The organism is Nocardioides sp. P4_G10, assembly GCF_056401175.1.
In genome coordinates this window covers 1-56,108 of record NZ_JBFUJV010000006.1, presented here as the reverse complement: position 1 = coordinate 56,108, position 56,108 = coordinate 1, and the positions used below count along the sequence as shown (strand labels likewise).

Here is a 56,108-nt window from a genome sequence, read left to right as displayed (position 1 = left end):
TGCCGGCCTCGATCACGAACCGGTGCTGGGTGGCGTTGAACGTCCCGCCCACCGCCTCGTTGAGCCGGCGCACCACCTCGAGCTCGGCCGCGCCCAGCGAGACGTTGCGGACGACCTGGCGCTCGCCGGGCCAGCCGGCGGGGAGGTCCGCCGCGGCGGCGAAGCGGGTCAGGAGGGCGGTGCCCGGTGTGCCCCGTGGCGGCACGGTGACCAACCGGATCCGCTCGGCCGGCACCGCCGCCGACCAGGTGTCGACCACGCGGAGGAGGTCGTGGCGCCAGTGGAAGGACACGCCTTCGCTCGGGGGCGCGCCCTCCTGTCCCCGCACTGACGCCACGAAGTCTGCCCAGGTGGTGGCGCCGCCGTTGACGATCGTCTGCTGCCAGGCCGACACCAGCGTTCGCGCCATGTCGCGCGCACCGATCACGACGTGCACCCGGTGGCCCGCGAGCGCACGCACCAGCCGACGCACCTGGCGCGGTCGCGCCAGGGACAGCTCCTCCTCGGAGACGACCACGGTCGGACCGTCGTGGGAGTCGACGAGGTCGACCAGCCGGCCCAGCGCCCCGGCGGCCTCGCCGCGCTGCTCGCCGCCCACACGTTGGCCGAGCAGGTCGTAGGCCGCGAGACGCTGGGCACGGTGGCCCCCCGGGAAGAGCACCCCCGCGGCGGCGAGCTGCTCCGCCGTGGCCGCGAGGGCGCCCTGGATCGTGGTCGTCCCTGTCTTGTAGAGACCCACGTGGAGGAAGACGTCCGGCATGACGACGACGCTAGGAACCAGCGGCGGCGTGCACATGGGGCCGACGTCCCGGCCGGCCGGGAATCTCCGGCACGTCGGCCGGGACGGTGACCTATCCCATAGCCGGCGCCAGTGACCCTCGCCACTGTGCGGGCCTATCCTGCGCAGCATGACCGACCTCCCTGGTGGCCTCGACGGTGGACTCGACGAGCCCGAGGAGCTGCAGCCCGCGGAGGGCTCCCTCCGGCTCGTCGGCGACGGCGACACGTACGACGCAGCGGCGTGGGAGGCGGCCACGGCCGCCGTGCTGCGCAAGGCCCGCCGCCTCGGTGACGACGCGCCCGACTCCGACGTCTGGGCGGCCCTGAGCCGGACGACGCTCGACGGCATCGACGTCGCCCCGATCGGGCAGCCCTCCGACCTCGACGGGCTCACCACCTCGGGGCGACCGTCGCGCACCGGTGCGTGGGACGTGCGGACGCAGGTCGAGGTCGTCGACGCGAAGGCCGCCAACGAGGCGGTGCTGCATGACCTCGAGAACGGCGCCACGTCGCTCGCGCTGCACCTCTCCGAGGCGACGGAGCACGACTGGGCCACGCTGCTCGACGGCGTGCTGCTCGACCTGGCGCCCGTCGTCCTCGACCGTCCCTCGACCGAGCAGGTGGAGGCCTTCGCCGACTTCCTGGAGGGCGTGGAGGGTGCGCTGCACCCCGCCACGAACCTCTCCTTCGACCTCCAGACGATCGAGATGCTGCCCTCCCGGGTGCGCGAGGACGGCGTCACGGCTCGCGACCTGTTCGCGCCGGTCGCGCGTCGCGGCTTCCAGCTCGGCGTCCGCGCGCTGGTGGTCGACGGCACGGCGCTGCACGACGAGGGAGCCAGCGACGCGCAGGAGCTGGGCTGGGCCATGGCGACCGGCGTCGCCTACCTCCGCCTCCTCGCCGACGCCGGCTTCTCCGCCGAGCACGGCGCGCGACTGGTCGAGTTCCGCCTCGCGGCCACCGACGAGCAGTTCCCGACCATCGCCAAGCTTCGGGCGGCGCGCCGGCTGTGGGCCCGCGTGCTCGAGGCGTCCGGTGCCACCGGCGAGATGGCGCTGCACGCGGTCACGAGCCGGCCGATGACCAGCAAGCAGGACCCCTGGGTCAACATGCTGCGCGGCACGATCGCCGCCTTCGCCGCCGGGGTCGGGGGCGCCGACGCGGTCACGGTCGTCCCGTTCGACGAGCGGCTCGGGGCGCCCGACGCGTTCGGCCGCCGGATCGCCCGCAACACCTCCTCGCTCCTGATCGAGGAGTCGCACGTCGCCGCGGTCACCGACCCGGCCGGCGGCTCCTACGCCGTGGAGAAGCTCACCGACGACCTCGCCGTCGCCGGCTGGGCCGAGCTCGGCCGCATCGAGGCGGCCGGTGGAGCGCTCGCCGACGAGGCCCGCGCCGGGGTCAAGGAGCGTTCCCGGGCGGTCCGCGCCGCCCGCGACGCCCAGGTGGCTGACCGCTCCCGCCCACTCACCGGCGTCTCGGAGTTCCCGAACCTCGGCGAGGTGCTGCCCGAGCGCGAGGACATGCCGCACCGCTACGCCCGCCACTACGACTGGGCCTTCCAGGACATGCGGACCGAGCCCGCCGAGCGCCCGGTCTTCCTCGCCACGATGGGCCCGATCGCCGCGCACACCGCGCGCGCCACCTTCGCCACCAACCTGTTCGCCGCCGGCGGTGTCGCCGTCGAGGCCGCCGGAGCGACCGCCGACGTCGCCTCGGTGCTCGAGGCCTACGCGGGCCAGCCCGTCGTGTGCCTCGCGGGCCCCGACGCGGCCTACGCCGAGTGGGGCGCCGACCTCGTAGCGGCGCTGCGCGCGGCAGGGGCGTCGTACGTCGTCCTGGCCGGGAAGCCGGGGGAGCGGACCGTCACGGACGTGGACGACTCGTGTGCCGTGGGAGTCGATGCGCTCGGCTTCCTCGGCCGGATCCGAGAGGAGCTCGCCCGATGAGCATCCCGAAGAACTTCGCCGACGTCCCTCTCAGCGAGGGTCTCGTGACAGGACGGCGTCCCTCCTCGACCAGCGAGGGGACGCCGTGGAGCAGCCCGGAGGGGATCGACGTCCTCCCGGTCTACGGCCCCGAGCACCTCGAGGGCCTCGACGGCCTCGACACGTGGCCGGGCCTCGCGCCGTTCCTGCGCGGCCCCTACCCGACGATGTACACCACCCAGCCGTGGACGGTCCGGCAGTACGCCGGCTTCTCGACGGCCGAGGAGTCCAACGCGTTCTACCGCCGCAACCTCGCGGCGGGCCAGAAGGGCCTGAGCGTCGCCTTCGACCTCGCCACCCACCGCGGCTACGACTCCGACCACCCGCGGGTGCGCGGCGACGTCGGCATGGCGGGCGTGGCGATCGACTCGATCTACGACACCCGCACGCTCTTCGACGGCATCCCCCTCGACGAGATGTCGGTGTCGATGACGATGAACGGCGCCGTGCTGCCCGTGCTCGCGCTCTACATCGCGGCGGCCGAGGAGCAGGGGGTGAAGCCGGAGCAGCTGGCGGGGACCATCCAGAACGACATCCTCAAGGAGTTCATGGTCCGCAACACCTACATCTACCCGCCGTCGCCGAGCATGAGGATCATCAGCGACATCTTCGCGTTCACCTCGCAGAAGATGCCGCGCTTCAACTCCATCTCGATCTCCGGCTACCACATCCAGGAGGCCGGGGCGACGGCCGACCTCGAGCTGGCGTACACGCTCGCGGACGGTGTGGAGTACATCCGCGCCGGCCTCGACACGGGCATGACGATCGACCAGTTCGCGCCGCGGCTGTCGTTCTTCTGGGCGATCGGCATGAACTTCTTCATGGAGGTCGCGAAGATGCGCGCGGCCCGCGCGCTGTGGGCTCGGCTGGTCGACGACTTCGAGCCGCAGAACCCCAAGTCGCGGTCGCTGCGCACGCACAGCCAGACCTCGGGCTGGTCGCTGACCGCGCAGGACGTCTTCAACAACGTGGGCCGCACCTGCATCGAGGCGATGGCCGCGACTCAGGGCCACACGCAGTCGCTGCACACCAACGCGCTCGACGAGGCGATCGCGCTCCCGACCGACTTCTCGGCGCGCATCGCCCGCAACACCCAGCTGCTGCTGCAGCAGGAGAGCGGCACCACGCAGGTCATCGACCCGTGGGCCGGCTCCTACTACGTCGAGAAGCTCACCCACGACCTCGCCGAGCGCGCCTGGGCCCACATCCAGGAGGCCGAGCGGGCCGGGGGCATGGCCGCGGCGATCGAGCAGGGCATCCCCAAGATGCGCATCGAGGAGGCGGCCGCCCGCACCCAGGCACGCATCGACTCGGGGGCGCAGAAGGTCATCGGCGTCAACACCTACCGCCTCGCCGCCGAGGACAAGCTCGACGTGCTGCGCGTCGACAACGACGACGTCTACCGCCAGCAGGTGGCCAAGCTCGAGCGGCTGCGTGCCGAGCGCGACGACGACGCCGTACGCCGCTCCCTGGACGCGCTGACGGCCTCCGCCGAGCGCGGCCCGGTCGGCGGCGGCTCCCTGGAGGGCAACCTCCTGGCGCTGGCCGTCGACGCGGCCCGCGCCAAGGCGACCGTCGGGGAGATCTCCGACGCGCTGGAGAAGGTCTACGGCCGCCACCAGGCGGTGATCCGTACGATCAGCGGCGTGTACCGCGACGAGGCAGGCGCCGCCGAGGGCAGTGCCGTCGCCGCCGTGCTGGAGGCGACCGAGGAGTTCGAGGCGGAGGAGGGGCGCCGCCCGCGCATCCTCGTGGCCAAGATGGGCCAGGACGGCCACGACCGCGGTCAGAAGGTCGTGGTCACCGCCTTCGCCGACCTCGGCTTCGACGTCGACGTGGGGCCGCTGTTCTCCACGCCCGAGGAGGTCGCCCAGCAGGCGATCGACGCCGACGTGCACATCGTCGGTGTCTCCTCGCTGGCCGCCGGCCACCTGACCCTGCTGCCGGCGCTCAAGCAGGCGCTGGCCGACCAGGGCCGGCCCGACATCATGATCGTGATCGGCGGCGTCATCCCGCCCGACGACGTGGCGACGCTGCGCGAGATGGGAGCCGCGGCGGTCTTCCTGCCGGGCACCGTCATCGCGGAGTCGGCCCTCGACCTGATCGCGCGCCTGCGGCAACAGCACGCCGGCTGATGCCGCGGCCGATCGACGTCCCCGAGCTGGTCGCGGGGGTGCGCGCGGGCCAGCGGGCCGCGGTCGCGCGCGCCATCACCCTCGTGGAGTCGTCGCGTCCCGAGCACCGCACGGCCGCGCGCGAGCTGCTCACCGAGCTCGCGGCGGCCGAGCGACCGATGGCGACCCGCGTCGGCATCTCGGGCGTCCCCGGCGTCGGGAAGTCGACGTTCATCGAGGCGCTCGGCACCCGGCTGACCGGTGCGGGCCACCGCGTCGGCGTGCTCGCCGTCGACCCCTCGTCGGTGCGCACCGGCGGCTCGGTGCTCGGCGACAAGACCCGCATGGCGACGCTGTCGGTCGACCCCGACGCCTTCATCCGACCCTCGCCCTCGGCCGGCACGCTGGGCGGCGTGGCCCGGGCGACCAGCCAGGCGATGCTGGTGCTCGAGGCGGCGGCGTACGACGTCGTGCTCGTCGAGACGGTCGGCGTGGGGCAGTCCGAGATCACCGTCGCCGGGATGGTCGACACGTTCCTGTTCCTCACCCTCGCCCGCACCGGCGACCAGCTGCAGGGCATCAAGAAGGGCATCCTCGAGATCGCCGACGTGGTGGCGGTCAACAAGGCCGACGGCGAGCACGAGACCGACGCCCGCGTGGCCGCGCGCGAGCTGTCCGGTGCGCTGCGCWTGGTCCGCGGGCACGCCGAGTGGGCCCCGCCCGTCGTCACCTGCTCCGCGCTGACCGGCGCCGGGGTCGACGACGTGTGGCACCGCGTGGGGGCGCACCGCGAGCACCTCGGTGTCGACGGCCTGGCCCACAAGCGCGCGGGGCAGCAGCTCGAGTTCACCTGGGCCCTGGTGCGCGACGAGCTCGACCAGCGGCTGCGCTCCTCGCCGGGGGTCGCCGCGGTGCGCGACGACGTACGACGTGCCGTGCTGTCCGGTGAGCTGCCGGCGCCGCTGGCCGCGGACCGGCTGCTCGCGGCGTACGACGGACGCACGACCTAGGCGTACCGCCGGCTCGCGGGCCGTCCCGAGCCGTGCGCAACCGGCCCGGGGGAGGGGCCGCGCCCGTAGACTGGGTCGGTCATGCCACCCGAACTCCCTGCCACCCACGTCATCGCCGAGGTCGTCGACAAGTACGCCGACGAGCTCGTCGCCCTCCGCCGCGACCTCCACGCCCACCCCGAGCTGAGCTGGGCCGAGGAGCGCACCTCCGACGCGGTCGTGACCGCGCTGGAAGGAGTGGGCTGGACGGTGCGGCGACCCGAGGGCGGCGGGGTGCTGGCCGAGATCGGCCACGGTGGCCGGTTGGTCGCCCTGCGCGCCGACCTCGACGCGCTGCCGGTGGACGACCTCATCTCGGACCCGTGGCGGAGCACCAGCCCCGGAGTCGCCCACGCCTGCGGCCACGACGTCCACACGGCCGGGCTCGTCGGGGCAGGGCTCGCGCTGGGGGAGGTCTCCGCCCGCGGCCTGCTCCCCGGACGCGTACGACTGTTGTTCCAGCCCGCCGAGGAGGTCATGCCCGGTGGAGCGCTGCAGCTGATCTCCGCCGGTGCGCTCGAGGGTGTCTCCCACGTCTTCGGACTGCACTGCGACCCGAGCCTCGACGTCGGCCGCCTCGGCCTGCGCGAGGGCCCGCTCACCGGTGCCGCCGACGCGCTGACCGTGCGGCTGATCGGCAAGGGCGGCCACACCTCGCGGCCGCACCTCACGGAGGACCTCACCTTCGCCCTGGGCAAGGTCATCACCGAGCTCCCCGCGATCCTGAGCCGCCGTCTCGACCCTCGTGCGGGCGTCAGTGTCGTCTGGGGCATGGTGCGCGCGGGCTCGGCCCACAACGTCATCCCGCACGGCGGCGTGGTGGCCGGCACGGTCCGCATGCTCGACGCGGTCGCCTGGGCCGACGCCGAGCACCTGATCCGCCAGCTGATCACCTCCATCGTGGCGCCCTACAGCGTGACCGCCGAGGTGACCTACCAGCGCGGCGTGCCGCCGGTGGTCAACCACGCGGAGTCCACCCGCCTGCTCGGCACCGCGGTCGAGAACGTCCTGGGCCCGCACGGCCACGTCTCCACCGCGCAGAGCCTCGGTGGCGAGGACTTCGGGTGGTACCTCGACTCCGTCCCCGGGGCGATGGCCCGCCTCGGCACCCGCACGCCCGGCGGACCGACGTACGACCTCCACCAGGGCAACCTCCGCATCGACGAGGCGGCCACCGGCATCGCGGCCCGCGTGCTCGCCGAGGCCGCGGTGACGGCGCTCAGCGACTGACGCGTCAGGCGGGCGGCAGCGGCAGGCCGAAGGTGAAGGTGCTGCCCTCGCCGAGGGTGGACTCGACGCCGAGGTGACCGCTCATCAGGTCGACCAGCTCGCGGCAGATCGCCAGGCCGAGTCCGACACCGAGGCGGTCGCCCGCGGACTGCGGGTCGGCCTGGACGAACGGGTCGAAGAGCGTGCGGAGGTCCTCGTCCGCGATCCCGATCCCGGTGTCGCGGACGCGGACGTCCACCCAGCTGCCGACGCCCGGGCCGTCCACCGAGCAGGGGCGGCCGCTGACGCGCACGTCGACCGAGCCGTGCTCGGTGTAGGCGATGGCGTTCTGGACGAGGTTGGTGACGACCTGCGTGATGCGCCGGGTGTCGCCGAGGCCGGTCGCGGGGACCCCCTCGTCCACGGCCAGGGTGATGGCGAGACCCTGCGACTCGGCGAGCGGGACCGCCCACGACGCCACGTCGTCGATGATCGCGCGCAGGTCGACCGGAACCCTCCGCAGCACGGTCTGGCGCGCCTCGAGCCCGGAGAACTCCAGGATCTCCTGCACCAGGTGCATGAGGCGCTCGCCGGAGCGGTGCACGATCCGGGCGAAGTGCTCGGGCTCGGGCGGCAGGTCGGTGTCGATCAGCAGCTCGGACGCGCCCACCAGCGCGGCGAGCGGCGTACGGACCTCGTGGCTCACGGTGGCCAGGAAGAGCGTCTTGGCGGCGTTGGCCTCCTCGAGCTCGCGCAGCACGCGCTTGGCCTCGGTGACGTCCTCGGTGACCCCGTGCACGCCGACGACCTCGTCGCCGATGATGACCGGGATGGCCGTGCAGCGGATGTCGACGACCTCGCCGTCGATGCGCACGACCCGCGCCTCGACCACCTGCGGATCACCCGCCATGGCACGGTCGAAGCCGTCCTGGATGAGGTGCAGGTCCTCGGGGTGGATGACCTGCCCGAAGTGGGTCTGGCGCATCTCCTCGAGGCTCAGCCCGGTCATCTCGAGCGACCGCGCGTTGGCGTCGGTGAAGTAGCCCCGCGGGTCGACCGAGTAGGTGGCGTGGGGGTGGTGGGTGAACATCGAGGAGTAGCGCTCGCTGCTCTGGTCACGGGCGCCCTCCCCAAGGGCCTCTCCCGCGGGCCAGGAGCGCTCGCCGTCGTGGGAAACCATCAGAACCTCCGAGTGTCCGTCGGGTGCAGGGCACCGTACCCCGATCCGACGACCCCGGATGCACCGGGCGGGGGGCTGCCGCGTCAGTGCATGAAGGGGTCGAAGATCGACCGGACGAGAGCGGACGCGCGGTCCGCGTCCCCCTCGGCGACCGCCTCGACGAGGTCGTGGTGGTGGCGGTGCGACGCGGCGTCGTCCCCGGACTCCTCGTGGCGCATGTGGCTCGCGAAGACGTCCGTCATGCTCGAGTAGAGCTGCAGGTAGAGAGGGTTGTGCGTCGCCGCCACGATCGCGCGGTGCAGCGCGAGGTCCGCACCTGCCCGTACGTCGGGGTCGTCGGACGACCAGCTCTCCTCGCGCTGGTTCCTCAGCTCGCGGAGCTGCTCGATGTCGGCGTCCGTGCGTCGCAGCGCCGCGAGCGAGGCGGCGGTGCTGTCGAGTGCCAGGCGCAGCTCGAGGTAGTGGTGCCTGCTGCCGCCGGCCAGCTGCCGGGCGAGCGACCCGCTGAGCTCGGAGGTCGAGATCACGAACGTGCCGCGGCCCTGCTCCCGGCTGAGGAGACCCGCGTGGACGAGCGACTGCAACGCCTCCCGGACGGTGTTCCGGCCGGCTCCGAAGGCCGCCACCAGGTCGGCCTCGACGGGGATCCGCTCGCCGACCGGCCACCGGCCGGAGGTGATCTCCTCCTGGAAGAGCGCGGCGACCTGGTCGATCAGCCCCACTCGACGCACCGGCGGGGGTGTGCCAGACTCCGGGTGATTCATCCCATGATCCCATCATTCGTCGCGACCTCGGAGCAAGTCTTGACCATCCCCACCGCCACCGCACCCACCCCCGGAGGATCTGGCCCGGCCACCCGCGGACGTCTTGCCCTGTGGGCCGGGCTCGCGATCGCCCTCACGGCGCTGAACCTGCGGACCGCGGTCACGGGCATCACGCCGTTGCTGGAGATCATCGGGTCGGACCTGGGGTTCGGACTCGCCCTCGCCGGCCTGCTGGGAACGGTGCCGGCGGCCACGTTCGCCGTCTTCGGCTTCCTGGCCCCGGTCGTGACGAGGAGGTACGGGCTCGAGCGAACCGCCACTGCCGCCCTCGGCCTCTCGGCGCTCTCCCTCGTGCTGCGGGCGCTCTCGCCGACGCCCGCAGCGCTGGTCGCGTCGACCGTCCTGGCGCTGGCGGGCATCGGCGCCGCCAACGTGGTGCTCGTGCCGCTCATCAAGGCGTGGTTCGCCGATCGCATCGCCCTGTGGACGTCGTCGTACCTGCTGCTGATGCAGACCGGTCAGTTCGTGGCACCCCTCCTGGCCGTGCCCGTCGCCGAGGCAGCGGGCTGGCGGGTCTCGGTGGGGATCTGGGCAGTCCCGGCCGCGGTGGCCGCGGTGGTCTGGTTCGTTCTCGCGGTGAAGCTGCCCGCCGACCACCACGTGCCGGCCGTGGCCGCGACGCCCGCCGACAAGCTGAAGGTCGGTCGGTCGTCGACGGTCTGGGGGCTGGTGGTCCTGTTCGCCATGATGTCGCTCTCCAACTACAGCATCATCACGTGGGTGCCGGCGGTGCTCGCCGATGCCGGTGGGAGCGCGTCGCTCGGCGGGACGATGGTCGGCCTCTACTCGGCGTGGGGCGTGCTCGCAGCCCTGGTGGTCCCTCAGGTCGCCACGCGCATGCGCAACCCGTTCGTGGTCGTCGTGGCGTGCTCGGTCGTCCTGGTCCTCGGGTACGTCGGCCTGGCCGTCTCGCCGCTCGACGGCACCGTGCTGTGGGTGTGCGCGCTGGGCATCGGCGTGAGCACGTTCCCGCTCTGCATGACGCTCATCAACCACCGGACCCGGACCCCGCAGTCCGCCTCGACCGTGTCGGGCTTCGTCCAGGGCATCGGCTACGGGCTGGCCTGCCTCGGGCCGATCGGCCTCGGCCTGCTCCGCGAGGCGACAGGGTCGTGGACGACGCCGCTCGTGGTGCTCGCCGCCACCGCCGTACCCGGGGTGCTCGCCGGTTGGTTCGCCTGCCAGCCGCGGTTCGTCGAGGACGACGTGCCCCGCGTCGCCGGATGAGCAAGAAGGGCCCGGCGCACGGCGCCGGGCCCTCCTCGAGCTGACCTACTGTTGTCGGTAGGGCACGCCGTCCGCGGCCGGCGGCCGGGAGCGGCCCACCAGTCCCGCCACCGCGAAGATGGTGACGAGGTAGGGGAGCATCAGCATGAACTGGCTCGGCACGGGCGAGCCGATGGCCGAGAGCACTCCCTGCAGGTTGGTCGCGAAGCCGAAGAGCAGCGCCGCCAGCGTCGCGCGGATCGGGTCCCACTTGCCGAAGATGACGGCGGCCAGCGCGATGTAGCCGGCGCCTCCTGTCATCTCGCGGTTGAAGCCGGCGACCGAGACGAGGCTGAAGTAGGCGCCGCCGAGGCCCGCGATCGCACCCGCGAGCAGGATCGTGCGGTAGCGGGTGCGGTTGACCTTGATGCCGACGGTGTCGGCGGCCTTCGGGTGCTCCCCGACCGCACGCACCCGCAGGCCCCAGCGGGTGCGGTAGAGCGCGAAGGCCACGACCGCGACGACGATGTAGAGCAGGTAGACGAGCGGGGTCTGCCGGAAGAAGATCGGGCCGATGAGCGGGATGTCGCCGAGAATCGGGATCGGCACCGCGCGCAGGCGCTCGGGGGAGTTCAGCGTGTCGGCGTTGGGCGTGAGCACCTGGCGGAACAGGAAGTTGGTCAGGCCCACCACGAGCACGTTGAGGACCACGCCGACGATGACCTGGTCGACGAAGTAGGTGATCGCGAACAGGCCGAGGATGAGCGCGACGAGGGCGCCGGCCACCGCGGCAGCCGCCACGCCGGCCCACGGCGAGCCGGTCATCGAGGCGGTGACGGCAGCGGCGAACGCGCCGAGGAGCAGCTGGCCCTCGATGGCGATGTTGACCACGCCGGCGCGCTCGCCGAGCACGCCGCCCAGCGCGCCGAAGACGAGCGGGATCGCAAGCGCCACAGCGCCGCCGAGCAGGCTGACGACCCGGATCCGGTCGCCGGCGGCCGCCCAGCTGAGGAAGCCGATCATCCAGACGATCGCGAAGCTGATCGGGATCCAGATCGGCTGGCTCACGCGGGTGAGCATGCGGCGCACGGCCTCCGCGGTCAGCCCCAGGCAGATCACCACCATGAGCCAGGCGGTGGGGCCGGACGGAACCACGATGTCGGGAAGGGTGACGAAGTCGGTCACCGTCGAGAGCTGGAACGTCGTGTCGCCCGACGGGCTCGAGCGGATCAGGATGCCGGCGAGGAGCAGGGTCAGCACGCCGAGCACGATCGGGAGCTTGCGGGCGCCCGAGCCGCGACTGTGCGTCACGGCGCCGTCGGGAGCCAGGCCGCCGCTCTCGGGGGTGGGCAGGTCGGTCACGATGCTCACTTGGCCTCCTGGGCGGGGAGCCGGAAGATCGCGCGCACCAGGGGAGGGGCGGCGAGGAAGAGGACGATCAGCGACTGCACCACGAGCACCAGGTCCACCGAGATGTTCTCGGAGGTCTGCATGGTGAAGCCACCGGCCTTGAAGGCGCCGAACAGGAGCCCGGCGGCCAGGATGCCGAGCGGGCGGGAGCGGCCGAGCAGCGCCACGGTGATGGCGTCGAAGCCGATCGATGCGTCGAGGTCGAGCGAGACGCCGCTGGACACGGTGCCGAGCACCTGGTTCACCCCCGCGAGGCCGAGCAGGGAGCCGGCGATCATCATCACGACGATGTAGATCCTGCCGACGTTGATGCCGGAGGCGCGCGCCGCGTGCGGGTTCTCACCGACGGCGCGGATGCGGTAGCCGAGGGTGGAGCGGTTGAGCAGCCACCATGCGACGGCGACCGCGGCGAGCGCGATCACGAAGCCGAGGTGGAGGTTGAACTGGTCGCCGAGCACCTTGGGCAGCGTCGCCGAGTCCTTCATCGGCGGTGACTTCGGGTTCACCGAGCCGGGCGTCTTGAGCAGCCACTCCTTGGTGAGGGCCCAGAAGAGCAGGTAGTAGGCGACGTAGTTGAGCATGATCGTGACGATCACCTCGTGCGCGCCGGTGCGGGCCTTCAGCACACCCGCGATGCCGCCCCACAGCGCGCCGAACGCCATGCCGACGAGGATCGCGAGCAGCAGGTGGATGACCATTGGCAGGTCGAAGTTGAAGCCGACCCAGCCGGCAGCGCCACCGGCGATGAGCATCTGGCCGCGGCCACCGATGTTGAACAGACCCGCCCGGAAGGCCAGGCCGACTCCCAGACCGCCGAGGATCAGCGGGCCGGCGAACTTGAACGTCTCCGTCAGCGGGCGCCACTGCTGGGCCGGCTCGGTGAGGTTGTAGTTGAAGACCGCGCCGCGGAACATCGAGCTGTAGGCGCCGGAGATGGCCTCCCACACTGCGGTGAAGAAGTCGGAGGGCCGGGCGGTGATGTAGCTGGCGGTCTCGCGCACAGCGTCGTCGGTCGCCGCGATCATCACCGAGCCGACGAAGACCGCGAGGAACACGGCCAGCACGCCGGCGAGGACGTCGCCGGAGGCGATCTCGCGCAGCACCGACCGCGAGCGTTCGGCCCGCGCGTCGTGGGGGTCGGGCTCGGGAGCCTCGGTCGTCGTGCCAGTGGCCGTCGACCCACGGGTCGCCTCGTCGTCCGTCACGGGCGCGTCGGGCTTCTCGGGCTGGGGCTTGGGGGTGTCGTTCACGCGACCACGTCCTTCAGGTCCTTCGGGCGTTCGCCGGTCATCATGAGTCCGAGGACCTCGCGGGGCGTGTCGGCCGCGACGATGCCGACGACCTTGCCGCGGTAGAGCACCATGATCCGGTCGGCGAGCGCGACCACCTCGTCGAGCTCGGTGGAGACCACCAGGACCGGGATGCCCCTGTCGCGGGTCGCGACGATCTGCTTGTGGATGAACTCGATCGAGCCGACGTCGACACCGCGGGTGGGCTGGGCGGCGACGAGCAGCCGCAGGTCGCGGGAGAGCTCGCGGGCCACGACGACCTTCTGCTGGTTGCCGCCGGAGAGGTTGGCGGCCAGCGAGTCGATGTCGCGGGCGCGGACGTCGTACTCGGTGAGCTTCTTCTGGGCGAACTCGCGCAGGGCGCCGAGGCGCAGCGAGCCGTTCCTGACGAACGGCGACTTGAAGCTGCGGTTGAGCATGAGGTTCTCGGCGATGGTGAAGCCGGGCACGAGGCCGTCGACCTGCCGGTCCTCCGGGATGAAGCCGACACCGGCGTCGAGGATCTTGCGCGTCGAGCGGCCGACCAGCTCGACGCCGTCGAGGTTGATTGAGCCGCTGACGTCGTCCTGGAGGCCGAGGATGGCCTCGGTGAGCTCGGTCTGGCCGTTGCCCTGGACGCCGGCGACGGCGAGGACCTCGCCGCCGCGGATGGTGAAGCTGAGGCCGTCGACCTGCGTGTGGCCGGCCAGGTCGACCACGCGGAGGTCCTTGACCACCAGCGCGTCGCCGCCGAGCGTCGCGGCGTCCTTGTGGACGACCAGCTCGACGGGGCGGCCGACCATCATCGAGGCGAGCTCGGCGTTGCTGGCCTTGGGGTCGGCCTCGCCGACGACCTTGCCGAGGCGGATGACGGTGATCCGGTCGGCGACCTCGCGGACCTCGCGCAGCTTGTGGGTGATGAAGACGATGGCCTTCCCGGCCTCCTTGAGCTGGCGCATGATGTCCATCAGCTCGTCGGTCTCCTGCGGGGTGAGCACCGCAGTGGGCTCGTCGAAGACGAGCAGCTCGGCGTCGCGGGAGAGGGCCTTGATGATCTCCACGCGCTGCTGCACGCCGACGGGGAGGTCCTCGACCACGGCGTCGGGGTTGACGTGGAAGCCGAAGCGCTCGGAGATCTCGGTGACGCGCTTGCTGGCCTCGGCGAGGTCCAGCGTGCCGGCGAAGCCGGTGGTCTCGTTGCCCAGCATGACGTTCTCGGCCACGGTGAAGACGGGGATGAGCATGAAGTGCTGGTGGACCATGCCGATGCCGGCCGCCATCGCGTCGCCGGGACCGGTGAAGTGCTGGACCTCGCCGTCGAGCTCGATCTCGCCCTCGTCGGCCTTGTAGAGGCCGTAGAGCACGTTCATCAGCGTCGACTTGCCGGCACCGTTCTCGCCGAGGAGGCAGTGGATCTCACCGGGCTCCACCGTGAGGGAGATCGAGTCGTTGGCCACCACGCTGCCGAAGCGTTTGGTGATGCCTCGCAGGACGAGTCTCATGGCATCGCATCCTAGGGGTCGGGATGGTCCGGAGGTCTGGACCGGGGTCTGGTACGGGGCGGCCGGGAGTCGGCCGCGAGCCTGCCTCGACACGGAGAAGGGAGGCCGACGAAACCGTCGGCCTCCCTCCATCGTGGAGCGTGCTGGTGATCAGCCCAGGTAGGACTGGACCTTGATGGAGCCGTCGATGATGCCGGCCTTCACCTCGTCGAGCTCGCCGGCCAGCTCAGGGCTGACCTTGTCCTCGAAGTTGTGGAACGGCGCGATGCCGACGCCGTCGTTCTCGAGGGTGCCGATGTAGGGCTCGAAGTCGAACTCGTCGTTGCCCGCGGCCATGACGGCCTCGTAGGTGGAGACCTTCATGCCCTTGAGGATCGAGGTCATGACGTAGTCCTGGGTGCTCGGGTCGGTCTCGAAGAGGTCGGCGTCGACGCCCACCATCGCGATGTCGTTGCCCGAGTCCTCGATCGCGGTGATCGCGCCCTGGTAGATCGGACCGCCGACCGGCAGGATCACGTCGACGTCCTGGTCGAGGATCTGCTTGGCGGTGCTGGTCGCGGCCTCGTTGGCCTCGAAGCCACCGGTGAAGGAACCGTTCTTGCCGTCCCAGCCGACGACCTCGACGTCCTTCTTCTTCTCCTTGGCGTAGTACTCCGCGCCCTGCTTGAAGCCGTCCATGAAGATGGTGACGGTCGGGAAGGGCATGCCGCCGTAGGTGCCGACCTTGCCGGTCTTGGTGTAGTCAGCAGCGGCGTAGCCGGCGAGGAACGCGGCCTCGGCGGTGTTGTAGAGCAGCGGCTTGATGTTCTCCACGTCGGCCTTGCCGTCGAAGGTCGCACCGTCGTCGCCGCCGTCGGCGGAGTCGTCGATCAGGACGTACTCGATGTCGGGGTTGGCCGAGGCCGACTCCTTGGTCGCCGCGGCCAGGGCGAAGCCGACGGTCACGATGACGTCGCAGCCCTCGCCGACCAGGCTCTCCAGGTTGGGGCCGAAGTCGTTCTCGCTGTTCGACTCGACGGCCTTGAGCTCGACACCGAGCTCGTCGGCCGCCTGCGTGGCGCCCTCGAAGCCGAGCTGGTTGAACGACTTGTCGTCGAACCCACCCGCGTCGGACACGATGCACGGCAGGAAGTCGCTTGCAGCCGGGCTGCTGTCGCTCCCGCTCCCGGTGTTGGTGTCTTCCTCGGGCGCGTCACCACACGCAGCCAGGGTCGCGGCGGCGAGCAGCGCCACGAGGCCGCTCGAGACGACCTTCCTCGTCTTCAACACAAATGCCTCCAAGTTCGTGCACCCCGGGGTGGGGTCAGCGTTCCGGGAGCATGATGCCTGCCGGGGCGCACCCCGTCACGAGGTTCTGAACTTCTGAAATGCGTTTGAGACATAAAAGTCGCCGGACGACTTTCGGCGGAACCTGCCAAAGACCGCTGGTTCGCCGTATGCGCCATAGTGGCCGCTTGCAGGAGAAGGTGGAGGGCCGAGGTGGCAGAGAAGGTGGAGGACGCCGTGCACGAGACGTTGGACCAACAGGGCTGGGACGAGCTGAGGGCGGCTGCCACCGGGGTGATGCGGCGGGCCTACGCCCCCTACTCCCACTACAAGGTGGGCGCGGCTGCGCGGGTCGACGACGGCCGGGTCGTGACCGGCTGCAACGTGGAGAACGCGGCGTACGGCGTCGTGCTGTGCGCCGAGTGCGGCCTGGTGTCCCAGCTGTACTCCACCGGCGGCGGTCGGCTGACGCACTTCGTCTGCGTCAACGGCGGGGGTGAGATCATCATGCCGTGCGGCCGGTGCCGCCAGCTCCTGTTCGAGCACGGCGGACGTGACCTGCTGGTCTGGACCGTTTCGGGGGTCAAGCCCATGTCCGAGGTGCTGCCCGACGCCTTCGGACCCGACGACCTCACCCACATGGCCGACCTGGCCGACGCAGCATCGGAAGGAACCGACTAGTGGCTGCCCACGACGCCGTCGAGGTGATCCTCGCCAAGCGCGACAAGCACGAGCTGTCCGACAGCCAGATCGACTGGGTGATCGACGCCTACACGCGCGGCGACGTCGCCGACGAGCAGATGTCGTCGCTCGCCATGGCGATCCTGCTCAACGGCATGAACCGCCGGGAGATCTCGCGCTGGACCGGCGCGATGATCGCCTCGGGGGAGCGGATGGACTTCTCCTCGCTCTCGCGCCCGACTGCCGACAAGCACTCCACCGGCGGCGTCGGCGACAAGATCACCTTGCCGCTGGCCCCCCTGGTCGCGGCCTGCGGCGTCGCGGTCCCCCAGCTCTCGGGCCGCGGCCTGGGTCACACCGGCGGCACGCTCGACAAGCTCGAGTCGATCCCCGGGTGGCGCGCGGCGCTGAGCAACGAGGAGATGTTCGCCATCCTCGAGGACGTCGGCGCCGTGATCTGCGCCGCCGGAGACGGCCTCGCCCCGGCCGACAAGAAGCTGTACGCCCTGCGCGACGTCACCGGCACGGTCGAGGCGATCCCGCTGATCGCCAGCTCGATCATGAGCAAGAAGATCGCCGAGGGCACCGGGGCACTGGTGCTCGACGTCAAGGTCGGCAGCGGCGCCTTCATGAAGGACCTCGACTCGGCGCGCGAGCTGGCCGAGACGATGGTGGCGCTCGGCACCGACGCGGGCGTGCACACCGTTGCCCTGCTCACCGACATGGCGACCCCGCTCGGGCTGACCGCGGGCAACGCGGTCGAGGTGCAGGAGTCCGTGGACGTCCTGGCGGGTGGCGGTCCCGCCGACGTGGTCGAGCTGACCCTGGCCCTGGCCCGCGAGATGCTCGCCGGCGCCGGACGCGACGACGTCGACCCGGCCGACAAGCTGGCAGACGGCTCGGCGATGGACGCGTGGAAGGCGATGATCCGCGCCCAGGGCGGCGATCCGGACGCCGCCCTCCCCGAGGCGAAGGAGTCGCACGTCGTCACCGCGCCGTCGAGCGGCACCCTCACCCGGCTCGACGCGATGGCGGTCGGCATGGCCGCCTGGCGCCTCGGTGCCGGGCGGGCGCGCAAGGAGGACCCGGTGCAGGCGGGTGCCGGCGTCGTCTGGCACGCGCGGCCCGGCGACGAGGTCGCCGAGGGGCAGCCGCTGTTCACGCTGCTCACCGACGAGCCGGAGCGCTTCGAGCGGGCGCTGGCCTCGCTCGAGGGCGGCTTCGACATCGGTGGCGACGCGAGTGGCGTCGGCACGGAGATCGTGCTCGACCGGATCGGCTGACGCCCGCGCAGCGCCCTCCCCAACTCTGACGATGACCGGCCAGTAGCAACCGGGTCGACCGGGACTCCTCCTAGCGTTTCTTTACCTTAGGGATCGTGGGGGAACCCGATGCAGAGCAATGACCAGCGCGGACCCGGCCGCGCCACGAAGATGTCGACCGCCGTGCTGGCGGTCCTGGTGCTGGTGACAGGGCTGGCCGTCGGCGCGGGCGCGACCTGGTTCGCCCTGTCCCGCGACGGCGACGGGGCCGCCGCCTCCGACGACGGGTGCGCCGAGTTCCGCAGCGTCGACCTCGTCGTCGCGCCGGAGATGTACAGCGTGGTGGTGGCTGCCCTCGCGGACGTCACGCCCGACTGCGTGCAGGTCGACCCGGCGCTGCGACCGGGCATGGAGGTCGCCCGCGGCGCGTCGCTGGGTAGCCGGCTTCCGGACGTCTGGATCCCGGAGGCGCATTTCGTGGCCACCGAGGCCTTCCTCGGTCGGGCCCCCCGACCGAGGCTGCTGGTGAAGAGCCTGGCCCGGACGCCTGTGGTCCTCGTGGGCGGCGACGCAGCGCAGCGCTTCGCGACCTGKGGCGACGCCGAGGCGTCGGGCCTGGTGTCCGTGCCCAACCCGGAGTCGTCCGTCGCGGGCGCCCTCGCGGTGACCGCTCCGGAGGCCGAGGCACGCGCAGTGGGTCGGACCCGCGACGCCGCTCGCCAGCTCCTGGTCCCCTTCGCGCAGGCCCAGGGTGCCCGCACCGTTGACGGAGAGGACGCCACCGTCCAGCCGGCCATGTTCGCGCGCCGCTCACCGCGGCTGGTGGTCGCCACCGAGCAGCAGCTGGAGACGGTCGACGGTCGCGCCGACCTCCGCGACCTGACCCCGCCCGTGGGCACCCCGGTCCTGGACTTCCCGCTCATGGTCGCAGCCGACGCCGCGCCCGGCTCGCGTGCGCTGGCGAAGGCTCTGGCCCAGCACCTCGAGGGCACGGTGGGTCGCTCCTTGATCTCCGATGAGGGACTCCGGCCCCCGAGCAAGGACGACGACGGGGTCCTCCGACCCCCCACGGCCAAGGCGATCGCCGAGGCGGTCTTCTCGTGGAGCCAGCTCAGCGTGCCGTCGGCCATGCTCGCCGTCGTCGACGCCTCCGGCTCGATGGACGCCGACGCCGGCAACGGGTCGCGCATGGACCTGCTGGCCGACGCGGCCAGGATCGGGCTGGGCTTCCTGCCCGACCACGCGCGGGTCGGTCTGTGGGTCTTCTCGATCGACCAGGGTGGCCCCGGCCAGGACTGGCGCGAGCTCGAGCCCATCCGTCGCCTCGACGACCTGCGCTTCGGCCGCACCCAGCGCTACGCCCTGCGGGAGCGCGCGGCCCAGATGTCCAGCCTGACCGACGGCGGCACCGGGCTCTACGACACGGCGCTGGCCGCCTACCGCGAGGCGCTGAAGAACTACCGGCCGCACTACTCCAACTCCGTGGTGCTGATGACCGACGGCCGCAACGAGGACCCCGGCTCGATCAGCCTCGACCAGCTGCTGCAGCGGCTCGAGGAGCTGAAGGACCCCGACCGGCCGGTGCGCATGGTGGGCATCGCGATCAGCGGCGACGCCGACCTCGCCGCCCTCCGTCAGATGGCGCGGGTGACCGGCGGTGAGGCCTATCTGGCCGCCGAGCCCACGGACATACTGGGGGTGTTCGCCCAGGCGGTGCTGTCGCGGTGACGCCTCAGGCGAGGAGCAGCACCACGTGGGCGGCCACGCAGGCCGGCTTGTCGTGGCCCTCGATCTCGACGGTGTGCTCCACGACGAGCTGCTTGCCGGCCGCGAGGTCGCGGACCTCGCCGAAGCGCACGTGCGACCGCAGCCGGCTGTCGACCGGCACGGGGCTCGGGAAGCGCACCTTGTCCAGGCCGTAGTTGAGCCGGGCGCCCGGGGTCTCGAGGCGGAAGACCTGCGAGGCGAAGTGGGGGAGCAGGCTCAGGGTGAGGAACCCGTGGGCGATGGTGGTGCCGAACGGACCCGTGCCTGCCCTGTCGACGTCGACGTGGATCCACTGGTGGTCGAGCGTGGCGTCGGCGAAGGCGTCGATGCGGGCCTGGTCGACGTCGAGCCACTCGCTGGTGCCGATCTCGGACCCGGCGGCGGCCGCGACCTCGTCGAGCGTGGTGAAGGTGCGCATGCGCACGAAGATAGTGCTTGACCATGGCGAGCCCTGCTTGGATGTGCCGATGAGCACTCCCACCCGCGACCAGGTGCAGGCCGCCCCGAAGGTCCTGCTGCACGACCACCTCGACGGCGGGCTGCGCCCGCAGACGATCGTGGAGCTCGCCGCGGAGGTCGGCCACGAGCTGCCCGCCTCGGACGCGGAGTCGCTCGGTCACTGGTTCACGGAGTCGGCCGACTCGGGCTCGCTCGTCCGCTACCTCGAGACCTTCGACCACACCGTCGCGGTGATGCAGAACGGTCCGGCGATCGCCCGCGTCGCCCGCGAGTGCGTCGAGGACCTCGCCGCCGACGGCGTCGTCTACGCCGAGGTGCGCTACGCCCCGGAGCAGCACGTCAGCGGCGGGCTGACCCTCGACGAGGTCGTCGCGGCGGTGCAGGAGGGCTTCGACGCAGGGATGGCCGCCAGCGGCGGCAGGATCGTCGTACGCCAGCTGCTGACCGCGATGCGGCACCAGGCCCGGTCGATGGAGATCGCCGAGCTGGCGATCGCGTGGCGCGACCGCGGTGTCGCCGGCTTCGACATCGCCGGCGCGGAGGCTGGCTTCCCGCCCACCCGGCACCTCGACGCCTTCGAGTACCTCCAGCGCGAGAACGCCCACTTCACGATCCACGCCGGTGAGGCCTTCGGCCTGCCGTCGATCTGGCAGGCGATCCAGTGGTGCGGCGCCGACCGGCTCGGCCACGGCGTGCGGATCATCGACGACATCACCGTCAACGACGACGGGTCGGTCGAGCTCGGCCGGCTGGCGGCTTACGTCCGCGACAAGCGGATCCCGCTCGAGATGTGCCCGAGCTCCAACATCCAGACCGGGGCGGCGGAGTCCTTCGCCGAGCACCCGATCGGGCTGCTGACCGACCTGCGCTTCCGCGTCACCGTCAACACCGACAACCGCCTGATGAGCGGCACCTCGATGACGCAGGAGATGTTCGGCCTGGTGGAGGCGTTCGACTACTCGCTGGAGGACCTGCGCTGGTTCACCATCAACGCGATGAAGTCGGCGTTCCTGCCCTTCGACGAGCGGCTCGCGATCATCGACGGCGTCGTCAAGCCGGGCTACGCCGCCCTCATCAACGGCTAGCGGCGCTGCTGTCGGCGGTCAGCTCGGCGTACGCCTGGTCACCCGTCGCGCGCCGACAGCCCTGCCGCACCGCGTGGGCGACGACCCGCTGCTGGTCGCGCATCAGTGCCAGCCCGCGGCGTACGAGCACCCGCGGCGGCTTGCGGTGCTCGCGCAGGTCACGGGTGAGGCGCCTCCAGAACGTGACGAGCGGGTGCTGGGTGATGCAGTAGGCCGCGGCGAGGATGCCCGCCTCCCGGCACGCGGCCACCACCTCCGGCGCGAAGATGCCCTCCGCGACGAACCGGTTGCTGCCGCCGAGGTCGACCGTGCGTGAGCCGCAGCGTCCGTTCTGCGCGATCTCGTAGATCGGCACCTCGCTGCGCCCGGTGGCGCACAGCTCGCGCAGCGCGGCGAGGGCGTCGGCCTCGTGCCACGAGTCCGGGTGGTCCCAGTCGACGAGCCCGGAGTTGGCGCCGGTGGTGATGCGGGGGAGCGAGGGGTCGTCGCCGTCCTTGTAGAAGTCGTCGAGGCGCAGGACGGGGAGCCCGAGGCGCTCCGCCAGCCGGGACTTTCCGGCGCCGCTGGGTCCGGCCAGGACGACCACCTGGGCAGTGCTCATTTGTTGCGAACTCATTTCGTCGTTCGGCCACGGAGGGTAAAGGCTGGACATTAGTCTCGCCCAGACCTTCGATCGACACCTCTGTGGGAGGACCTCCATGAGTCTCGACGACTCGACTGCGCCCGAGACCGCGTCCGCTACCGCGGACGGTTCCGGTGGCGCCGGCCGCTCCGCCAAGACCTTCGTCCTGGGCGGCCTCGCGCTCGCGCTCGTGGTGGGCGTCTTCGGCTTCTTCACGGTGCGCGGTGCCAGTGGCGAGCCCGAAGGGGCGGACTGCATCACTGAGGTCGTCACGATGACCACCGCCCCGGTGATGGAGGACCTGGTCAAGCAGGCCGTCAAGGACGTCAACGCCGACGAGCCCTGCATCGACATCCAGGTCACCGCGGGCACCGTGAAGGACGTCGTCGCCCTGCTGAGTGACCCCAACGCCGAGCTCCCCGAGATCTGGATCCCGGACAGCCCGACCTGGAAGGGCCAGCTCACCAGCGCCGGCTGGACCGGTACGCCGATCGCGGAGGCCGTCGCCCAGACGCCGGTCGGCCTCATCGGCGGCCCGGCCGCCAAGGCCCCCGCCTCCTGGGCGTCCGTGCTCGACGGCGGCAGCCTGGCGATGGCCGACCCCAGCGCCGAGGGTGCCTCCGCGCTCGCGCTCCTCGCGCCCTACGCCGAGATGAAGAAGACCGGCGAGACCGCGCTGTCCATCGAGGAGAAGACCGTCCCGGTCGCCCAGACCTACGGCGAGCGCGCCGTCGCCGGCAGCGCCACGGAGACCGACCTCTCGACGATCACCGCCTCCAGCACCCAGCTGGTGCCCGCGACCGAGCAGGCCTACCTCGCCGCCCGTCGCAGCAACGACCAGCTCGCCCTGGTGGCGCCGAGGACCGGTGTGCCGATGCTGCAGTACCCGCTGATCGAGGTGAACCGCGGCAGCAACGGGATGGTCTCCACGGGCGGCGACCTGTCCTCGCGCGTGGGCCGCGCCCTCGGTCGCTGGTTCGCTTCGAGCGCCGGAGTGGAGGCCATCGCGGCCGCCGAGCTCCGCGGCCCCGACGGCACCGCGCTGCCCAACGACATCGGCCTCGGCAGCACCCCGGTGCTCCCCACGGTCGCCCAGAAGACCACCGACGACACCCTGCGCCAGTGGCGCGTGCTGTCGGTGCCCTCCAGCATCCTGGCGGTCGTCGACCTCTCCGGCTCGATGAAGATGGCCATCGGCGACACCACCCGCATCGGTCTGGCGGTGACCGCGTCCCAGCTCGCGCTCGACGCCTTCCCGGCGCAGGCCCGGATCGGCATCTGGGGCTTCTCCAAGAACCGCGGCGAGAACGGCGCCTCGTACGCCGAGTACTCCCCGCTCGAGCGGCTCGACGCCCCGGCCGCCGACGGCAAGACGCACGGCGACGAGGTGCGCGCCGAGGCCGACGCCCTGCCCAGCAAGGTCAGAGGCGGCACCGGCGTCATGGACTCCACCCTCGCGGCCTACAAGCACGCGCAGGAGATGTGGGACCCGGCGTGGTTCAACTCCGTGGTGATCATGACCGACGGTGCCAGCGACGACTCGAGCTCGCTGTCGCTGGAGTCGCTCGTCAACCAGCTCAAGTCGCTGCGCGACCCCGCCAAGCCGGTCAAGGTGATCGTCATCGGCATCTCGCAGGACGCCGACACCGGCGAGCTCGAGCAGATCGCCGCCGCCACGGGTGGCCAGAACTACCTCGTGACCAACCCCAACGAGATCCTCGGCGTGCTGGCCCAGGCCCTGCTCAACCGCTGATCGATCGGCTCGTTCGCCATCGCGCACGAAGGCCCCCGGAGGATCTCCGGGGGCCTTCGTCGTGTCGTGGGTCGGTCGGCTCAGACGCCGATCGGGTGCCAGACCGTCTTGGTCTCGAGGAACTGCGTCATCCGGTCCAGGCCGGGCTCGGCGAGCCAGTCGGTGTCGGGAGCGGGACGGCGTACGCGCTTGAGGTTGTCGGCCCCGGCCACCTCGAGCTCGGTCGCGAGCTCGGCGTCCTCGACCCCGGTCAGGTCGATGCCGTTGACGTCCATGTGCGAGGCCAGCCACGGGGCGATCTCGGTCTGCGAGCCGGTGAGCACGTTGACCACGCCGCCCGGGAGGTCGCTGGTGGCCATGACCTCGCCGAGCGTGATCGCGGTCAGCGGGTTGTCCTGGCTGGCGATCACGACGACGGTGTTGCCGGTGATGATGAGCGGCGCGACGACGCTGACGAGGCCGAGCAGGGGACCGCGCGGGGCGACGACGGCGATGACGCCGCTGGGCTCGGGGGTCGACAGGTTGAAGTAGGGGCCGGCGACCGGGTTGGCGTTGCCGACGACCTGGGTGATCTTGTCGGCCCAGCCGGCGTACCAGACGAGGCGGTCGATCGAGGCGTCCACGTAGGTGCGCGCGCGGGCCGCGGAGATGCCCTCCGCGGCGCGGAGCTCGGCCTCGAACTGCTCGCGGCGACCCTCGAGCACCTCGGCGATGCGGTAGACGACCTGCGCGCGGTTGTAGGGGGTCTTGCCGGACCAGCCACCGAAGGCGGCGCGGGCCGCGACGACGGCGTCGCGGGCGTCCTTGCGGGACGCCTGGGCGGCGTTGGCGACCAGGCGGCCCTTGGCGTCGTTGACGACGTAGGAGCGACCCGACTCCGAGCGCGGGAACTGGCCCCCGATGTAGAGCTTGTACGTCTTGCGTACGTCGATGCGGCTCACGCGTCCGCTCCCTTCTCCGTGTTCTTGAGGTAGCCCTCGAGACCGTGGCGGCCACCCTCGCGGCCGTATCCGGACTCCTTGTAGCCGCCGAACGGCGAGGTGGGGTCGAACTTGTTGAACGTGTTGGCCCAGACGACGCCCGCACGGAGGCGGTTGGCCATGGACAGGATGCGCGAGCCCTTGTCGGTCCACACGCCGGCCGAGAGGCCGAACGGCGTGTTGTTGGCCTTCTCGATCGCCTCGGAGGGGGTGCGGAAGGTCAGCACGGACAGGACCGGGCCGAAGATCTCCTCGCGGGCGATCCGGTGGGCCTGCGTGACGCCGGTGAAGACGGTCGGGGCGAACCAGTAGCCGTTGGACGGCAGCTCGCAGGGAGCCGACCAGCGCTCGGCGCCCTCGGACTCGCCGATCTCGGAGAGCTCGCGGATCTTGGCGAGCTGCTCGGCGGAGTTGATGGCGCCGACGTCGGTGTTCTTGTCGAGCGGGTCGCCGACGCGCAGCGTGGCCATCCGGCGCTTCAGGCGCTCCATGACCTCGTCGGCGACGGACTCCTGCACGAGCAGGCGCGAGCCGGCGCAGCAGACGTGGCCCTGGTTGAAGAAGATGCCGTTGACGATGCCCTCGACGGCCTGGTCGAGCGGGGCGTCGTCGAAGACGATGTTGGCGGCCTTGCCCCCGAGCTCGAGGGTGACCTTCTTGTCGCTGCCGGCGACCGCGCGGGCGATCGCCTTGCCGACCTCGGTGGACCCGGTGAAGGCCACCTTGTCGACGTCGGGGTGCGACACGATGGCACGGCCGGTGTCACCGGCGCCCGTGACGATGTTGACGACGCCGGGCGGCAGGTCGGCCTGCTGGCAGATCTCGGCGAAGAGCAGCGCGGTCAGCGGGGTGGTCTCGGCCGGCTTCAGCACGACCGTGTTGCCACAGGCCAGGGCCGGGGCGATCTTCCACGCCAGCATCATCAGCGGGAAGTTCCACGGGATGACCTGGCCGGCGACGCCGAGCGGGGTCGAGCCGTAGCCGGAGTACTGGAGCTTGTCGGCCCAGCCGGCGTAGTAGAAGAAGTGGGCGGCGACGATCGGCACGTCGACGTCGCGCGACTCCTTGATCGGCTTGCCGTTGTCGATCGACTCCAGGACGGCGAGCTCGCGGCCGCGCTCCTGGATGATCCGGGCGATCCGGTAGAGGTACTTGGCGCGCTCGGCGCCGGACATCCGTGACCAGACGCGGGTGTAGGCGCGACGGGCGGCCTTCACGGCCTCGTCGACGTCGGCGTCGCTGGCCTCGGCGACCTCGGCCAGCACCTCCTCGGTGGCGGGGTTGACGGTCTTGAACGACGTGCCGTTGCCGTCGACGAACTCGCCGTTGATGAAGAGTCCGTAGGACGGCTTGATGTCGACGATGGCGCGCGACTCGGGCGCGGGGGCGTACTCGAAGGTCATGGTTATCAGTCCAGCGTGAAGTAGTCGGGACCGGAGTAGCGGCCGGTCGTCATCTTGGTGCGCTGCATGAGCAGGTCGTTGAGCAGCGTGGAGGCGCCGAAGCGGAACCAGTCGGGGTCGAGCCAGTCCTCGCCGCAGATCTCGTTCACCATCACGAGGTACTTGATGGCGTCCTTGGTGGTCTTGATGCCACCGGCGGGCTTGACCCCGATCATCTGCCCGGTCTGCTCGCGGAAGTCGCGGACCGCCTCGAGCATGATCAGGGTGACCGGGAGCGTCGCGGCGGGCTGGACCTTGCCGGTGGAGGTCTTGATGAAGTGGCCACCGGCCATCATCGCGAGCCAGCTGGCCCGGCGGACGTTGTCGTAGGTCTGCAGCTCACCGGTCTCGAAGATCACCTTGAGGTGCGCGTCGCCACACGCCTCGCGGACCTGGACGATCTCCTCGAAGACCTCGAGGTAGCGACCCGAGAGGAACGCACCACGGTCGATGACCATGTCGATCTCGTCGGCGCCGGCCTCGACCGCGTCGCGGGTGTCGGCGAGCTTGATGTCCATCGCCGCGCGGCCGCTCGGGAACGCGGTGGCGACCGCCGCGACGTTGACGCCGCTGTCGCCGAGCGTCTGCTTGGCGGTGGCGACCATGTCGGGGTAGACGCACACGGCAGCGGTGGCCGGGCAGGTCGGGTCGGCCGGGTCGGGGCGCATCGCCTTGGACGCGAGCGCGCGGACCTTGCCGTGGGTGTCCTGGCCCTCGAGCGTGGTCAGGTCGACCATCCGGATGGCCAGGTCGATGGCGTACGCCTTCGACGTGGTCTTGATCGACCTCGTGGCCAGACCGGCGGCGCGGGCCTCGCACCCGACCTGGTCGACGCCGGGGAGGCCGTGGAGGAATCGGCGGAGCGAGGAGTCCGAGCGCACGATGTCGTCGAAGACCGCGTGCGAGGAGGTCGTGCTCGCCGTGGAGCTGGCAGTGGGTGTCACCGACCCAGCATAGAGTTGGCCCGGACGCCCCCGGCAATCCGCAGGGGGCCAATGTCTGCCCAAAACAGCGAGGAGACCATGGCACGCCTGCAGGACGACGGCGAGGCCGTCGTGGAACGGTTCCCGCCCACCAGTGGACGGTTCTCCGGCTGGGCGGCCGTGCTCCTGAGCGCCGCGGTCGTGGTCGCCATGGTGGCCTACCTGGACGACGGCTTCCCCGCGTGGGTGGGCGGCGTCGCCCTGCTGGTCGGCGTCCTGTCGTGGGCCGCGATGCTGCGCCCGGCGCTGTGGGCCACCGAGGAGCACCTGGTGATGCGCAACCTCGCCGAGACGGTCCACGTCCAGCTGGCCGCGGTCGAGGAGCTGGCCGTGCGCCAGGTGCTCGCGGTCCGCGCCGGCGACCGGCGCCTCGTCAGCACGGTGCTGGGCCGCACCTGGCGCAAGGCGATGCTGACCCGCGGCGCTCCGTCGTCCGGGGACGGCCCGCACGAGGGGATGCGCTACGTCGACTGGGCCGAGCACCGGCTCCGCGAGCTCGTCGACGCCGCCCGTGACCGCGCCGGGGTCGCCGCCGGCTCGGAGGAGCAGCGTGCGCTGCCCGGTGCCGTACGCCGTGAGCCGGCGACGATGCCACTGGCGCTGATCGCGGTGGCCGCCGTGCTGATGGTGGTCAGCTTCTTCCTCTGATCTCCTGCGGCACGCGCTGCTCGAGGCCGTCGAGCACGAGCGCGAGGCCGAAGTCGAACTCGTCGCCGTAGGCGTAGTCCTGTCCCACGACCTGCTCGGCCACCATCTCCGCGAGGTGCGGGCGGTCGGCGAGCACCGCGCCGAGGTCGGCGACGAAGTCGTCGGCCGACTCGCCGGGCTCGAAGGGCAGGTTCACCTCGGTGAGGACGAACCCGTAGGTGTAGGCGTCGAGCACCGAGAAGGCGTGCGCGGCGAGAGCGACGGAGAAGCCCGCCGAGCGCAGGCAGCCGAGCACCGCGTCGTGGTGGCCGAGGGTGGCCGGACCGGGGGAGCGCCGCGACTCCAGGAGCCCGAGCCCCCACGGGTGGGCGGCGAGCACGGTCCGTGCTGAGCGCGCCCGCTCCTCCATCTCCGCGCGCCATGCCGCGCCCGACCGCGGCAGCGTGATGCGGGCGAAGACCCAGTCCGCGAGGCCGTCGAGGAGCGCCTCCTTCCCGGCGACGTGGTGGTAGAGCGACATCGCCTCGACCCCGAGCTCGCGTCCCACGCTGCGCATGCTCACCCCGGCGAGCCCGGACGCGTCGGCGACCCGGCTCGCGGCGTCGACGACGCGGTCGCGGGAGAGCGGTGGTCTGGACATGAGGACTCCTGGGCTTGGGTGGCTTACAGGCGTAAGGCTACGGTGTCCGACACCAGGCTTACAGGTGTAAGTCTCCGTGGGCTCGAGGAGTGGTCATGAAGGCAGCAGTCGTGGAGCGGTACGGACCGCCGGAGGTCGTCGCGGTGCGGGACCTGCCCGACCCGGTCGCAGGGAAGGGCCAGGTCGTCGTGCGCGTCCGGGCGACGACCGTCAACTCCGGGGACGCCCGGATCCGCGGGTGCCGCTTCCCGCGCGGCTTCGCGGTGCCGGGCCGGCTCGCACTCGGGTGGCGCGGCCCGCGCCGGCAGGTCCTCGGCGTCGTCTACTCGGGGACGGTCGAGTCGCTCGGCGCCGGCGTCACCGGCCTGACGATCGGCGACGAGGTGGCGGGCATGACCGGGATCGGGATGGGCGCTCACGCCGAGCTCGCGGCCGTCCGCGCCGACCGACTCACGACGGTGCCTGCCGGTGTCTCGCACGAGGACGCCGCCGCCGTCCTCTTCGGCGGCAGCACGGCGCGCCACTTCCTGGACGACGTGGTGGCACCCGGCCGGCGCGTCCTGGTGAACGGCGCGTCCGGCGCGGTCGGGACGGCGGCCGTGCAGGTCGCGCACCTGGCCGGCGCGCACGTGACCGCGGTCTGCAGCGGGCGCAACGCCGAGCTCGTGCGCTCGCTCGGGGCGGACGAGGTGGTCGACCACACCCGGACGTCGGTCCACGACCTGGCGGCGGCGTACGACGTCGTGCTCGACGCGGTGGGCAACCTCGACCGGCGCTCGGGTCGCCGCCTGCTCGCACCGTCAGGTGTGCTGGTGCTCGCCGTCGCGGGTCTCGTCGACACCGTCCTCGCCCGCGGGAACGTCCGCGCCGGAGGATCCGTGGAGGATCCCGCCCACTTCGCGTGGCTGCTCGAGCGCCTCGCGGCGGGGGAGCTGCGGCCGGTGGTCGGTCGGACGCTGCCGCTGGCCGAGATCGTCGAGGCTCACCGCGTCGTCGACTCCGGCCGCAAGGTCGGCAACCTCGTCGTCACGCCATGACGTGGCGCGCGGCCGCCGCCGTCCCGGGGGTGGGCCACCAGCGTGCGATCGCCGCCGACTGGGCGAGCGTCCACGTCGAGCTGCACACCCAGTAGACGAGCAGTGCCACCGGCACCACGCCTCCTGCGAGCAGCATCCCGCCGGCCGACATCACGGGCATGAGGCGCTGCGCCGCGACCATCGCCTCCGGCATGCCGTCCACGGACGTGTTGGGCGCGACCACGAACCGCTGGGTGACGTACGACAGCGCGGCCGCGGTCATTGCGAGCCCGGCCACGACGGCGAGGTGGAGGCCACCGGAGCCGAGGTAGCCGTGGCCGGCGAGCGAGACGCCGACGAGGGAGGCGGCACCGAACGACGACACCAGCCCCGGTCCCATCGCGCCGACGGCCGTGCCGTGGGCCACGTCGGAGACGAGGTGGTAGAGCGCGAGCCACACCGGCAGCTGCACCAGCACCGGCAGGCAGCCGAGGCGGCTGACCCCGTGCTCGGCGGACACCGCGCGGCGCTCGTCCATGTGGGCGCGCAGGCTCTCGGCGTCCGTGCGGCCGCGGTAGCGCTCGGTGATCCCCTTCAGGTGGGGGCGGGCGCGCGCCCCGGCGTGGGCCTGGCGGACGCCGTGGATGACGAACGGCAGCAGCAGGAGCCGCACGAGGACGACGAGCGAGGCGATGCCGACCACCCAGGTGACGGCGGAGTCGGCGGAGACGCCGAGGGCGGCGAGGGCGTCGTGGGTCGTGGCCATGACGGCGGCGAGGGCGTGCTTGAGCGGGGCGAGCGGTGACATGGAGGTCTCCTGGATCGGGCGGAAGGGTCTGTACGACGTCGCGCGGGGCGACGGGTCAGACGCGTCCAGGAGCGCGCGGGCGCACCGGGTGGACCACGTCGGTGGTCCGTCCGGCGAGCACGAGCGGGATGTCGGCGGCGCGACGGCGCGGCCGGAGCGAGTGGAGGGTGGCGTCGGGGACGCGTACCGGGGCGTGGATCCCCATCAGTGACGTCGCGGCCATCAGTGCGGCGAGGACCGCGACGCCCTCTGTCGTGATGGTCGGCGCCATCGAGGCTGCGCTGAGGACCGAGGCCACGCCGAGCAGTGCGACGACGAGCGCGAAGCGTCCGCGTACGACTGAATCGAGGGTCCGGTCCATGGGCTCGAGACTAGCGGGCTCCACGGTGGGAGCGGGCGCACGTGCACAATCAGCGGGGCGCCTCCAGGATCAGACGGTTCTCGGTCACCGCGTAGTTCGCGCGCTCGAATGCCGCCGCCATCGGGAGGTTGGTCACGTCAGTGGTGGCGGTGATGTGTTCCGCCCCTGATGCGGCGTGGATCCGGGTGACCTCGCCGAGGAGGTCGTCGACCAGGCCACGGCCGCGTTGGTCCGGCAGAACGCCGAGATATCCCACGTTGCGGTGGTACGGCGTGGCTGACGGCACGATGAAGCCGACCGGTACCCCGACGGTGTCGGTTGCGACCCGCCACCAGTCGCGCTCGCCCGGACAGCTGTCGTAGAACTCGAAGTCGCCCTGCGCCTGACTGAGCTCGTCAGTCGTCTCCAGGGCCCGACGCGTCTCGACATCGAGGCTGCCGCGGGCGGCCTGACGGAACAGCTCGATGAACTCGTCGTCCGTCCCCGGCCGGAACGCGACCCGGGTGCTTCGCGCCGGGACCGCCCGCTCCGGCGTCCATGCGTACTGACGTCGTTCGAGCGGACGGGTGAGTCCCTGGTCCGAACACGCCTCCGTCCGCCACCGGACCGCACGGCTCGCGTCCGGATCCCCACGCCAGCCCGGCGCCAGCCGGATCGTGTACGCCGGCAACGCCGGCTCGCCGGGAGACGAGAAGTCGGCGTGTCCGCCCTGGAGCAGCAGGGCCGCGCCCGCCCGGGGGTCAGCCACCCCGGGAAGCACGTCCAGCGCATCGAGAGCGCTGGGTGTGGTCCCACCGCGGCCCCACCACAGGGCACGACCGACCACCCGACCATCCTCCTCGAGCAACCAGGACCACTCCGGCCGCATCCGGTGGGCATCGAAGTCCTCTCGGACCTGAGCGGAGGGCGGGCCGCTGACACACGGGTCGCCAGGAAGGTCGATGAGGGCGTCGACATCCCGTGGTGTTGCTCTCCGGGCCGTCACGCCGTTCACGCTCAGCGCACCTCGAAGGCGCCGAGGTCTGTGCGGCCGACGACCGGGCGGCGCTCGTCGCGGGCCGGGTGGACGTACTGCTGCCGGGCCCGCCAGCGCGACGGCACGCGGGCCCCGCGGTCGACGGCCCGAGACGACGCCGTGAGCCGGTAGTCCTCGCGGGCGGGATCCACGAAGCCGCCGAGCCCGACGCGGCGGTTGGCCCGCGCATCGGGACCCGCGCCGCCGGAGAGCTCGCCGGGTCCGACCAGGAGGTTGTTGCGCAGGTGGGCGCGGCTGCCGTCGGCGAGGGCGACGTACGTGCCGGACGTGCGCTGGTTGACGAAGGTGTTGTTGACGACCCAGAGCGTGCGGCTCGGGTTGGTCAGGCCCTCGGCGCCGTAGGAGACGAGCGCGGGGTTCTCCGACCGCGGGCCCTGGACGACGACGTTGCCCGCGACGAGCGACAGCCCGCCGTTGGGCAGGTCGATCGAGTAGCTCGCGGTGGCGTCGCCGTCGCTGATGCGGTTGGCGACGATCGTGTTGCGGGCCGCGCGCGACTTGAGCTCGTGGCCGGTGTCAGCCCGCGCGAGCCAGCTGCCGCTGACCGTCAGCGAGCGGACAGCGCCGACGTAGAGGTTGTGCGAGTAGCCGTCGCCGTAGCCGTTGCGGAAGAACCGCGACCGCTCGATCACGATGTCGCTCTCGGGGTCGGCGCCGGTGAGGATGCCGTTCTCGTTGTCGTGGAACCAGCTGCGCGTGACGGTGAGGTCGGTGCCCTCCTGGCGGATGCCCGCGCCATTGCGGTCGGGCACGGTCGCGCCGCTCAGCTCGATCCGGTCGACGGTCGTGCGATCGCCGGCGATCACCCAGATCGCCTTGCCCTGGGCATCCTTGCCGTCGGCCGGCAGGTGCGCCCGACCGCCGTCCCCGCGCAGGGTGAGGTCGTCCTGGGTCCAGGTCGCGACGTCGCCGGAGTAGGTGCCCGGGTCGATCAGCACCGTGTCGCCGTCGCGTGCCACCGCTGCGGCCGCGCTGGGGGTCGTCAGCTCGCGGTCGGGCCCGACGCGCCACGTGCGCGGACCCCCGTCGGCGTACGACGTCGTGGCGGGCGCCGCGGTGAGCAGGCCGGCGGCGAGGGCGAGGACCAGCGGTGTCGCGGCGCGCACGTCAGCCCCCGAAGGCCGCGCCCCGCAGGTCGGCCTTGATCGCGTCGAGCCGGCCCGCGGCGGAGATCCGGGCGGCATCAGCGCCGGCCCCGTCGGACCCCGTCTCCACCGGGATCACGACCTCGAGGTAGCACTTGACCTTGGGCTCGGTGCCGCTGGGACGCACGATCACGCGGGCGCCCTCGGCGAGGGAGTAGCGCAGCCCGTCGGTCGGCGGCAGCGCGGCCGACCCCTGGGAGAGGTCCTCCACCTGCTCGACCGCGAGGCCGCCGAGCGTGGTCGGCGGGGCGCTGCGCAGCCGGTCCATGGTCGCCGGGATGGCGGCGAGGTCGTCGAAGCGCACCGACAGCTGGTCGGTGGCGTGCAGGCCGTGCTCACGGGCGATGTCGTCGAGGAGGTCGGTGAGGCCGCGCCCCTCGGCCTTGGCCTGCGCGGCGAGCTCGCAGACGAGCAGCAGCGCCGAGACGCCGTCCTTGTCCCGGACGTGCTCGGGGTCGCAGCAGTAGCCGAGGGCCTCCTCGTAGCCGAAGGCGAGGCCCTCGACGCGGCCGATCCACTTGAAGCCGGTGAGCGTCTCCTCGTGCGGCTGCCCGGCAGCGGCGGCCATCTTGCCGAGCAGGCTGGAGGAGACGATGGAGTTGGCGTAGGTGCCGTGTCGCCCGCGGGCGAGCAGGTGGTGGGCCAGCAGGGCGCCCACCTCGTCGCCGCGCAGCATCCGCCACCCGTGGACGTCCGGCACCGCGACGGCGCAGCGGTCGGCGTCGGGGTCGTTGGCGACCACCAGGTCGGCCTTGTGCTCGGCGGCGAGCGCCATCGCCAGGTCCATCGCGCCCGGCTCCTCCGGGTTGGGGAACGAGACGGTCGGGAAGTCGGGGTCGGGATGCTCCTGCTGCTCGACGACGTGCGGGGCGTCGAACCCGGCGGTCTCCAAGACCTGCGCGACGGTCGTGCCGCCGACGCCGTGGAGCGGGGTGTAGACGATGCGCAGGTCGCGCGGGCCGTCCTCGGCCAGGCCCGCGACCGTGTCGAGGTAGCGGTCGACGATCTCCTCGCCGACGAGGCGGCCGGCGTCGCCGCGCGGGAGCTCCGCGAGCGGGCCGACGGCGGCGATCCGGGCGGCGATCTCGCTGTCGGCGGGCGGGACGATCTGGCTGCCGTCGCCGAGGTAGACCTTGTAGCCGTTGTCCTGCGGCGGGTTGTGGCTGGCGGTGACCATCACGCCGGCCGCGCAGCCCAGCTCGCGGATCGCGAACGCGAGGAGCGGCGTGGGCAGCGTCCGCGGCATCACGAGCGCCTTGAACCCGGCGCCGGTCATGATCTCCGCGGTGTCGCGGGCGAAGACGTCGGAGTTGTGGCGGGCGTCGAAACCGATCACCACGGACCCGCCCTTGTGGCCGGTGTCGCGGAGGTACGCCGCCAGGCCCGCCGCCGTGCGCGTGACCACGACCCGGTTCATCCGGTTGGGCCCGGCGCCGAGGGCGCCGCGCAGGCCGGCGGTGCCGAACTCGAGGGTGCCGGCGAAGCGGTCGGCGAGGTCGGTCTCCTCGCCCCGCTCGGCGGCGGCGACGAGAGCCTCCAGCTCCGCACGGGTCTGCTCGTCGGGGTCCTCGGCTGCCCAGGCGCGGGCCGCCTCGAGCAGGGCGGTCTGGTCGTTCGGCACGGTCATGGACGCACGCTATCCCCACGGGCCGTGACGGCGTCGGTGGGCGGTGCCACGATCGGGGCATGATCGATCACCTGGGCATCAACTGCACCGACCTGCCGCGCGCGGCGGCGTTCTACGACCGGGTCCTGGGCGTGCTGGGGCACCGGCGCCTGATGGACTTCGAGGTGGCCATCGGCTACGGCACGGAGCAGCCGGACTTCTGGATCAGCACCTTCGAGGGCATCGGTCCCAACCGCGAGGTCCACGTGGCCTTCCGCGCCCCCGACGCCGCCACGGTCCGGGCCTGGCACGCCGAGGCCGTGACCGCCGGCGCCGAGTCGCTCCACGAGCCGCGGCTGTGGCCGGAGTACCACGAGGGCTACTACAGCGCCTTCGTCCGCGACACCGAGGGCAACAACATCGAGGCCGTCTGCCACACCGGCGACTCCTGACGGCTAGCGTGTCGGCGTGCCAGCCGTCGTCCGCTCCGTCAACGCAGGCACGGCCGACCCGGTCCCGGGCCTGAAGCGGCCCAGCGGGATCCACAAGCGCCCGGTGGACGTGATCGAGGTGCGCGACCCCGGGCCGAAACGCGGCGGGCTCGGCAGCGGCGTCGTCGGTGACGCGATCATCAGCCGCCGGCACCACGGCGGAACGACCCAGGCCGTCTACGCCGTCGCCCGCGAGGAGCTCGACTGGTGGGGCGAGGACCTCGGCCGCGACCTGCCCGACGGCATGTTCGGCGAGAACCTCACCACGGCGGGCCTCGAGGTCGACACGGCCGAGGTGGGGGAGCGGTGGCAGGTCGGCGGCACCCTCCTCGAGGTGTGCGGGCCGCGCATCCCGTGCGCGACGTTCGCCAAGCACATGGCCGAGCGCGCGTGGGTACGCCGCTTCGCCGAGCGCGGCCTGACCGGCGCCTACCTCGCCGTGATCGAGCCCGGGGCGATCCGGGCCGGCGACCCGGTCGAGGTCGTCGAGCGGCCGGGGCACGGGCTCACCCTGCCGATGTACTTCCGCGCCCTCATGGGCGACCGGGACCTCGCTGCGACCTTCCTGGCCTCGGGGCTGCTGCCGCAGGTCGAGCACGACTGGCTCGCGCGGCGCCAGTAGCGCGGGAACGACGGTGGCCGCGGACCCATCGGGTCCGCGGCCACCGGTCGGGGTGTCGCTCGGGGTGTCGCTCGCCTCAGCCGAGAGCGGCGACCGCGGCGTCGTAGTCGGGCTCGACGCCGATCGCGTCGGTGAGCTGGGTGTGGAGCACGGTGCCGTCGGTGTCGAGGACGACGACCGCCCGGGCCAGCAGGCCCTTCCAGCCGCCGTCGGCCATCGCGACGCCGTAGTCCTCGCCGAAGGAGGACCGGAACGCCGAACCGACGAGGACGTCGTCGATGCCCTCGGCGCCGCAGAAGCGGGCCTGCGCGAGGGGCAGGTCGACCGACACGTTCACGACGGCGGTGTTGTCGAGGCCGGACGCGAGCTCGTTGAACTTCCGGACGCTCGCCTGGCACACGCCGGTGTCGATGCTCGGGAAGATGTTGAGCACGACCCGCTTGCCGGAGACGTCGGAGTCGGTGAGCGCCTCGAACTTGGAGTCGACCAGGTCGAAACCGGGAGCCTGCGAGCCGACCGTGGGGAGCTCGCCCACGGTGCTGACGGTGTTGGGGCCGAGTTGAGTGGTTGCCATGGCCCCCAACCTACTGGCCGCCGGTCCTAGAGTGCCCGCATGGCCCCTGCGCGAACCGACGCCCGCACCGACGTGATCATCGAGGTGCTGCGCGACGCGTTCGCGCCGCTCATGCGGGCCGACCCTGCGGCGTTCCGCGCGAAGTACCGCAAGATGGCCCGGGACCCGCACGCGTTCTACCGCGGTAGCGCGTGCCTGTTCTTCAACGACGTGACCGGTGAGCGCGACGAGTGGGCGGCCCACGGTGCCGAGCGCATCTGGATCCACGGCGACCTGCACGTGGAGAACTTCGGCACGTACCTCAACTCCGACGGCCGGCTGGTCTTCGACATCAACGACTTCGACGAGGCCTATGTCGGCCGCTTCACGTGGGACCTCCAGAGGTTCGCGGCGAGCCTCGCGCTCGTCGGCTGGCAGAAGGCGCTGCCCGAGGACGCGATCCGCAAGCTGATCGCCCGCTACGCCAGGTCCTACCTGGCCCAGGTGAACCACTACGTGGCCTCCGACACCGACGACGACTTCGAGATCCGGCTCGACAAGGCCGAGGGGCCGGTGCTGACCGCGCTGGTGGCCGCGCGGGCGATGCGCCGGGCCGACCTCCTCGACGAGATGACCGACCTGACCAAGGGGATCCGCCGCTTCATCGAGGACGCCAGCACCCGCCGCCTCAAGCGCGAGGAGCGGGCCACGGTGGTCGCGGCGTTCCGCGCCTACCTCGACACCATCCCCGAGTCGAAGCGGTTCGACCGCAAGCTCTTCTACGAGCTGCGCGACGTCGTGGGCAAGTCCGGCTTCGGCATCGGCAGCGCGGGGCTGCCGGCCTACAACGTGCTGGTCGAGGGCTACAGCCAGGCGCTCGACAACGACGTCGTGCTGAGCATGAAGCAGGCCAACATCCCGGCGCTGAGCCGCTTCGTCGACACCAGCGAGGTCGACGCCTACTTCGACCACGAGGGCCACCGCACGGCCGTCAGCCAGCGTGCGCTGCAGGTGCACACCGACCCCCTGCTCGGGCACACGAGCATCGACGGCGTCGGCTACGTCGTCTCGGAGATCTCGCCCTACGAGGTGGACCTCGACTGGAGCGAGATCAACGAGCCCGACGACATGCGGTCGGTGGTCGACCTGCTCGGCCGCGCCACCGCGAAGATCCACTGCGCCTCCGACGAGGACAGCCAGCAGGACCTCGTGGACTTCGACGTCGAGGCCGCGATCGCGAAGTCCCTGGAGGGTCGCCGCAACGAGTTCGTGACGTGGCTCTGCGACTGGGGGATCGCGTATGCCGTCCGCGTCCGCGAGGACCACGCGCTGTTCGTCGACGCCTTCCGCGAGGGCCGGGTCGGGATCGCCGCGACTTAGGCGCGTCCCTCGACTCCGTGGCCTGCTGCGCGACGGCCGAGAGTCGACGGCCGCGCCTGACCCTCACGGGCGACGACGCTCAGGCGTCGATCGAGGCCATGCTGCCGTAGCGGTCGCCCTGGACGGCGTCGCGCGGCACCGCCTGCTCGAGGGCGGCGAGGTCGTCGGCGGTGAGCTGGACGTCGAGGGCACCGACGTTCTCCTCGAGGTACGTCACCCGCTTGGTGCCCGGGATCGGTGCGACGTCCTCGCCCTGCGCGAGCACCCATGCCAGCGCGAGCTGCCCGGGCGTGCAGTCCTTGGACCCGGCGATCTCGCGGACCTTGTCCACGAGCACGAGGTTGGCGTCCAGCGCCTCGCCCTGGAACCGCGGGAAGTACTCCGACCGGCGGCGGTCCGCCTCGCCGTCGGCTCCACCGGTGGCGCTGATGGCGCCCGTGAGGAGTCCGCGACCGAGCGGGGAGTAGGGCACCAGGCCGATGCCCAGCTCGCGCAGGACGGGGAGGATCTCGTCCTCGAGGTCGCGGGTGAAGAGGGAGTACTCGGTCTGGAGCGCGGTGATCGGGTGGACCGCGTGGGCCCGGCGGATGGTGGCCGCCGAGGCCTCGGAGAGCCCGAGGTGGCGGACCTTGCCGGCCTCCACGAGCTCGGCCATCGCTCCGACGGTGTCCTCGATCGGGACCGTCTTGTCGACGCGGTGCTGGTAGTAGAGGTCGATGTGGTCGACGTCGAGCCGCTGGAGCGAGGCGTCGCAGGCCGCGCGGACGTAGTCGGGGGATCCGTTGATGCCGACCATGCTGCCGTCCGGGAGCCGCTCGTTGCCGAACTTGGTGGCGAGCTGGACCTCGTCGCGCCGGCCGGCGATCGCCTTGCCGACGAGCTTCTCGTTGGTGAAGGGGCCGTACATGTCGGCGGTGTCGAGGAAGGTCACGCCCAGGTCGAGGGCGCGGTGGATGGTGTCGGTGCCGCCCTGCTCGTCGGGGGTGCCGTAGAACTCCGACATCCCCATGCAGCCGAGGCCGAGGGCGGAGACGGTGAGGGAGCCGATCTGTCGTGTCTGGATGCTCATGCCTGCCACCATTCGCCTTCGAGCGCGCTCAAGGTCAAGGGGCTGGCGCGACCTTGTTCTCGTAGAGCGCGATCTTGTGGTCGATCGCCCGCAGGTGACCGGTGACCTCGGCGAGCTGGCGCTCCACGACCTCGCGGTGTGCGAGCAGCAGGCCCAGGCGCTCGGCCTCGTTGCCGTCACCGTCGCGCACCAGCGCGGCATAGCGGCGCACGTCCCGGATGGGCATGCCGGTGGCGCGCAGCCGGGTCACCATCTGGATCCAGCGCAGGTCCTCGGCGGTGTAGCGACGGTGGCCGGACGGTGCCCGGTCGACCGAGTGCAGCAGCAGGCCGTCACGCTCGTAGTAGCGCAACGTGTGTGCGGTGAGCCCGGTCTTCTCGGCCGCCTCGGCGATGCTCAGGCTGGTCATCGGACCAGTGTCGGACTTGGAGCGTGCTCGAAGTCAAGCACCCAGGGCGGGACGGTGGAACTGCGCCGTCGCGAACGGGCCGCCGACGAACTCGGCCTCCACGTCGTCGTGCGGGCCGGGCGCGACCCGGTCGGCGTACGTCTCGGCGTCGTCCTGCGGCTCGTAGCCCAGCCGGCGACCCGGCTCGAGGTCCCACCACGCGCGGGTGTTGGCACTGATGCCGTAGAGCACGGCGTAGCCCGGAGCGGGCGTGCTCAGCGCCGCCTCGACCATCCGGACGCAGTCACCGTGGGAGAGCCAGGTCGACAGGCCGCGCACGCTGGCGGGCTCCTCGAGGAACGAGCCGATCCGGCACGCGACGGCGTCGATGCCGTGGCGGTCGGCGAAGAGGTGCAGGAGCGCCTCGGCCGCGACCTTGGCGACGCCGTAGTAGGTGTCGGCGCGGGGCAGGGCCTGCTCGGTCAGGGTGCCGTCCGCGCGCGGCGTGCGGCCGACGGCGTGGTTGGAGGAGGCGTAGACGATGCGCGGCACGTCGTGGGCCACCATCGCGTCGAGGAGGGCAGCGGTCGTCACGACGTGGGAGGTGAGCTCGTCGGGCAGCGACGCCTCGTCGGGGATGCCCGCGAGGTGCACGACGGCGTCGAGCCGCTCCTCGGCGAAGACCGCCTCGACGGCGTCGCCGTCGGCGCAGTCGGCCTCGTGCCACGTGAAGGGCGTGCCATCGGGCGGCGGGACCAGGTCGAGGCCCACCACGTCGTGGCCGGAGGCGGCCAGGCCGGTGGTGACCACCCGGCCGATGCTGCCGGCGGCGCCGGTGACCAGGACGCGCATCGTCAGATCCTCGTCACGACCTGGCTCAGCAGGCCGCCCATCCGGCTGGCCGCGGAGCGACCCGCCACGAGGACCTCCTCGTGGTTGAGCGGTTCGCCGCTCAGGCCGGCGGCGAGGTTGGTGACCAAGCTGATCCCGAGGACCTCCATGCCGGCCTCGCGGGCGGCGATCGCCTCCAGCGTGGTGCTCATGCCGACGAGGTGGCCGCCCATGATGCCGGCCATCCGGACCTCGGCGGGCGTCTCGTAGTGGGGGCCGGGGAACTGCACGTAGACGCCCTCGTCGAGGGAGTCGTCGACCTCCTTGCACATCGCGCGCAGGCGCGGGCTGTAGAGGTCGGTCAGGTCCACGAAGTTCGCACCGACGATCGGGCTCGTGCCGGTGAGGTTGATGTGGTCGGAGATCAGCACCGGCTGGCCGGGCTGCCACCCCTGCTTGAGGCCGCCGCACCCGTTGGTGAGGACGATGGCCGAGCAGCCGGCAGCGGCCGCCGTACGCACCGGGTGCACGACCGCCGCGACGCCCTTGCCCTCGTAGAAGTGGGTGCGCGAGAGGAAGACCAGGAGGTTCTTGTCGCCGCTCCTGATGGAGCGGATCTTGCCGCTGTGGCCCGCGACGGCGGCGGCGCTGAAGCCGGGGAGGTCGGTCGTGTCGATCTCGGCGGTCGCCTCGCCGAGCGCGTCCACGGCCGGGAGCCAGCCCGAGCCCAGCACCAGGGCGATGTCGTGGCGCTCGACGCCGGTCAGCTCGGCGAGCCGGGCGGCCGCCTCGGCGGCGCTCTCGTAGGGCGTGGGGACGGAGGCTGCGTGGGTCACGCCGGGAACTCTAGACGGACCTGTCGCCGAAGCTCCGGGCGTGGTGCTCAGAGTCCGGTGGACCGGCAGGCGCGGCGGCGGAGGGCCGCGACGTAGTCCTCGGGCGCACCGGCGGCGTCGGCCGCGTCGGCGAGGACCCCGAGGTAGGACGCCGAGGGCAGGCCCCCCTCGTAGGCGTCGAGGACGTAGGCCCACACGACGAGCTCACCGGTCAGCGTCTGCACCCGCACCTTGGTCTTGCGGTAGAGGCCGGTGTCGGCGGCCTCCCAGCCGTCGAGCGAGCGCTCGTCCTCGGGCGTGACGTCGTAGACCGCCACGAAGACCTGCTCGAACGGGTCCTGCACGATCGTCGACAGGGCACCGTCCCAGCCGTGCTCCTCGCCCCCGAACGTCAGCCGCCAGCCCGTCAGCCAGCCGGTGGAGTGGAGGATCGAGTGGGGGCAGCGCTCACCCATGCGGGCGGGATCGAGGTTCGTCCCGTAGGCGGCGTACAGCGTCACGGGCGACACAGTATCGAGCCACGACCTCGGGTGTTCCCCCTGCGCGGCGGACAACTAGGCTGGGCGCGTGACCGACACCCACTTCGACACCCTCGTCCTCGGCGCCGGCCCCGGTGGCTACGTCGCCGCGATCCGCGCCTCCCAGCTCGGCCAGAAGGTGGCCGTGGTGGAGGCCAAGTACTGGGGAGGTGTCTGCCTCAACGTCGGCTGCATCCCGTCGAAGGCCCTGCTCAAGAACGCCGAGCTGGCGCACACGCTCCAGCACGAGAAGGCGAAGTTCGGCATCGAGGGCGACGTCACGATGTCCTTCGGCCCGACCCACAAGCGCAGCCGCGACGTGAGCGCCGGCATCGTCAAGGGCGTCCACTTCCTGATGAAGAAGAACAAGATCACCGAGATCGACGGCTGGGGCACCCTGACCAGCGCGACCGGGATCGACGTCAAGGACGGTGACGGCCAGACCACCGGCTACACCTTCGACAACCTGATCCTCGCCACCGGCGCCACCGTGCGCCTGGTGCCCGGCGTCGAGCTGAGCGACAACGTGGTGACCTACGAGGAGCAGATCCTCACCGACGAGCTGCCCGGCTCGATCGTCATCGGCGGCTCCGGCGCGATCGGCGTCGAGTTCGCCTACGTGATGGCCAACTTCGGCGTCGATGTCACGATCGTCGAGTTCCTCGACCGGATGGTCCCCACCGAGGACGCCGACATCTCCAAGGAGCTCCTCAAGCACTACAAGAAGCTCGGCGTGAAGGTGCTCACCTCCACGGCGGTCAAGAAGGTCGAGGACACCGGCTCGGGCGTCAAGGTCACGATCGCGCCGGCTGCGGGTGGCGACGAGCAGGTGATCGAGGCCGACAAGTTCCTCGCCGCCTTCGGCTTCGCCCCGCGGGTCACGGGCTTCGGCCTCGAGGACATCGGCGTCGCGGTCTCCGAGCGCGGCGCGATCGAGATCGACGACTACATGCGCACCAACGTCGACAACGTCTACGCCATCGGTGACTGCACCGGGAAGATGATGCTCGCCCACGTCGCCGAGGCGATGGGCATCGTGGCCGCCGAGACGATCAACGGCGCCGAGACGATGCCGGTCGAGTACGACTTCGTGCCGCGCGCGACCTACTGCATGCCGCAGATCGGCTCGTTCGGCTACAGCGAGGCCCAGGCCAAGGAGAAGGGCTACGACGTCAAGACGGCGACGTTCCCCTTCACCGCCAACGGCAAGGCGATGGGCCTCGGCGAGGCCGTCGGCTTCGTGAAGGTCGTCGCCGACGCCGAGCACAACGAGATCATCGGCACCCACATGATCGGCCCCGACGTCACCGAGCTGCTGCCGGTCATGACGCTGGCCCAGAAGTGGGACCTCACCGCCGACGAGGTGGCCCGCAACGTCTTCGCCCACCCGACGCTCGGTGAGGCGGTCAAGGAGGCCGTCCACGGCATCGCCGGGCACATGATCAACCTCTGATGACCGACCACATCGTCATCATCGGCGGCGGTCCGGGCGGCTACGAGGCCGCCCACGTGGCCGCGCAGCTGGGCGCGGAGGTCACCGTCGTCGACACCGACGGCGTCGGTGGCTCGGCGGTGCTGACCGACTGCGTGCCGAGCAAGACGCTGATCGCCACTGCCGAGCTGATGACCGACATGTCGACGGCGCAGGAGCTCGGGGTCAACTTCCACGACCACCAGGGCGACGCGGCGACGACCATCAGCGTCGACCTGGCTCGGGTCAACGCCCGCGTCAAGCAGCTCGCGGCCGACCAGTCGACCGACATCGCGGCCCGCCTCGAGCGCGATGGCGTACGCGTCGTGACCGGTCGCGGCCGCCTCGGGCCGGACCTCACCGTCGTCGCCACGACCGCCGACGGCGAGGAGACCCTGCAGGCCGACGCGGTCATCGTCGCGACCGGCGCGGCGCCCCGCACGCTGCCGAGCGCCCAGCCCGACGGTGAGCGGATCCTCACCTGGGAGCAGGTCTACGACCTGACCGAGGTGCCGGAGAAGCTGGTCGTTGTCGGCTCGGGCGTCACCGGCGCCGAGTTCGCCAGCGCCTACCTGTCGCTCGGCATCGACGTGACGCTCGTCAGCAGCCGCGACCGGGTGCTGCCCGGCGAGGACGCCGACGCGTCGGCGGTGCTGGAGGACGTGGCCACCCGCCGCGGGATGAAGGTGCTCAGCCGCTCACGCATGCAGTCGGTGACCCGCGAGGGCGACGAAGTGACGGTGACCCTCACCGACGGCCGCACGGTCACCGGAAGCCACTGCATCCTCGCGCTCGGCTCCGTGCCCAACACCGCCGACCTCGGCCTGGAGGAGGCGGGCGTGGCCGTGGACGACGGCGGCTTCATCACCGTCGACCGCGTCTCGCGCACCTCGGCGCGCGGTATCTACTCCGCCGGCGACTGCACGGGCGTGCTGATGCTGGCCTCGGTGGCGGCGATGCAGGGCCGGATCGCGATGTGGCACTTCCTCGGCGACGCGGTCGCTCCGCTGGACCTCAAGAAGGTGTCGTCCAACGTCTTCACCTCCCCGGAGATCGCCACCGTCGGCTGGTCGCAGCAGGCCGTCGACGCCGGCGAGATCGAGGCCGAGGTCGTCACCCTGCCGCTGGCCGGCAACGCCCGCGCCAAGATGCAGGGCGTGCGCGACGGCTTCGTGAAGCTCTTCTGCCGTCCGGGCACCGGCATCGTGGTCGGGGGAGTGGTCGTCGGGCCGCGGGCCTCCGAGCTCATCCACCCGGTGTCGGTCGCGGTCGCGGAGTCGCTGACCGCCGACCAGCTCGCCCACGCGTTCACCGTCTACCCGTCGATGAGCGGGTCGATCGCCGAGGCCGCCCGGCGCCTGCACCACGTCTGATCCCGGGTCCGTCGCCGACGCGGGCCTCCGGGCCCGGGCCGGGCTGGCACGACCTGCACCACCACGTGCGGCGGTTGGCGGCGTCTCCCGGGACCTCGGTCTGCACACTGACCGGGCCTCCGCACCGGCGGCAGCCCTGCCGCTGGCGGCCGGTGATCCAGTGGTCGTCGCCCTTCACCGGTGAACCGGTGGTCACCTGGTAGGCGCCCGGCACGCGCGCCGAGTGGCGCAGCATCGTGGCGGCGCGCTCGACGAGGTGGGGCACGTCGACCTCGCCGACCGGCGTCCACGGGCTCACGCCGCTGAGGAAGGCGAGCTCGTTGGCCCAGAGGTTGCCGAGGCCGGCGAGCGACCGCTGGTCGAGCAGCGCGGTCACCAGCGGCGTGGTCGGCGCGGCGAGCAGGCGGCTGACCGCCTCCTCGGCGTCCCAGTCGTCACGGAGCGGGTCGGGACCGAGGTGGCCGACCAGATCGGCCTCGCGATCGGTCGGCACGAGGGCGAGGTCGTGCAGCCGGATGCCGTGGACGGTGCGCCCGTCGTCCAGGGACCACACCAGCCGGACGTGCGGCTGCAGCTTGCCGGGCAGCCGCTTGCCCGGCGCCAGGGTCGACCACGAGCCGTCCATGCGGAGGTGGCTGTGGAGCGTGGCCGGCGCCGAGCCCACGGCTGCGGAGAAGCGCGTCAGCAGGTGCTTGCCGTGGGTGTCGTGCCCGACGACCTCGCGGCCCGACAGGTCGCGCGTGGCGAGCGCGGGAGTGCGGAAGTCGGAGCGCTCCACCGTGTGGCCCACGAGCTGGCGGTCCAGCCGGCGGGCGAGCTTCCACACGCTGTCTCCCTCGGGCACCCGTCCAGTGTCACAGGCCGGTGCGACAGTCCCGGCCCGGGACCGGCGGCCCGCGCCTCGTGCTGATCTGGCGGTCCCTGCCCCCGAACGCCCGGACCGCCTGTAACCTCGGAGGTTCGTCGTCCGTTCTCGGGGGAGAGACCACATGATGACCCGTTCCCGCCTGCTGCCGATCGCGCTCGCCGCGAGTGCGCTGCTGCTCCCTGCCCTGCCCGCGTCGGCGACCGAGGCGTCGGGGGCCGAGCCGCGCCAGAAAGTCGAGGCCTGGACCGTCCCCGGCAGCAGCGCGATCACCATCACCGGCCACGGCTTCGGCCACGGCAACGGCATGTCCCAGTACGGCGCGCTGGGCGCGGCCCAGCAGGGCCTGACCTGGCAGCAGATCAACGAGTTCTACTACCCCGGCACCACCTGGGGAGCGGTCCGCGGCAAGCTCCGCGTGCTCATCACCGCCGACACGGGGCGCGACGTGCAGGTCGCGGCCGAGCGCGGGCTCAAGGTCGGCAAGGTGGGTCGCTCGCGCACCTGGCGCGTGCCGTCCAACAACGCGCGCAAGTGGCGCCTCGTCGCCGCCGGCCGCGACACCGCCGTCCAGTGGACGAAGGGCGGCTCGTGGCGCACCTGGAAGAAGGTCCCCGGCGAGGCGGAGTTCAGCGCCGCCGACGGCCGCCTGACCCTCGTGCTGCCCGGCGCCCGACGTGACTACCGCGGCACCCTGCAGTCCGTGGCCCCGCGCCTGGGCGGCAAGCGCCAGACCGTCAACCGGGTCGGCATGGAGTCCTACCTGCGCGGCGTCGTGCCGCAGGAGGTCCCCGCGCTGTGGACCCCGGCGGCGGTCAGCGCCCAGTCGGTCGCGGCGCGCACCTACGCAGCGTTCGAGCGCTCGCACCCCAACGCCTCCCACTACGACCTCTGCGACACCACGCAGTGCCAGGTCTACGGCGGAGCGGACGTCGAGCACCCGGCGGCGACCGCGGCCATCAAGGCCACGGCCGGTCAGGGTCTCTACTACGACGGACGACCGGCGTTCACGCAGTTCTCCGCCAGCAACGGCGGGTTCTCCTCGGCCGGCTCCATGCCCTACCTCGTGGCGCAGCCCGACCCCTACGACGGCCTGGTCAACCCGACCTACTCCACGTGGACCACCACCATCGACGACACGCAGGTCGAGAAGCACTGGCCCGACCTGGGCGACCTCACCGGCATCGAGGTCGTCACGCGCGACGGCAACGGCGAGTGGGGCGGACGCGTCACCAACATGGCGTTCATCTTCACCGGCGGCCGGGCCGCCGTGAGCGGCGACGACGCCCGCTCCTACCTCGGCCTCTACTCCGACTGGTTCACGTTCAGCGTCATCCCGCGACAGAAGGGCCCCGCGCGCCAGTGACCCGACGACTCAGGCTGGCGGCAGCAGTCGCCGCCCTCGCTCTCGCCGCGTCCGCCTGCGAGTCCGGCCAGGCAGCCGGCGACGGCGACGCCGACCTGCCCGACCCCGTCGTCGACACCGAGGTGACGACCCGGATCGACTACGTCGCGATGGGCGACTCGTTCTCGGCCGGACCGTTCATCGGCACGATGCGAACCGACCCCCAGGGCTGTGCGCGCTCCAAGGACAACTACCCGGCGTTCCTGGCCGACTGGCTCGACGTCGCCAGCTACACCGACGTGACCTGCTCGGCCGCCACGACCCGGGATCTCCACGCGCCGATGGTGATGTTCGACGGCAACACCACCGGGCCGCAGGTCGACGCGCTGTCCGCCGAGACCGACCTTGTCACCCTCGGCATCGGCGGCAACGACTTCGGCATCTACGACTCGCTCATCCAGTGCCAGCGCGGACCGGCGGTCGCCTGCCCGGTCGACCAGCTGCGCGCCGACACCGGCAAGGTCGCCGGTCGGGTCAAGGAGGCTGTCCGGCGCATCGCGAAGGTCGCTCCCGACGCCGAGGTCCTCGTCGTCGGCTACCCCGACATCCTGCCCACGGAGGGCACCTGCCGCGCCGTCGGCGTCCCGGCCGAGGTGCTGGCGCCGGTGACCGAGGTCGCCGACATGCTCAACGCCTCGATCCGCCGCGGCGCCCGGGCGGCAGGAGCGTCGTACGTCGACATGGCCGCGGTCTCCGACGGCCACGACGTCTGCGCCAAGGGCCGGGCGTGGGTCAACGGCCCGCGGTTCCGCGCAGGCATCGCGGCGCCGTTCCACCCGAAGATCAACGGCATGCGAGCCGTCGCCACCGAGGTGTTCCGGCAGGTGACGGGGGAGGACCCCGAGGAGATCACGGAGTACGCCGAGCCCGACCCCGACGTGGTCGTCCTCAACGAGGGCTGATCACCAGCACCAGGTCGCCACCCTCGGCGGCCTTCGTGGACGGCATCGCGAGCCGCTGGACCGTGCCCGCGACCGGGGCGGTGATCGAGGCCTCCATCTTCATCGCCTCGATCGTCGCGACGGTCTGGCCGGCCTCGACGGAGTCACCCTCGGCGACGGTCACGGTGACCGCGCCGTCGTAGGGCGCGGCGACATGACCGCTGATGGACGGGTCGGCCTTCTCGGCGGACGCGACGTCGGCGGAGATGCTGCGGTCGCGCACCTGCACAGGACGCAGCTGGCCGTCCACGGTCGCCATCACGTTGCGGAAGCCGCGCTCGTCGGGCTCGCTGATCGCCTCGAGCCCGAAGATCATCTCGCGGCCCTCGCGGACGCGGACCTGGTGCTCCTCGCCACGGCGCAAGCCGTAGAGGTAGTCGATCGTCGAGACGCCCGACAGGTCGCCGTACTTCTCCCGCGACTCGTGGAAGGCGGCCGTCGGACCGGGGAAGAGCAGCTCGTTGAGCGTCGCGCGGCGCTCTGCCGCCTCGGGGGACGCCAGGCTGGCCTGCTGCTCGGCGGTCAGGGTCTCAGCCGGCTGCTTCCAGGTCTTCCCGGCCAGCGCCTTGCTGCGGAACGGCTCGGGCCAGCCGCCGGGCGGGTCGCCCAGCTCGCCGCTGAGGAAGCCGATCACGGAGTCCGGGACGTCGTACGACGCCGGGTCCGCCTCGAACGCGGCAGGGTCGGCCTTGGCAGCGACGAGCGCGAGCGCGAGGTCGCCGACGACCTTGGACGACGGGGTCACCTTCACGACGTTGCCGAGGATGTCGTTGGCCGCGGCGTACATGTCCTCGACCTGCTCGAACCTCTCGCCCAGGCCGAGCGCGATCGCCTGCTGGCGCAGGTTGGAGAGCTGGCCGCCGGGGATCTCGTGGCGGTAGACCCGACCGGTGGGCGCGGGCAGGCCCGACTCGAACGGCGCGTAGACGCGTCGGACGGCCTCCCAGTAGGGCTCCATCGCGTTGACCGCGGCGAGCGAGAGCCCGGTCTCGCGCTCGGAGTGGTCGGTCGCGGAGACGAGCGCGGAGAGCGCGGGCTGCGAGGTTCCGCCGGCCATCGAGGCGGAGGCGGCGTCGAYGGCGTCGACCCCGGCGTCGATCGCCGCGAGCAGCGTGGCGAGCTGGCCGCCGGGGGTGTCGTGGGTGTGCAGGTGGACCGGCAGGTCGAAGCGCTCGCGCAGTGCCGTCACCAGCGTGCGGGCTGCGGGGGCGCGGAGCAGGCCGGCCATGTCCTTGATCGCCAGCACGTGCGCGCCGGCCTCGACGATCTGGTCGGCGAGGCCGAGGTAGTAGTCGAGCGTGTAGAGCTTCTCGCCCGGCGAGGACAGGTCGCCGGTGTAGCAGAGCGCGACCTCGGCGACCGACGTGCCGGTGGCGCGGACGGCGTCGATGGCCGGGCGCATCTGGGAGACGTCGTTGAGGGCGTCGAAGACGCGGAACACGTCGATGCCGGTCTCGGCGGCCTCCTGGACGAAGGCCTCGGTGACCTCGGTGGGGTACGGCGTGTAGCCGACGGTGTTGCGGCCACGGAGCAGCATCTGGAGGCCGATGTTGGGGATCGCCTCGCGGAGGGCGGCGAGCCGCTCCCACGGGTCCTCGTTGAGGAAGCGGAGTGCCACGTCGTACGTCGCCCCGCCCCAGCACTCGACCGACCACAGCTGCGGCGTCGTACGGGCCACGTGGTCGGCCACGGCGAGGAGGTCGCGGGTGCGCACGCGGGTCGCGAGCAGCGACTGGTGGGCGTCGCGGAACGTCGTGTCGGTGACGGCGACGGTCTTCGCCGCGCGCAGCCGGCGGGCGAACTCCTCCGGGCCGATCTCGCGCAACAGCTGGCGGGTGCCGTCGGGCACCGGCTGCGAGCGGTCGAGCCGGGGAAGCTTGCTGACCGGCGACACCGAGACCGGCGCGGTGCCGTGGGGCTGGTTCACGGTGACGTCGGCGAGGAAGTCCAGCAGGCGGGTGGCGCGGTCGCCGCCGAACTGCGCCTTGAGCAGCTGCGGGTGGTCCTCGATGAACGAGGTCGTCACGCCGCCGGCCGCGAAGTCGGGGTCGGCGAGCACGGCCTGGAGGAAGCCGACGTTGGTCGAGACGCCGCGGATGCGGAACTCCAGGAGCGCGCGGCGGGCCTTCTGCACGGCTGCCTCGAAGGAGCGGCCGCGACAGGTGAGCTTGGCGAGCATCGAGTCGAAGTGCGGGCTGATCTCGGCGCCGGTGTAGGTCGTACCGCCGTCGAGGCGCACGCCCGGGCCACCGGGGGAGCGGTACATCGTGATCCGGCCGGTGTCGGGGCGGAAGCCGTTGGCGGGGTCCTCGGTGGTGATCCGGCACTGCAGCGCGAAGCCGCGCGGGGCGACGGAGTCCTGGGTGAGCTCGAGGTCGGCGAGGGTCGCACCGGCCGCGATGCGCATCTGCGACTGCACGAGGTCCACGCCGGTGACCTCCTCGGTCACGGTGTGCTCGACCTGGATGCGCGGGTTCATCTCGATGAAGACGTAGTTGCCCGACGGGTCGAGGAGGAACTCGACGGTGCCGGCGTTCTTGTAGCTGATCTCGCGGGCGAAGCGGACGGCGTCGGCGCAGATGCGGTCGCGGAGCTCGGGTTCGAGGTTCGGCGCGGGGGCGATCTCGACGACCTTCTGGTGGCGGCGCTGGACCGAGCAGTCGCGCTCGTAGAGGTGGATGACCCCGTCCTCGGAGCCGGTGCCGTCGGAGAGGATCTGCACCTCGATGTGGCGGGGGTCCACCACGGCCTGCTCGATGAAGACGGTCGGGTCGCCGAAGGCGCCCTCAGCCTCACGCATGCAGGTCTCGATCGCCTCGCGCAGGTCGGCCCGGTCGTCGACGCGACGCATGCCGCGCCCACCACCGCCGGCGACGGCCTTCACGAAGAGGGGTGCCTCGATCGACTCGGCGGCGTGCACGAGCTCGTCGACGTCGGTCGACGGCGGGACGGACTCGAGCACGGGTACGCCGGCGGCCTTGGCCGCGGCGATCGCGCGCGCCTTGTTGCCGGTGAGGGTGAGCACCTCGGCGCTCGGACCGATGAAGGTGATGCCTGCGGCGGCGCACGCCTCGGCGAGGGCGGGGTTCTCCGAGAGGAAGCCGTAGCCGGGGTAGATCGCGTCCGCGCCGCAGCGGACCGCGACGTCGACGATGGCCTGCGGGTCGAGGTAGGCGCGCACGGGGTGGCCCACCTCGCCGATCTGGTAGGCCTCCTCGGCCTTCATCCGGTGCTCGGACCCGCGGTCCTCGTGCGGGAAGACGGCCACCGTGCGCACGCCGATCTCGCGCGCTGCACGGAAGGCCCGGACTGCGATCTCGCCACGGTTGGCGACGAGCACCTTGGAGAACATGGGGCGCACGCTATCGAGAGACGCGTGTGACCTGGGTTACCCGTCCGTACGCCGGTCGGCCCGCGGCCCTTGCTCGTCAGGCGGCCTCCGCCTCCTGGGCGCGCCACCACGCCACCGTCCGGGCCAGGCCGTCGGCCAGCGGGGTGGGTCCGAACCCGAGCCTTTCCTCGCTGGCGGACGAGTCCATGACGAAGGGCTTCGCGAACATGTAGCCGGTCTCGGCCATCTCCTTCATCTGCCGTGAGACCAGGCCGACCGCGCCGAGCACGGGCACCGGGATCGAGGACACCTTGGGGGCGCGCACGCCGCCCGCCTCGGCGACCAGCTCCACGAGCCGCCGCTGGGTGACCGGCGCGGCGGTGGGGGCGTGGAGGAACGAGTTCCACAGGTCCGGGCGAGTGGCGGCGCCGATCATCGCGGCGGCCAGGTCGGGGACGTAGGTGAAGGAGTGCGGCTGGTCGGGGCTGCCGACCACGCGCATCGTGCGCCCGGCCAGGACGGTCGGCACCAGGCGCTCACCGGCGTGGGCGTTGCGCACCAGCGGGCCGTAGAAGTCGGAGGCGGCCACGCTGACGGTCGGGGTGACGGAGGCGTCGCGCTGGGCGAGCAGCTCGGTGCGGACCCCGAGCTTGCCGGTGGTGGCGGTGCGCGGCGTCGACTCGGTGATCGTGCCGTCGACCGGGYCGTAGGAGTAGAGGCTCTCGGGGAACACCACGACCGCCCCGACCCGACCGGCCGCATCGAGGACGGCCCGCTCGGCCTGCGGCAGCTCGGCGCGCCAGACGCGGGCGTCGTACGCCGACCCGTGGATGCAGTGGTGGACCGCGACCGCTCCCTCCAGGGCCTGGGCCAGCGCGTCGGGCCGGGAGACGTCGACACGACGGCGGTCGATGAGCGGGTGCGCCGGCCCGCTGCCCGAGCGGGTCAGCAGTCGGACCTTCTCGCCCGCGTCGGCGAGCTGCTGGGCGACGGCCGAGCCGACGGGGCCGGCTCCAGTGACGACGTGGACGGACATGGGAGCTCCTGAGGGTTGGGAGAGCGGTGCTCTCGGTTCGACCATCATGGCTCGCCTCTCGGCAAAAAACAAGAGCAGTGCTCACATTTGGCATCACCGCTCGCCACCTGTGCTTGGATGGGCAGATGGCCGACACCTCCGCCGAGACCCCCGCGAACCTCTCGCCGCGCGCCCGGGCGCGCGTCCAGACGATGCGCGACATCGTCCGGATCGGCCGCGAGCACCTCGCGACCGAGGGCGCGGCGGCCCTGTCGCTGCGAGCCGTCGCCCGCGACCTCGGGCTGGTGTCGTCGGCGGTCTACCGCTACGTCGCGAGCCGCGACGAGCTGCTGACCCTGCTCGTGGTCGACGGCTACGACGAGCTCGGCGACGCCGTCGACGCGGCCCTGGAACCGGTCGACCGCGACGACCACGTGGGCCGGGTCGTCGCCATCGCCCGTGCCACCCGCGCGTGGGCGCTGGCCGAGCCTGCGACGTACGCCCTGCTCTTCGGCAGCCCGGTCCCCGGCTACGAGGCGCCGGCCGAGCAGACCACGGGCCCCGGCACCCGCGTCGTCGGGCGGCTGGTCGAGGTGTGGGAGGACGCCTGGCAGGCGGGCGCGATCTCGCTGGACGAGGCGCCGCTGGCCCCGCGGCGCCTGTCCCGCGACCTGGCGCGCATCCGCAAGCAGGTGGGCCTCACCGCCCCCGACCGTCTCGTCGCTCGCGGGCTCTTCGCCTGGGCGGCGCTCTTCGGGTGCGTGTCGTTCGAGGTGTTCGGGCAGTACGGCGCCGACACCTTCGGCGACCCCCGCGACCTCTTCGAGCAGCACGTCGCAGCGCTGGTCGAGGCCGTGGGCCTGGAGCAGCTCGAGTGAGCAACCGATCCAGTCGGGTCCTCGGGCGGCACTGCCGCTGCTGGCCCGACCCGCGTCAGGCTTTCGCCCCGCTCATCACGCCGGGGGCGAGACCCTCGAGGTGAGGATCCGCAGGGTCTCCTGCAGCTCCGCGAACTCCTGTCTCCCGAGTCCGAGCTGATCCACCATGTCGCAGTGGATCGCCTCCGCATGCCGACGCAGGGACTCGCCCTTGCCGGCCAGCGACACGACGACGAAGCGCTCGTCGGCGTTGTCGCGGCGGCGCTCGACGAGGCCTCCCGCCTCCATCCGCTTGAGCAGCGGGGTCAGCGTCCCGTGGTCCAGGCGGAGCTGGGCAGCGAGGTCACTGACGGTGCAGCTCTCGTGCTCCCACAGGACGATCAGCACGAGGTACTGCGGGTAGGTGATCCCGAGCTGGGTGAGGGCCGGGCGGTAGGCCGCGGTCACGGCCCGTGATGCGGCGTAGAGGTCGAAGCACAGCTGCTCGTCCAGCGGTGGCGCCTTGATCGTCCCCATGGCGCGACATTCTGCCCTACGCATGTATCTTGTGCACAAGTGGTTTGTGCACGAGGCACCATGCCGCAGTCGGGGTCTGGGAGGGCACCTGTGGCTACACGAGCGACGCCGGAAGCTGATGCCGGTCGCGCAGGACCGCTGGAACGGCTGCTCGTCAGGTCCGGCAGCGGTGACACGGAGGCGTTCGCCGAGCTGTACGACCGCCTCGCACCACGCGTCTTCGGCATGGTCACGTGCCTGCTCCGGGACGACGTCGCCTCGGAGAGCATCACCCGCGAAGCGTTCGTCGAGGCGTGGCGCCGCGCGCCGACCTACGACCCGTCCCACTCGAGCGCCACGGCCTGGACGGTCGTCATCGCCCACCGGACGGCGGTACGAGCCCGTCGCCTCTCGCCGCGCCCTGTGGGCCAGCCTGCACCGGCTACCTCCATGGACGACTCGGCCCTGCTGGCCGCCGGCCTCACCCACGCGCAGTCCGACGCCGTGCAGCTGGCCTGGTTCCACGGGCTCGACCGCAGGCGGATCGAGGAGGAGCTCGACTCCGACAAGCCGGTCACGACACTGATCAACGAGGCGCTGAGATTGCTGGCACCGATCGGTCCGCGGCTGTGAGGCCGAGCGCGGCGGCAGACGAGATCGAGGACAACCACCGGCTTGTCCTGGCGCTCGAAGCGGCGGGGGTGGAGATCGACCACCTACGAGCAGCACTCGGCCGCCGCCTGGTCATCGGCCGAGCGCAGGGCATGCTGATGGAGCGCCTCGGCATCGACTCCGACCAGGCGATCGACTACCTCAAGCGCATGTCGAGCCATCGCAACCAGAAGGTCTTCGTGATTGCCGAGGACATCGTTCGCACGCGAGAACTGCCTGGTCCCGTGAGCTGACAGCGCGGCGGGACGCGCCGATCAGCGCGCGAGCGCCCGCCCGACGGCTCGTCCCGAGAAGATGCAGCCCCCGAGGAAGGTCCCCTCGAGCGCGTTGTAGCCGTGCACGCCGCCGCCGCCGAACCCGGCGACCTCGCCCGCGGCGTACAGCCCCGGGACGCGGGTGCCGTCGGCGGCCACGCACTGGCCGTCGAGGTCGGTCTCGAGCCCGCCGAGCGTCTTGCGCGAGAGGATGTTGAGGCGGACGGCGATGAGCGGGCCGTGCGCCGGGTCGAGGACCTTGTGCGGCTTCGCGACGCGGATCAGCTTGTCGGTGCGGCTGCGGCGCGCGTTGTGGATCGCCATGACCTGGATGTCCTTGGTGAAGGCGTTGTCGACCTCGCGGTCGCGCGCGACGATGTGCCGCTCGAGGTCGTCGAGGTCGAGCTCCGGTCCGCGGGCGAGCTCGTTCATCCCGGCCACCAGCTCGGCGAGGGTGTCGGCCACGACGAAGTCGACGCCGTGCTCCTTGAACGCCTCGACCGGGCCGGGGGCGCCCTTCGCGAGCCGGCTCTGGGCGAGGAACTTCAGGTCCTTGCCGGTGATGTCGGGGTTCTGCTCGGAGCCGGAGAGGGCGAACTCCTTCTCGATGATCGACTGGGTGAGCACGAACCACGAGTAGTCGTGGCCGACGCTCAGGATCTGCTTCATCGCGCCGATCGAGTCGGCGCCGGGGACGCCCGACATGCCCTCGAGCCGTCGGCCGGTGGCGTCGAACCACATCGACGACGGGCCGGGCAGGATCCGGATCGCGTGGTCGGGCCACACCGGGTCCCAGTTGTGGATGCCCTCGACGTAGGCCCACATCCGGTCCTTGTTCACCATCGTCGCGCCGGCGTCCTCGGCGATGCCCTGCATCCGTCCGTCGACGTGGGCGGGCACGCCGGAGATGAGGTGCTCGGGCGCGGCGCCGACGCGCTCGGTGGGCCAGTTGCGCCGCATCAGCTCGTGGTTGTGGCCGATGCCGCCACTCGTCACGACGACAGCGGCGGCGCGGTGCTCGAAGGTGCCGGCAGCCTCGCGGCTCGACTTCACGCCCCGCTCGGCGTCGTCGTCGGCCAGCACGGTGCCGCGCACGCCCACGACCACGCCGTCCTCGACGACCAGCTCGTCGACCTGGTGACGGAACACGAGGCGTACCAGCCCCTGCGCCTCGGCCCGTTCGACGGGCTCGGCGAAGATCCGCACCACCTCGGGACCGGTGCCCCACGTCAGGTGGAATCGCGGGACCGAGTTGCCGTGCCCGGTGGCGCGGCCGTCGCCGCGCTCGGCCCAGCCGACGAAGGGGAGCGACTTGAGGCCGAGGTCGTGGAGGTAGGCGCGCTTCTCCCGGTGGGCGAAGTCGACGTAGGCCTTCGCCCACTGCCGCGGCCAGAAGTCCTCGCCGCGGCCGGGGCCGTCGGTGCCGTCGCCGAGGCGGTCGAACTGGGCCGAGCCCTGCCAGTCCTGCCAGGCCAGCTCGGGGGAGTCCTTGATGCCCATCCGGCGCTGCTCGGGGCTGTCCACGAACAGCAGCCCGCCCAGGGACCACCAGGCCTGGCCGCCGAGGTTGTCGCGGTTCTCCTGGTCGAGCACGAGGACGCGCTTGCCGGCGAGGGCCAGCTCGTGGGTCGCGACCAGGCCGGCGAGGCCGGCACCGACCACGATGACGTCGGGGGTGAAGCCGTCGGTGGGGGTGGGCTCGGTCATCGGGGCTCCTGCTCGGGGTAGCGGTGGACGATCAGCTCCGCGAGCAGGCGCAGGGCCCGCTCGGCGGTGCGGCCGGGGGCGGCCGCGGGGTCGGGGTCGAGGGCGGAGAAGGCGAGTCCGTCGAGCATGTTGACCACGATGCTGAGGACGGCCGGGAGGTCGTCGGCGGAGAGGCGGTCGGCCCACAGGTCGGCGGCGACGTCGAGCATCTGCGCGTGCAGCACCTCGCGCGCCGGCAGCAGCGCCTCGCGGAGGCCGGCGTCGGCGCGGGCGGCGACGAGGAGCTCGCGCCAGGTCTGGTTGGTGGGGGAGAGCACGGCTGCGCGCAGGTGGGTGAGCACGTCCGCGACGTCGTCGATGGTCCCGACCGCCGCACCCTCGGTCGTGGCACGGAACGCCGCGACGTTGCGGGTCGCCACGTGCTCCGCGGTCGCGACCAGCAGCGCCTGCCGGGTCGGGAAGTGCCGGAAGAGCGCGCCCTGGCTCACGCCCGCCTCCGCGCAGACCGCGGCGGTCGAGGTGGCGGCGTACCCCCGCTCCGTCAGGCACGTCACCGTGGCCTCGAGCAGCGCGCTGATCGTGCCCTCGCGACGCTGCGCCTGGGTACGACGCGGGGCGGAGGTGGTGCTCACCGCTCCAGTGTTACATAAAAAGTGAGCGCTTGCTATCTAACCGTTCGTGCAGCGGTGGCCCACCCACATTTCGAGGCTGGCGGATTCAAGCGGTGGATGCAACACCGGTTGGTTTTGGTGGGTTCGACAGTAGTTCGTCGAGTGCCTGTGCCGGTGTCTTCCAGCCGAGGGTCTTGCGGGGTCTGCGGTTGAGCTTGGCGGCGACGTGGTCGAGGTAGTCGAGCTGGTAGACCGACAGGTCGGTGCTTTTGGGGAAGTACTGGCGCAGCAGGCCGTTGGTGTTTTCGTTGC

The 56,108-nt window shown here is 71.9% G+C and carries 53 protein-coding genes (1 of these 53 running past the window's edge); 22 read left to right on the top strand and 31 right to left on the bottom strand.

The window, feature by feature from the left end:
• Positions 1 to 760 carry the 5' portion of a hypothetical protein gene (locus AC1DP1_RS09365; protein ID WP_477506637.1) on the bottom strand. It extends 452 nt beyond the left edge of the window, so only the first 760 of its 1,212 coding nucleotides appear in the window; it begins with the start codon at positions 758 to 760; the stop codon falls past the left edge of the window.
• Between the two features lie 148 nt (positions 761 to 908).
• Here AC1DP1_RS09365 and AC1DP1_RS09360 point away from each other — a divergent pair, with 148 nt between their 5' ends.
• The 4 genes from AC1DP1_RS09360 (at position 909) to AC1DP1_RS09345 (ending at position 7,161) form a co-directional block, all read left to right on the top strand.
• Positions 909 to 2,729, top strand: a complete 1,821-nt coding sequence (locus tag AC1DP1_RS09360; protein WP_477506636.1) for a methylmalonyl-CoA mutase family protein — start codon at positions 909 to 911, stop codon at positions 2,727 to 2,729.
• The gene (gene scpA, locus AC1DP1_RS09355) at positions 2,726 to 4,903 is read left to right on the top strand and encodes a methylmalonyl-CoA mutase (protein WP_477506635.1); all 2,178 of its coding nucleotides are present in this window, start codon (positions 2,726 to 2,728) and stop codon (positions 4,901 to 4,903) included. The genes AC1DP1_RS09360 and scpA overlap by 4 nt, the downstream gene beginning before the upstream one ends.
• On the top strand, positions 4,903 to 5,892 hold the full coding sequence (gene meaB / locus AC1DP1_RS09350) for a methylmalonyl Co-A mutase-associated GTPase MeaB (RefSeq protein WP_477506634.1): 990 nt from the start codon (positions 4,903 to 4,905) through the stop codon (positions 5,890 to 5,892). Before scpA ends, meaB begins: the two co-directional genes overlap by 1 nt.
• An 81-nt stretch (positions 5,893 to 5,973) precedes the next feature.
• Entirely contained in the window at positions 5,974 to 7,161 is a 1,188-nt protein-coding gene (locus AC1DP1_RS09345; RefSeq protein WP_477506633.1) for an amidohydrolase, read from the top strand.
• 4 nt (positions 7,162 to 7,165) lie between these two features.
• Here AC1DP1_RS09345 and AC1DP1_RS09340 read toward each other — a convergent pair whose 3' ends face one another.
• Positions 7,166 to 8,320, bottom strand: a complete 1,155-nt coding sequence (locus AC1DP1_RS09340) for a sensor histidine kinase (RefSeq protein WP_477506632.1) — start codon at positions 8,318 to 8,320, stop codon at positions 7,166 to 7,168.
• Positions 8,321 to 8,403: 83 nt separating this feature from the next.
• Entirely contained in the window at positions 8,404 to 9,051 is a 648-nt protein-coding gene (locus tag AC1DP1_RS09335) for a FadR/GntR family transcriptional regulator (RefSeq protein WP_477506631.1), read from the bottom strand.
• A gap of 72 nt (positions 9,052 to 9,123) precedes the next feature.
• Here AC1DP1_RS09335 and AC1DP1_RS09330 point away from each other — a divergent pair, with 72 nt between their 5' ends.
• Positions 9,124 to 10,371: an MFS transporter gene (locus AC1DP1_RS09330; RefSeq protein ID WP_477506630.1), complete on the top strand. Its 1,248-nt coding sequence runs from the start codon at positions 9,124 to 9,126 to the stop codon at positions 10,369 to 10,371.
• A 45-nt stretch (positions 10,372 to 10,416) separates the two neighbouring features.
• Here the strand turns inward: AC1DP1_RS09330 and AC1DP1_RS09325 are convergent, their stop codons facing one another.
• From AC1DP1_RS09325 to AC1DP1_RS09310, 4 genes are all read right to left on the bottom strand, one after another.
• Positions 10,417 to 11,721 (bottom strand): ABC transporter permease, encoded by a 1,305-nt coding sequence (locus AC1DP1_RS09325; RefSeq protein WP_477506629.1) that lies wholly within the window; start codon positions 11,719 to 11,721, stop codon positions 10,417 to 10,419.
• The gene (locus tag AC1DP1_RS09320) at positions 11,718 to 13,010 is read right to left on the bottom strand and encodes an ABC transporter permease (RefSeq protein ID WP_477506628.1); all 1,293 of its coding nucleotides are present in this window, start codon (positions 13,008 to 13,010) and stop codon (positions 11,718 to 11,720) included. Before AC1DP1_RS09320 ends, AC1DP1_RS09325 begins: the two co-directional genes overlap by 4 nt.
• Positions 13,007 to 14,530 carry an ABC transporter ATP-binding protein gene (locus AC1DP1_RS09315; RefSeq protein ID WP_477506627.1) on the bottom strand — a complete coding sequence of 508 codons (1,524 nt, stop codon included), beginning with the start codon at positions 14,528 to 14,530 and terminating at the stop codon, positions 13,007 to 13,009. Before AC1DP1_RS09315 ends, AC1DP1_RS09320 begins: the two co-directional genes overlap by 4 nt.
• Positions 14,531 to 14,680: 150 nt before the next feature.
• Positions 14,681 to 15,799, bottom strand: a complete 1,119-nt coding sequence (locus tag AC1DP1_RS09310; RefSeq protein ID WP_477506626.1) for a BMP family lipoprotein — start codon at positions 15,797 to 15,799, stop codon at positions 14,681 to 14,683.
• Positions 15,800 to 16,009: 210 nt separating this feature from the next.
• On the opposite strand from AC1DP1_RS09310, the gene AC1DP1_RS09305 reads away from it, so the two are divergent.
• From AC1DP1_RS09305 to AC1DP1_RS09295, 3 genes are all read left to right on the top strand, one after another.
• Positions 16,010 to 16,477 carry a cytidine deaminase gene (locus tag AC1DP1_RS09305; RefSeq protein ID WP_457186024.1) on the top strand — a complete coding sequence of 156 codons (468 nt, stop codon included), beginning with the start codon at positions 16,010 to 16,012 and terminating at the stop codon, positions 16,475 to 16,477.
• A complete protein-coding gene (locus tag AC1DP1_RS09300; RefSeq protein WP_477506625.1) occupies positions 16,477 to 17,760 on the top strand; it encodes a thymidine phosphorylase in 1,284 nt (427 codons plus the stop codon). Before AC1DP1_RS09305 ends, AC1DP1_RS09300 begins: the two co-directional genes overlap by 1 nt.
• Positions 17,761 to 17,868: 108 nt before the next feature.
• On the top strand, positions 17,869 to 19,467 hold the full coding sequence (locus AC1DP1_RS09295; RefSeq protein ID WP_477506624.1) for a VWA domain-containing protein: 1,599 nt from the start codon (positions 17,869 to 17,871) through the stop codon (positions 19,465 to 19,467).
• Between the two features lie 4 nt (positions 19,468 to 19,471).
• Here the strand turns inward: AC1DP1_RS09295 and AC1DP1_RS09290 are convergent, their stop codons facing one another.
• A complete protein-coding gene (locus AC1DP1_RS09290) occupies positions 19,472 to 19,924 on the bottom strand; it encodes a MaoC family dehydratase (RefSeq protein WP_477506623.1) in 453 nt (150 codons plus the stop codon).
• Between the two features lie 49 nt (positions 19,925 to 19,973).
• On the opposite strand from AC1DP1_RS09290, the gene AC1DP1_RS09285 reads away from it, so the two are divergent.
• Positions 19,974 to 21,050, top strand: a complete 1,077-nt coding sequence (locus AC1DP1_RS09285; RefSeq protein ID WP_477506622.1) for an adenosine deaminase — start codon at positions 19,974 to 19,976, stop codon at positions 21,048 to 21,050.
• On the opposite strand, the gene AC1DP1_RS09280 is transcribed toward AC1DP1_RS09285, so the two are convergent.
• A complete protein-coding gene (locus AC1DP1_RS09280; RefSeq protein ID WP_457186034.1) occupies positions 21,040 to 21,651 on the bottom strand; it encodes an ATP-binding protein in 612 nt (203 codons plus the stop codon). The two genes, AC1DP1_RS09285 and AC1DP1_RS09280, sit on opposite strands and share 11 nt — an antisense overlap.
• A gap of 97 nt (positions 21,652 to 21,748) precedes the next feature.
• Between AC1DP1_RS09280 and AC1DP1_RS09275 the strand changes: the two genes are divergently transcribed.
• On the top strand, positions 21,749 to 23,425 hold the full coding sequence (locus AC1DP1_RS09275) for a VWA domain-containing protein (protein ID WP_477506621.1): 1,677 nt from the start codon (positions 21,749 to 21,751) through the stop codon (positions 23,423 to 23,425).
• 80 nt (positions 23,426 to 23,505) lie between these two features.
• On the opposite strand, the gene AC1DP1_RS09270 is transcribed toward AC1DP1_RS09275, so the two are convergent.
• The 3 genes from AC1DP1_RS09270 to deoC are packed head-to-tail and all read right to left on the bottom strand — an operon-like array spanning position 23,506 to position 26,791.
• Positions 23,506 to 24,366, bottom strand: coding sequence for an aldehyde dehydrogenase family protein (locus AC1DP1_RS09270; protein WP_457186038.1), 861 nt, complete (start codon positions 24,364 to 24,366; stop codon positions 23,506 to 23,508).
• Positions 24,363 to 25,808, bottom strand: coding sequence for an aldehyde dehydrogenase family protein (locus AC1DP1_RS09265; protein WP_477506620.1), 1,446 nt, complete (start codon positions 25,806 to 25,808; stop codon positions 24,363 to 24,365). The genes AC1DP1_RS09270 and AC1DP1_RS09265 overlap by 4 nt, the downstream gene beginning before the upstream one ends.
• A gap of 5 nt (positions 25,809 to 25,813) precedes the next feature.
• On the bottom strand, positions 25,814 to 26,791 hold the full coding sequence (gene deoC / locus AC1DP1_RS09260) for a deoxyribose-phosphate aldolase (RefSeq protein WP_457186042.1): 978 nt from the start codon (positions 26,789 to 26,791) through the stop codon (positions 25,814 to 25,816).
• 78 nt (positions 26,792 to 26,869) lie between these two features.
• Here deoC and AC1DP1_RS09255 point away from each other — a divergent pair, with 78 nt between their 5' ends.
• Positions 26,870 to 27,478, top strand: a complete 609-nt coding sequence (locus AC1DP1_RS09255) for a hypothetical protein (RefSeq protein ID WP_457186044.1) — start codon at positions 26,870 to 26,872, stop codon at positions 27,476 to 27,478.
• Here AC1DP1_RS09255 and AC1DP1_RS09250 read toward each other — a convergent pair.
• Positions 27,462 to 28,118 carry a TetR/AcrR family transcriptional regulator gene (locus AC1DP1_RS09250; protein WP_477506619.1) on the bottom strand — a complete coding sequence of 219 codons (657 nt, stop codon included), beginning with the start codon at positions 28,116 to 28,118 and terminating at the stop codon, positions 27,462 to 27,464. The genes AC1DP1_RS09255 and AC1DP1_RS09250 overlap by 17 nt on opposite strands.
• A 95-nt stretch (positions 28,119 to 28,213) precedes the next feature.
• Between AC1DP1_RS09250 and AC1DP1_RS09245 the strand changes: the two genes are divergently transcribed.
• Positions 28,214 to 29,155, top strand: a complete 942-nt coding sequence (locus AC1DP1_RS09245) for an NAD(P)-dependent alcohol dehydrogenase (protein ID WP_477506618.1) — start codon at positions 28,214 to 28,216, stop codon at positions 29,153 to 29,155.
• On the opposite strand, the gene yidC is transcribed toward AC1DP1_RS09245, so the two are convergent.
• Genes yidC through AC1DP1_RS09220 form a run of 5 tightly spaced genes read right to left on the bottom strand, consistent with a single transcriptional unit; the run spans position 29,145 to position 34,111 of the window.
• Positions 29,145 to 29,942, bottom strand: a complete 798-nt coding sequence (gene yidC, locus AC1DP1_RS09240; protein ID WP_477506617.1) for a membrane protein insertase YidC — start codon at positions 29,940 to 29,942, stop codon at positions 29,145 to 29,147. The genes AC1DP1_RS09245 and yidC overlap by 11 nt on opposite strands.
• Before the next feature lie 55 nt (positions 29,943 to 29,997).
• Entirely contained in the window at positions 29,998 to 30,303 is a 306-nt protein-coding gene (locus AC1DP1_RS09235; protein ID WP_477506616.1) for a hypothetical protein, read from the bottom strand.
• A 49-nt stretch (positions 30,304 to 30,352) separates the two neighbouring features.
• On the bottom strand, positions 30,353 to 31,297 hold the full coding sequence (locus tag AC1DP1_RS09230) for a GNAT family N-acetyltransferase (RefSeq protein ID WP_477506615.1): 945 nt from the start codon (positions 31,295 to 31,297) through the stop codon (positions 30,353 to 30,355).
• 2 nt (positions 31,298 to 31,299) lie between these two features.
• On the bottom strand, positions 31,300 to 32,445 hold the full coding sequence (locus AC1DP1_RS09225) for a right-handed parallel beta-helix repeat-containing protein (RefSeq protein WP_477506614.1): 1,146 nt from the start codon (positions 32,443 to 32,445) through the stop codon (positions 31,300 to 31,302).
• 1 nt (position 32,446) lies between these two features.
• Positions 32,447 to 34,111 carry a phospho-sugar mutase gene (locus tag AC1DP1_RS09220; protein WP_457186058.1) on the bottom strand — a complete coding sequence of 555 codons (1,665 nt, stop codon included), beginning with the start codon at positions 34,109 to 34,111 and terminating at the stop codon, positions 32,447 to 32,449.
• A gap of 59 nt (positions 34,112 to 34,170) precedes the next feature.
• Here AC1DP1_RS09220 and AC1DP1_RS09215 point away from each other — a divergent pair, with 59 nt between their 5' ends.
• Together AC1DP1_RS09215 and AC1DP1_RS09210 are read left to right on the top strand one after the other, a co-directional pair.
• Entirely contained in the window at positions 34,171 to 34,542 is a 372-nt protein-coding gene (locus AC1DP1_RS09215; protein WP_477506613.1) for a VOC family protein, read from the top strand.
• Positions 34,543 to 34,558: 16 nt separating this feature from the next.
• A complete protein-coding gene (locus tag AC1DP1_RS09210) occupies positions 34,559 to 35,203 on the top strand; it encodes an MOSC domain-containing protein (protein WP_477506612.1) in 645 nt (214 codons plus the stop codon).
• A 76-nt stretch (positions 35,204 to 35,279) separates the two neighbouring features.
• On the opposite strand, the gene tpx is transcribed toward AC1DP1_RS09210, so the two are convergent.
• Positions 35,280 to 35,777, bottom strand: a complete 498-nt coding sequence (tpx, locus tag AC1DP1_RS09205; RefSeq protein ID WP_457186064.1) for a thiol peroxidase — start codon at positions 35,775 to 35,777, stop codon at positions 35,280 to 35,282.
• 39 nt (positions 35,778 to 35,816) lie between these two features.
• Here tpx and AC1DP1_RS09200 point away from each other — a divergent pair, with 39 nt between their 5' ends.
• Entirely contained in the window at positions 35,817 to 37,136 is a 1,320-nt protein-coding gene (locus AC1DP1_RS09200) for a DUF2252 domain-containing protein (RefSeq protein ID WP_477506611.1), read from the top strand.
• A 79-nt stretch (positions 37,137 to 37,215) separates the two neighbouring features.
• Here AC1DP1_RS09200 and AC1DP1_RS09195 read toward each other — a convergent pair whose 3' ends face one another.
• From AC1DP1_RS09195 to AC1DP1_RS09175, 5 genes are read right to left on the bottom strand one after another with little or no spacing between them, the layout of a single operon-like run.
• Complete coding sequence (locus AC1DP1_RS09195) at positions 37,216 to 38,205, bottom strand: aldo/keto reductase (RefSeq protein WP_477506610.1); 990 nt, start codon at positions 38,203 to 38,205, stop codon at positions 37,216 to 37,218.
• Positions 38,206 to 38,239: 34 nt separating this feature from the next.
• Positions 38,240 to 38,614, bottom strand: a complete 375-nt coding sequence (locus tag AC1DP1_RS09190; protein WP_477506609.1) for a MerR family transcriptional regulator — start codon at positions 38,612 to 38,614, stop codon at positions 38,240 to 38,242.
• A gap of 33 nt (positions 38,615 to 38,647) precedes the next feature.
• Complete coding sequence (locus tag AC1DP1_RS09185) at positions 38,648 to 39,445, bottom strand: NAD-dependent epimerase/dehydratase family protein (protein WP_477506608.1); 798 nt, start codon at positions 39,443 to 39,445, stop codon at positions 38,648 to 38,650.
• A 2-nt stretch (positions 39,446 to 39,447) separates the two neighbouring features.
• Complete coding sequence (locus AC1DP1_RS09180; RefSeq protein ID WP_191194851.1) at positions 39,448 to 40,260, bottom strand: purine-nucleoside phosphorylase; 813 nt, start codon at positions 40,258 to 40,260, stop codon at positions 39,448 to 39,450.
• 47 nt (positions 40,261 to 40,307) lie between these two features.
• Complete coding sequence (locus AC1DP1_RS09175) at positions 40,308 to 40,760, bottom strand: gamma-glutamylcyclotransferase family protein (protein ID WP_268110135.1); 453 nt, start codon at positions 40,758 to 40,760, stop codon at positions 40,308 to 40,310.
• A gap of 67 nt (positions 40,761 to 40,827) precedes the next feature.
• On the opposite strand from AC1DP1_RS09175, the gene lpdA reads away from it, so the two are divergent.
• Both lpdA and AC1DP1_RS09165 read left to right on the top strand, forming a co-directional pair.
• A complete protein-coding gene (gene lpdA, locus AC1DP1_RS09170) occupies positions 40,828 to 42,231 on the top strand; it encodes a dihydrolipoyl dehydrogenase (protein ID WP_477506607.1) in 1,404 nt (467 codons plus the stop codon).
• Positions 42,231 to 43,622: an NAD(P)H-quinone dehydrogenase gene (locus AC1DP1_RS09165; RefSeq protein WP_477506606.1), complete on the top strand. Its 1,392-nt coding sequence runs from the start codon at positions 42,231 to 42,233 to the stop codon at positions 43,620 to 43,622. Before lpdA ends, AC1DP1_RS09165 begins: the two co-directional genes overlap by 1 nt.
• Here AC1DP1_RS09165 and AC1DP1_RS09160 read toward each other — a convergent pair.
• Positions 43,558 to 44,466 carry a DNA-formamidopyrimidine glycosylase family protein gene (locus AC1DP1_RS09160; protein ID WP_477506605.1) on the bottom strand — a complete coding sequence of 303 codons (909 nt, stop codon included), beginning with the start codon at positions 44,464 to 44,466 and terminating at the stop codon, positions 43,558 to 43,560. The two genes, AC1DP1_RS09165 and AC1DP1_RS09160, sit on opposite strands and share 65 nt — an antisense overlap.
• 145 nt (positions 44,467 to 44,611) lie before the next feature.
• Here AC1DP1_RS09160 and AC1DP1_RS09155 point away from each other — a divergent pair, with 145 nt between their 5' ends.
• Positions 44,612 to 45,853 (top strand): SpoIID/LytB domain-containing protein, encoded by a 1,242-nt coding sequence (locus AC1DP1_RS09155; protein WP_477506604.1) that lies wholly within the window; start codon positions 44,612 to 44,614, stop codon positions 45,851 to 45,853.
• Positions 45,850 to 46,794: an SGNH/GDSL hydrolase family protein gene (locus AC1DP1_RS09150; protein ID WP_477506603.1), complete on the top strand. Its 945-nt coding sequence runs from the start codon at positions 45,850 to 45,852 to the stop codon at positions 46,792 to 46,794. The genes AC1DP1_RS09155 and AC1DP1_RS09150 overlap by 4 nt, the downstream gene beginning before the upstream one ends.
• Here AC1DP1_RS09150 and AC1DP1_RS09145 read toward each other — a convergent pair.
• Both AC1DP1_RS09145 and AC1DP1_RS09140 read right to left on the bottom strand, forming a co-directional pair.
• Entirely contained in the window at positions 46,781 to 50,185 is a 3,405-nt protein-coding gene (locus tag AC1DP1_RS09145; RefSeq protein WP_477506602.1) for a pyruvate carboxylase, read from the bottom strand. The two genes, AC1DP1_RS09150 and AC1DP1_RS09145, sit on opposite strands and share 14 nt — an antisense overlap.
• A gap of 76 nt (positions 50,186 to 50,261) precedes the next feature.
• On the bottom strand, positions 50,262 to 51,200 hold the full coding sequence (locus tag AC1DP1_RS09140; protein WP_477506601.1) for an NAD-dependent epimerase/dehydratase family protein: 939 nt from the start codon (positions 51,198 to 51,200) through the stop codon (positions 50,262 to 50,264).
• 125 nt (positions 51,201 to 51,325) lie between these two features.
• Here AC1DP1_RS09140 and AC1DP1_RS09135 point away from each other — a divergent pair, with 125 nt between their 5' ends.
• Positions 51,326 to 52,057 carry a TetR/AcrR family transcriptional regulator gene (locus AC1DP1_RS09135; RefSeq protein ID WP_477506600.1) on the top strand — a complete coding sequence of 244 codons (732 nt, stop codon included), beginning with the start codon at positions 51,326 to 51,328 and terminating at the stop codon, positions 52,055 to 52,057.
• Between the two features lie 75 nt (positions 52,058 to 52,132).
• Here AC1DP1_RS09135 and AC1DP1_RS09130 read toward each other — a convergent pair whose 3' ends face one another.
• Positions 52,133 to 52,573: a MarR family winged helix-turn-helix transcriptional regulator gene (locus tag AC1DP1_RS09130; protein ID WP_477506599.1), complete on the bottom strand. Its 441-nt coding sequence runs from the start codon at positions 52,571 to 52,573 to the stop codon at positions 52,133 to 52,135.
• Positions 52,574 to 52,663: 90 nt separating this feature from the next.
• Between AC1DP1_RS09130 and AC1DP1_RS09125 the strand changes: the two genes are divergently transcribed.
• Positions 52,664 to 53,185, top strand: a complete 522-nt coding sequence (locus tag AC1DP1_RS09125) for a sigma factor (RefSeq protein WP_477506598.1) — start codon at positions 52,664 to 52,666, stop codon at positions 53,183 to 53,185.
• The gene (locus AC1DP1_RS09120; protein ID WP_477506597.1) at positions 53,182 to 53,457 is read left to right on the top strand and encodes an ANTAR domain-containing protein; all 276 of its coding nucleotides are present in this window, start codon (positions 53,182 to 53,184) and stop codon (positions 53,455 to 53,457) included. Before AC1DP1_RS09125 ends, AC1DP1_RS09120 begins: the two co-directional genes overlap by 4 nt.
• Before the next feature lie 21 nt (positions 53,458 to 53,478).
• Here AC1DP1_RS09120 and AC1DP1_RS09115 read toward each other — a convergent pair whose 3' ends face one another.
• The 3 genes from AC1DP1_RS09115 to AC1DP1_RS09105 all read right to left on the bottom strand — a co-directional run.
• Positions 53,479 to 55,185: an FAD-binding dehydrogenase gene (locus AC1DP1_RS09115; protein ID WP_477506596.1), complete on the bottom strand. Its 1,707-nt coding sequence runs from the start codon at positions 55,183 to 55,185 to the stop codon at positions 53,479 to 53,481.
• Positions 55,182 to 55,817 (bottom strand): TetR/AcrR family transcriptional regulator, encoded by a 636-nt coding sequence (locus AC1DP1_RS09110; protein WP_477506595.1) that lies wholly within the window; start codon positions 55,815 to 55,817, stop codon positions 55,182 to 55,184. Before AC1DP1_RS09110 ends, AC1DP1_RS09115 begins: the two co-directional genes overlap by 4 nt.
• Positions 55,818 to 55,902: 85 nt before the next feature.
• Positions 55,903 to 56,108: transposase (locus AC1DP1_RS09105; protein WP_477506594.1), on the bottom strand; the 206-nt coding region annotated here is incomplete at its 5' end.

Excerpts from the sequence above, each read along its gene's own strand:
- AC1DP1_RS09360 (WP_477506636.1), top strand. The coding sequence starts at position 909 with ATGACCGACCTCCCTGGTGGCCTCGACGGTGGACTCGACGAGCCCGAG.
- scpA (WP_477506635.1), top strand. The coding sequence starts at position 2,726 with ATGAGCATCCCGAAGAACTTCGCCGACGTCCCTCTCAGCGAGGGTCTC.
- AC1DP1_RS09345 (WP_477506633.1), top strand. The coding sequence starts at position 5,974 with ATGCCACCCGAACTCCCTGCCACCCACGTCATCGCCGAGGTCGTCGAC.
- AC1DP1_RS09340 (WP_477506632.1), bottom strand. The coding sequence starts at position 8,320 with ATGGTTTCCCACGACGGCGAGCGCTCCTGGCCCGCGGGAGAGGCCCTT.
- AC1DP1_RS09315 (WP_477506627.1), bottom strand. The coding sequence starts at position 14,530 with ATGAGACTCGTCCTGCGAGGCATCACCAAACGCTTCGGCAGCGTGGTG.
- AC1DP1_RS09290 (WP_477506623.1), bottom strand. The coding sequence starts at position 19,924 with ATGCGCACCTTCACCACGCTCGACGAGGTCGCGGCCGCCGCCGGGTCC.
- AC1DP1_RS09285 (WP_477506622.1), top strand. The coding sequence starts at position 19,974 with ATGAGCACTCCCACCCGCGACCAGGTGCAGGCCGCCCCGAAGGTCCTG.
- AC1DP1_RS09280 (WP_457186034.1), bottom strand. The coding sequence starts at position 21,651 with ATGAGCACTGCCCAGGTGGTCGTCCTGGCCGGACCCAGCGGCGCCGGA.
- AC1DP1_RS09275 (WP_477506621.1), top strand. The coding sequence starts at position 21,749 with ATGAGTCTCGACGACTCGACTGCGCCCGAGACCGCGTCCGCTACCGCG.
- AC1DP1_RS09265 (WP_477506620.1), bottom strand. The coding sequence starts at position 25,808 with ATGACCTTCGAGTACGCCCCCGCGCCCGAGTCGCGCGCCATCGTCGAC.
- AC1DP1_RS09255 (WP_457186044.1), top strand. The coding sequence starts at position 26,870 with ATGGCACGCCTGCAGGACGACGGCGAGGCCGTCGTGGAACGGTTCCCG.
- AC1DP1_RS09250 (WP_477506619.1), bottom strand. The coding sequence starts at position 28,118 with ATGTCCAGACCACCGCTCTCCCGCGACCGCGTCGTCGACGCCGCGAGC.
- AC1DP1_RS09245 (WP_477506618.1), top strand. The coding sequence starts at position 28,214 with ATGAAGGCAGCAGTCGTGGAGCGGTACGGACCGCCGGAGGTCGTCGCG.
- yidC (WP_477506617.1), bottom strand. The coding sequence starts at position 29,942 with ATGTCACCGCTCGCCCCGCTCAAGCACGCCCTCGCCGCCGTCATGGCC.
- AC1DP1_RS09235 (WP_477506616.1), bottom strand. The coding sequence starts at position 30,303 with ATGGACCGGACCCTCGATTCAGTCGTACGCGGACGCTTCGCGCTCGTC.
- AC1DP1_RS09220 (WP_457186058.1), bottom strand. The coding sequence starts at position 34,111 with ATGACCGTGCCGAACGACCAGACCGCCCTGCTCGAGGCGGCCCGCGCC.
- AC1DP1_RS09215 (WP_477506613.1), top strand. The coding sequence starts at position 34,171 with ATGATCGATCACCTGGGCATCAACTGCACCGACCTGCCGCGCGCGGCG.
- tpx (WP_457186064.1), bottom strand. The coding sequence starts at position 35,777 with ATGGCAACCACTCAACTCGGCCCCAACACCGTCAGCACCGTGGGCGAG.
- AC1DP1_RS09200 (WP_477506611.1), top strand. The coding sequence starts at position 35,817 with ATGGCCCCTGCGCGAACCGACGCCCGCACCGACGTGATCATCGAGGTG.
- AC1DP1_RS09195 (WP_477506610.1), bottom strand. The coding sequence starts at position 38,205 with ATGAGCATCCAGACACGACAGATCGGCTCCCTCACCGTCTCCGCCCTC.
- AC1DP1_RS09190 (WP_477506609.1), bottom strand. The coding sequence starts at position 38,614 with ATGACCAGCCTGAGCATCGCCGAGGCGGCCGAGAAGACCGGGCTCACC.
- AC1DP1_RS09185 (WP_477506608.1), bottom strand. The coding sequence starts at position 39,445 with ATGCGCGTCCTGGTCACCGGCGCCGCCGGCAGCATCGGCCGGGTGGTC.
- AC1DP1_RS09165 (WP_477506606.1), top strand. The coding sequence starts at position 42,231 with ATGACCGACCACATCGTCATCATCGGCGGCGGTCCGGGCGGCTACGAG.
- AC1DP1_RS09155 (WP_477506604.1), top strand. The coding sequence starts at position 44,612 with ATGATGACCCGTTCCCGCCTGCTGCCGATCGCGCTCGCCGCGAGTGCG.
- AC1DP1_RS09135 (WP_477506600.1), top strand. The coding sequence starts at position 51,326 with ATGGCCGACACCTCCGCCGAGACCCCCGCGAACCTCTCGCCGCGCGCC.
- AC1DP1_RS09130 (WP_477506599.1), bottom strand. The coding sequence starts at position 52,573 with ATGGGGACGATCAAGGCGCCACCGCTGGACGAGCAGCTGTGCTTCGAC.
- AC1DP1_RS09115 (WP_477506596.1), bottom strand. The coding sequence starts at position 55,185 with ATGACCGAGCCCACCCCCACCGACGGCTTCACCCCCGACGTCATCGTG.